Source organism: Allobosea sp. LjRoot90 (assembly GCF_964254315.1).
Lineage (GTDB): Bacteria > Pseudomonadota > Alphaproteobacteria > Rhizobiales > Beijerinckiaceae > Allobosea.
The window spans coordinates 725,957-781,250 of sequence record NZ_CAXUTF020000001.1 but is presented as its reverse complement, the minus strand read 5'-3'; the positions used below and the strand labels follow the sequence as shown (position 1 = coordinate 781,250).

Here is a 55,294-nt window from a genome sequence, read left to right as displayed (position 1 = left end):
AGGCCTGGACACTGATCGTACCGACGCGTGCCGCCGTCCATAACTGACGGCGGCTGTGCGGCCCGGGAGCCCCTGCTTTCGTCGGGTTGCCATTTCGACAGGGCGATGCGCTAAATCGTTGCAACGCTCGGCAATCGCACGAAGCGCAATCGCAAGGGCCTTGAAGAGCCCGGGAAAAATCTCAAGGGAGGTCTGTTCGATGTCGAAGTCCGGCTGGCTCGGCGCGATTGCGCTCGCCACCTTTGCTCAGCTTGTCCCGGCTGCCCCGGCGACGGCTCAATCCTGGCCGCAGAAGCCGGTCAGCTTCATCGTGCCATTCCCGGCCGGTGGCGGCACCGACGCCTTCGCCCGCCCCCTCGCCGCCCAGCTCGAACAGCAGGTAGGCCAGCGTATCCTGATCGACAATCGCGGCGGTGCCGGCGGCACGGTCGGCGCCTCGGCCGCCTCGAAGGCTGTGCCGGACGGCTACACCTTCTTCATCGGCGCCGCGCACCACGCCATCGCGCCGGCGCTCTATCCCAAGCTCGACTACAACATCCAGACCGACTTCATCCCGATCGGGGTGATCGCCCAGCCGCCGCAGGTCGTGGTCGTCCATCCGGGCAAAGTCCAGGCCAAGACGCTCGCCGAGCTGATCGACTACGCCAAGAAGAACCCCGACAAGCTGAACTACGGCTCGGCCGGCAACGGCACCACCCACCACCTCGCCGGCGAGTTGTTCAAGCTCACCACCAAGGTGAACCTGACCCATGTCCCCTATCGCGGCGCCGGTCCGCTGATGCAGGACCTCGTCGCCGGTCAGGTCGACCTCGCCTTTGACGGCCTCGGCTCATCCGCAGCGCAGATCTCCAGCGGCACGCTGCGGGCGCTCGCCGTCGCCGCGCCGAAGCGCGCCAGCGCCTTTCCGGACGTGCCGACCACCGCCGAGGCGGGCGTGCCGGGCTACGAGGTCTCGACCTGGTACGCGATGTGGGCACCGAAGAACACGCCGCCCGAGATCATCGCCAGGATGACGGCCGAACTGCAAAAGGCGCTGGCGACGCCGATGGTGACGGAAGCCTGGAAGAGAAACGGCTCGGAGATTCCGAACCTTTACGGGCCGGCCTTCGGCGACTTCGTCAAGTTGGAGGTGGCCCGCTGGGGCAAGGTCGTGGCCGAAGCCAACGTCAAGCCCGACTGAACGAACGGGCGGTCACGCGCCCTCGCCCGCGCCGTCGATCACGGTGCGGGCGATCGTCAGGCTGAAGCCGGCGCGCGCCAGCGTCGCGATATGCTTCTGGCGTTGCGCGGCCCGATCGCCGCGGCTCCATGGTCCCAGGCGCTTGCGCCGGGCAGCGACTTGCGCCGCCGCCAGCTCGACGTCCTCGTCCACGACGACCGTCTCGGCGACGAGCTCGCGCCCGACGCCCTTGGCGGCAAGCCCAGCCGCGACGGCACGCGCCGAGCGCCCCTTGCGACGTAGGCTCTGCGCCCTCGCCTCCGCGAATCGGCGGTCGTCAACGAGGCCGGAGGCGACGCAAGCACTGACGATCTCGTCCACCGCTGCCGAGAACTCCAGAGGATCGAGATCATGATGCCGGCAGCTTCGGTCGATCTTGCGCTGCAGGACGCGGCGCAATTGCGCCTCAGGCACTGAATAGCGTTCGAGATAGTAGAGCGCGGCGCGGCGCAGATAGGCCGTGTCGATCCGCCTCGGTGCCGGTCGCTCTCGAGGCGCCGCCTCCCCATCCCGTTTCCACGACACGCTAGTCGAAGCTCGGCTTGCCGCGTGCAGACTTGACCGAGGAGCGTCGCTCCTTCGAGGCCAGGCGCCGCTCCTTCGAGGCCTTGGTCGGCTTGGTCACTCTGCGCACCTTCGGCCGTACCTCGGCTTTCCGGATCAGCTCGATCAGCCGCGCCAGAGCCTCTTCGCGGTTGCGGCTCTGGCTGCGATGCTCCTGAGCTGAGATGACGATGACGCCATCCTGCGTCAGCCGGCTGCCGGCGAGCTTCATCAGGCGGATCGCGACATCATTAGGCAGCGACGCCGAGCGGCGGACATCGAACCGCAGCTCGACCGCGCTCGACACCTTGTTGACGTTCTGCCCGCCCGGACCCGAGGCGCGCACGAAGCTTTCCTCGATCTCGCTTTCGTCGATCGCAATGGACGGGGTGACTTGAATCATGGGAGGAGGCTAGCCCAACGCATGCTCCGCAAAAGTGGAAACCGGTTTTGCGGCGAGAGCATGCTTTATCCTAATTTGCGCGAATTCCGATCGTAGGGCCGGAACGGCCCTACGGAAAGCGCGCGCCGGAGAATTGCAGCGATGAAGCCTTCGCGTGACATTGCCGGCCTGATCGAAATCATGGCGGCCTTGCGCGCGCCCGGCACAGGCTGCCCCTGGGATCTCGAGCAGGACTTCGCCTCGATCGCGCCCTACACCGTCGAAGAAGCCTATGAAGTCGCCGATGCGATCGCCCGCGGCGATCTCGTCGACCTCAAGGACGAGCTCGGCGACCTCCTGCTGCAGGTCGTGTTCCACGCCCGCATGGCGCAGGAGCAGAATTCCTTCGCCTTCCCCGATGTGGTCGAGGCCATCACCACCAAGTTGATTCGCCGGCACCCACATGTCTTCGGCGAAGCCCGCGATCTGTCACCTGCCGAGGTCAAGGCGCTCTGGGGACAGATCAAGGCGCAGGAAAAGGCCGACAGGGCGCGCGCGCGGGCTGAGGCCGGACTTCGTGAACCCGCTGACGCCAAGGGCGTGCTCGCTGGCGTTCCGACCACCCTGCCCTCGCTGACCCGCGCCTGGAAGCTGCAGGCCAAGGCCTCGACTGTCGGCTTCGACTGGAACGACGCCCGGCTGGTGCTGGACAAGATTCGCGAGGAGACCGCCGAGGTCGACGAGGCGCTCGCCAGTGGCGACAAGGCTGCGATCAAGGAAGAGATCGGCGACCTGCTCTTCGTGATCGCCAATCTCGCCCGCCATGTTGATGCCGATCCCGAGGCTTGCCTGACGGCGGCCAACGCCAAGTTCGAGCGGCGCTTCGCCGGCATCGAGGCGGCGCTGGAACGTCAGGGTCGCGAGCCACAGCAAGCCTCGCTCGATGAGCTCGAGGCGCTCTGGCAGCAGGTCAAGCGCGCAGAGCGTGCGATCTCGTGACCAAATGAAAACGCCGGGCACGAGGCCCGGCGTCGATAGTCTTTTCGCTTGGTCGAGAAATCAGGGCTTCGGAGCCGGCGCAGGCGTCGCGCCCGGAAGCGGAGCAAGACCGGGGCCCGGCAGCGTGCCTGGAGCCGGCGTCGTGCCGGGCGTGGCATCGGCCGCGCCGCCGCCAAGGCGCTTGCGAAGCTCTTCCTGACGCTTGGCGAGCTCGTCCTGCAGCGCCTTCTGCTGCTCTTCCAGCACCTTCGGGTCGATCGGCGCGCCGTCGAAGCCCTTGGCGAAGTCCGAAAGCGGGATGCTGAAGGAAACCTCGCGGGCCGCCTGGTTCTGGACGCTGATGTTGAGGTTGGTGCCCTTCTTCATCGCATTGATGAAGTCGTCCTTGACCTGCGCCTCGGCGAAGCAGCCGTTCGGGAAGCAGATCGCGTAACGACCCGGGGTCGGCTGCGCGGTGTCGACGCCGAAGCGGATGCCAGGCTGCAGCAGCAGGCCGAGCGGCATCAGGAAGCGCACGATCTTGTTGGGATCGCCCTTCACGTCATAGATCGCGACCGCCAGCACCGGCTGGCCCTGATCCGAGACGAAGTCGCGCGTGGTGTAGCAGATTTCCTTGTTGGCGGCCTGGTCCTTGCCGCAGACCTTGGTCCAGGTCGTCTGGGACGGCTCGGGCTTGACCTGAACGACGGTCGGGCCGGTCTGCGCCGCCTGGCCCTGGGCCGGCTGCTGCGCCGGAGCGGGCTGCTGCGCCGGCTGGGCCGGGCGGCTCGCCGGGCGCTGCGGCTGGGCCTGCTGCGCGAACGACGCGAAGGGAGCGAAAGCGACGGCGGCGCCCAGCACGAGCGCGAGGCCGCGGACCGTGCTCTTCGCGGTGGCGCCCTGGCTCTGGGACAGGCGGGTCGAAGCTGACATCTGCGGTTCCTTGACCATGGAAACTTGTTCGGCTGCCGTATCCGGCGGCGTGCATCACCCAAGCGCTCAACCGGCGAGATGCCGGAGCCGGTGGTGGCGTGAGCACATCAAGCGCGATTGAGGCGTTTGAATGACGCCCGAACCTGCGTTTAGCGAGTTCTCTCGCGGGTTTCCAGCCCGAAGAGCGCGGAGCGACAAGTTTGATCGCATGTTATCCTGCGTCAGGGAATCAGGTTTGAGCATGCATCGACGTATCCGCGCCTCGGCGCGCCCGGCTTGGATTTTCGGGCTCGTCCTCGCGAGCCTCGCGGCGTTCGGCCTCGTGGGCGGAGCGCGCGCGACTGCGGCCGAGAACGACAACGCCATCGCCATGCACGGCGAACCTGCCCTGCCCAAGAGCTTCGACCACCTGCCCTATGCCGATCCCAAGGCGCCCAAGGGTGGGCGAATCATCTTCGGCCAGCAGGGCACCTTCGACAGCCTCAATCCGCTGGTCGTGCTCGGCGTCGCACCGGACGCCGTGCCGCGTTATGTCCAGCAGAGCCTGCTCTTCCGCTCAGCCGACGAACCGTTTACGGCCTATGGCCTGCTCGCGAGCAAGGTCGAGCTCAATTCGGAACGGACCCTGCTCGCCTTCCAGATCGATCCGCGCGCCCGCTTTTCCGACGGCAAGCCCGTCACCGCGCAGGATGTGATCTTCACCTTCGAGATGCTGAAGACCAAGGGCAAGCCGTTCCACCGCTCGAGCCTGTCGCGGGTGACCAAGGCCGAAGCGCCCTCGCCCGATCGCGTCGTCTTCGAGCTCGGCGACGGCTCCAATCGTGAACTGCCGCTGGTCATCGGCGCCATGCCGATCTTCGCCAGGCACGCCACCGACGCCGAAAAATTCGGCGACACCAGCTTCAAGCCGGCGCTGGGCTCAGGTCCTTACCTCGTCGAAGAGGTGAAGCCCGGCGAGATGCTGCGCCTGAAGCGCCGCAAGGATTTCTGGGCCGAGGAGCATCCCCTCACCCGCGGGCTCTTCAACGCCGAGGAGATCCGGTACGATTTCTACCGCGACTCCAACGCACTGTTCGAAGCTTTCAAGGCAGGGCTTTATGATGTTCGCCTCGAAAGCGACCCGACGCGCTGGATGACCGGCTACGATGTTCCGGCGGTGCGTGACGGCCGGATCATACGCGATACGCTGCGCTTCCAGACGCCGAAGGGCATGACCGGCCTGGTCTTCAACACGCGCCGGGCGCAATTCGCCGACATCCGCGTCCGCGAGGCGCTGGCCATGCTGTTCGACTTCGAATGGGCCAACCGCAACCTCTTTCACGGTGTTTATCGGCGTGCCGGCAGCTTCTTCGCCGATAGCGAGCTCTCGGCGCTCGGCGTACCGGCCGATGAGCACGAGAAGGCGTTCCTCGCCGCTTTCCCGGGCGCCATACGCGACGACATCCTTGCCGGGACCTGGGCTCCGACCGCAACCGACGGCTCCGGCCGCGACCGGGATCAGGCCCGCCGCGCGCTCGACCTGCTGGAGGCCGCCGGCTACCGGCTGAGCGATGGGCAATTGCGTCAGGGTGAGAAGGGCGAACCCTTCAGCTTCGAGATCACCGTGACCAACCGGCCGCAGGAGCGGCTGGCGCTCAACTACGCGACATCGCTCGGTCGGCTAGGCATCGCCGTCTCGGTCCGGCTGATCGACGATGTCCAATACTGGCGCCGGCTTTCGACCTTCGATTTCGACATGATCCAGTGGACCTGGCCGGCCTCGGCCTCGCCCGGCAACGAGCAGGTCGGCCGCTGGGGCTCGGTCAATGCCGAGCGCAAGGGCGCGCTGAACTATGCCGGCGTGCGCTCACCGGCCATCGACGCGACATTGCAGGCGCTGCTGGCGGCGCGCTCGCGCGAAGGTTTCGTCGCGGCCGTGCGTACACTCGACCGGCTGCTGCTCTCCGGCTTCTACGCAGTGCCGCTCTACTATCTGCCGGAGACCTGGCTGGCGCGCTCACGCGAGATCACCCTGCCCCAGCGGCGACCGACCTTTTTCTTCTCCACCGAGACCCTGGCGCGGCTGCCTGCCCCGCCGGCTCCCGCCAACTAGGCCGGCCGATGCGGATGGGCTCTGACGAAATCTCCATCGGCGCGCTGGTCGAGGGGCTCGATTTCGACAGCCTGCTCAAGGCGCTCGCCGCCCGCCGCGGCTATGAGCCGGCCTTTCGCGATCCGCCGGGCCGGCGCGACTGGAGCGATTTTGCGCCGAACGCCTTCGGTTTCGCCGAGCTCGACAGCCGCGTCGACCGGCTCGCCAATCTGCTGCTGCTGGCCAGGCCCCAGCCTGGCGCCTGCGTTGCGATCCTGGCGCCGCTTGGTCCAGAGGCATTGATCTCGATTCTCGCGAGCCTGCGGGCGGGCCTGTCTCCGATGGTCCTGCCGGCCCATGCCAAGGAGGCGGAACTGCTTCCCATCATCGAGCGCTCCGGCGCGGTGATGGCGCTCGGCGTGCCCAGGATCGGCGACCTGCAGCCCCTGCACCTGCTGCGGGACGTCGCCGCACGCTCCTTCGGCATGCGCTTTATCGGCGGTTTCGGGACCCGTGTACCGGATGGCGTCGCGGCCCTCGATCCGCTGCTCGGCCATGGCGCCACGCCGACGACGCTGGCGCCGGCTGCCGTCCGCGCGCCCATCCGTGTGATCGACGGCCATAGCCTCGCCGGCCCTTTCGCCGTCAGCGAGAAGGAGGTGCTGGTCAAGGCGCTCGAAATCTCACGCGTGCTGAAACCACTAACCTCGTCGCGGCTGATCACCACCCTGGTCGGGGGCGACCTCGCCGCGCTCGCGACCGGTCCCGGAATCGCGCTCCTGACCGGCGTCGAGCTGCTGCCGCTCGGTCTGTTCGTGCTCGACGACCTGCGCGCCTGCCTGGAAGGCGGACGCCCGGTCCATCTCGTCATTCCCGCGGCGATGGAGCCCGCCCTGGCGCGCTCGAAGCTCGGCGGCCACAAGGCGCTGGCCAGCCTCGTCGTCACCCGCCGCGCCGGTGAGGGGGATGGGCTGCCGCAGCTCGACCGGCCTGATCTCGCCATCGTCGATGTCGTGACCGATACGGCGACCAATGTCTCGGTCCAGCGGCGCAATCCAGGCTGAACCTAACCGTCATGCTCGGGCTTGACCCGAGCATCTCAGACCGGATGAGGCGCCCACAGCGCTTTCTCGTCATGAGATTCTCGGGTCTGCGCTACGCTTCGCCCGAGAATGACGGCCGAGACCTACGCCGCCTTCTTCCGCTCGGCGATGCGCGCGAGATCGTTGAGCAGCCGGCGGGTACCCGTCAGCCGCTGCTCGGCCGTCTCCAAATCGTCGATGAAGACGACGCGCATGTCGGGGCGGACCTTGGCCAGCGTGCCGATCTTCGCGACATAGGAGACGAGCCCCTCCGGATTGGCGAATTCGTTGTCGCGGAAGGCGACGATGATGCCCTTGGGCCCGGCCTCGACCTTCTCGACATTGGCGCGCTTGCACAAAGCCTTGATCGCGACGATCTCCAGGAGCTGCTTCACCTCCTCCGGCAACGGGCCGAAGCGGTCGACCAGCTCGGCACCGAAGGATTGCAGCTCGCCATCGTCGTCCATGGTCGAGAGCCGCTTGTAGAGCGTCAGCCGCAGCGTCAGATCGCCGATATAGTGCTCGGGGATCATCACCGGCGCGCCGATCTGGATGGTCGGCGACCACTGTGCGTCGCTTTCGATCTCGATGCCGGCCTTGAGTGCCGCCACCGCCTCTTCCAGCATCTGCTGGTAGAGCTCGTAGCCGACCTCCTTGATATGGCCGGACTGCTCGTCGCCGAGCAGGTTGCCGGCTCCTCTGATGTCGAGGTCGTGGCTGGCGAGCTGAAAGCCGGCCCCCAGCGTATCGAGCGATTGCAGCACCTTCAGGCGCTTGTCGGCCTGGTCGGTCAGCTTGCGGTTGGCCGGCACGGTGAAGAGCGCATAGGCGCGCACCTTCGAGCGGCCGACGCGGCCGCGCAGCTGATAGAGCTGCGCCAGGCCGAACATGTCGGCGCGGTGCACGATCAGCGTGTTCGCGGTCGGGATGTCGAGCCCGGATTCGACGATCGTGGTCGAGAGCAGGATGTCGTACTGGCCCTCGTAAAAGGCGGTCATCACGTCTTCCAGCGTGCCTGCCGCCATCTGGCCATGGGCGATGCCGACCTTGGCCTCCGGCACCTGCTTGTCGAGGAAGTCCTTGACCTCGGCGATGTCCTCGATGCGCGGCACGACATAGAACGAGCGCCCTCCCCGATAGCGTTCGCGCAGCAACGCCTCGCGCACGATCAGCGGGTCGAAGGGCGTGACGAAGGTGCGCACCGCAAGGCGGTCGACCGGCGGCGTCGCGATGATCGAGAGCTCGCGCACCCCGGTCATGGCGAGCTGGAGCGTGCGCGGGATCGGCGTCGCGGTCAGTGTCAGCATATGGACCTCGGCGCGCATCTCCTTCAGCCGCTCCTTATGGGCAACGCCGAAATGCTGCTCCTCGTCGACGATGACGAGGCCGAGATCCTTGAAGTCGATGCCCTTGCCGAGCAGCGCATGGGTGCCGACGGTGATGTCCATGGTACCGTCGGAAATGCCCTGCTTCACCGCCTTGAGGTCTGGCGCCGACACGAAGCGCGAGGCTTGCCCGACCTTGACCGGGAGCCCGGCGAAGCGCTCGACGAAATTGCGGTAGTGCTGGCGCGCCAAGAGTGTCGTCGGCACCACGACCGCGACCTGCTTGCCGGCAAGCGCCGTTGTGAAGGCGGCGCGCAGCGCAACTTCCGTCTTGCCGAAGCCGACATCGCCGCAAACCAGCCGGTCCATCGGGCGGCCGGCCGCAAGGTCGTCGAGTACGGCGTCGATGGTGTTCTGCTGGTCCTCGGTCTCCTCATAGGGAAAGCGGGCGCAGAACTCGTCATAGAGCCCGTCCTGCGGCACGAGACGCGGTGCTTCCTTGAGGGCGCGCGCAGCGGCAATCTGGATCAGCTTGCCCGCCATTTCGCGGATGCGCTGCTTCAGCTTGGCCTTGCGCGCCTGCCAGCCGCCACCACCGAGCCGGTCGAGCACGACCTCGGTGTCCTCCGAGCCATAGCGCGACAGCAGCTCGATGTTCTCCGCCGGCAGGAACAGCTTGGCGTCGCCGGCGTAGTGGATCTCGAGGCAGTCATGCGGCGCGCCGGCGGCCGTGATCGTCTGCAGGCCGACGAAGCGGCCGATGCCATGGTCGACATGGACGACGATGTCGCCCGGCATCAGCGACGACAGCTCGTTGATGAAATCCTGCGGCCGGCGCGTCTTGCGGCGCGGCCGCACCAGCCGGTCGCCGAGGATGTCCTGCTCGCCGATGACCGCGAGCTTGCCAGCCTCGAAGCCGGTCTCGAACCCCCAGACAGCGAGCGCGGTCGTGCCGGGCTTGAGGTCGAAGGCGGCTCGCAGCGAGCCGGTCATCTGCACGCTCTTGAGACCGTGATCGGCGAGCACATGGGCGAGGCGCTCGCGCGAGCCTTCCGACCAGGCGGCGAGGATGACGCGGCGTCCGTCCGCCTCCAGCGACTTCACATGGGCGACGGCGGCATCGAAGACGCTGCCGGCATTGTCGGCACGCTCGGCCGCGAAGCTGCGGCCCTGCTTGCCGGCGAGATCGACGACTAGCTTGCCTTCGCTCTCCGGCAGCTGGAACGGCGTCAATGAGGCGACGCCGGCCTCGCCGACGATACCGCGCCAGTCGGCCGGCGAGAGATAGAGCGCCTCCGGCGGCAGCGGCTTGTAGGGTATCGAGCCTGGCGAAGGCTGGCCGAGCGCGCTCCGGCGGGCATCGTAATAGTCCTTGATCAGGCTGATGCGTTCGCCGACGGCATCCTCGGCCTGGTGGTCGAGCACGATCGGGACATCCGGCAGATAGGTGAAGAGCGTGTCGAGCTTCTCCGCCAGCAGCGGCAGCCAATGCTCAAGTCCCGCCGGGCGCCGCCCCTCGCTCACTGCCTCGTAAAGCGTGTCGTCGCGCCCTGGCGTGCCGAAGGTCGCGATATAGGACTGGCGGAAGCGACGAATGCTGTCGCTCGTCATCTGCGCTTCGGACATCGGCACGAGGTCGAGCCCACGCAATTGCCCTGTGGTGCGCTGCGTCTCCGGATCGAAGGTCCGGATCGATTCCAGCGTGTCGCCGAAGAAGTCGAGCCGGATCGGCGCCGGCATGCCCGGCGGGAAGAGGTCGACGATACCGCCGCGCACCGCGAACTCGCCGGTCTCGCGCACCGTCGAGGTCCTGAGATAGCCGTTGATGTCGAGCCAGCGTGCCAGCTCCTCGGTATCGACCATATTGCCCGGCGCGGCCGAAAAACTCTCGGAGGCGACCTTGCCGAAGGCCGGCACGCGCTGCAGCGCGGCGTTGACCGTGGTCAGCAGCAAGCGCGGCTTGTCGCCCGACTTGGTCCTGGCGAGCCGTGACAGCGTCGTCATCCGGTGCGCGACGATCGAGGGCGCAGGCGAGACGCGATCATAGGGCTGGCAGTCCCAGGCAGGGAAGCTCATCACCTCGAGATCGGGCGCGATGAATTGCAGCGCATTCTCCAGCACCTGGAGGCGCTGGCCGTCGCGGGCGACGAAGACGAGCAGCGCCGGCCCTTCCGACTTCTTGGCGCGGGCGCGCGTCAGATCGGCAAGCACGACGGCGTCGAAGCCATCGGGCACGCCGGCGAGCGTCGGCTTGTCGCCACGATTCAGCGCATCGAGGACGCGCTCGAGTTGTGGCTTGGCGATCTGGGCGGGAGGCGGAATGCTCATTGGGTAATTTTCTCAGGCGTCATTCTCGGGCTTGTCCCGAGAATCTCAGGACCAGCGGGCTCTGGTTTCCGAGATGGTCGGGTCAAGCCCGACCATGACGGCAGCTCAGACGTGGATCGGTTTGTCGTGCTGGTGAAACGCCTTCAGCCGCCGGAACACGTCGCTATCGTAGTTCTCGGGCACCTGCGCCTCGCCGGTGATCCAGCTCAGCAGGTCGCGGTCGAGCACCTCGATCAGCCGCTCGAACTCGTCGAGCTCGGCCTCGCTCAGCGTGCCGATCTGCGCATCGGCGAAGCGGCCCATGATCAGATCGGTCTCGCGCATGCCACGATGCCAGGCGCGAAACAGGATCTTGCGCCGACGCGGGTCGAGGTCGGCGCTGGTTCTCGTCGAGCCACTCATCGTTTGCCCTCGCGCAGTCCAATGCGAAACGGGCCGGCCCCGTCGCGGAGCCTGCCGTCGCGAGCTATATAGCGAGCGACCCAAGCGAAGTCAGCGGCTGAAACGCCGCGAGGCCTCGCACTCCTGACATGCCGTGAGCCCATTGCGCCCCTCCGCTCTCGATCCACTCTTCGCCCCGTCCACGACGCTCTCCGGTGTCGGGCCCAAGCTCGCCAAGGCGCTCGACAAGCTGCTGGGCGACGAAACGCATGCCGCTCGCGTCATCGACCTGCTCTTCCATCTGCCGACAGGCGCGATCGACCGGCGGCCGAGCGAGAGCATCATCGAGGCGCCGATCGGCGAGATCGCGACCTTCTCGGCAAGGGTGACCGAGCATCGCCCTGCCCCGCCGACCAAGGCCAAGGCGCCCTATCGCATCCTCGTCGAGGATGAGACCGGCGACGTGACGCTGGTCTTCTTCCACGCCGATGTCCGCCATCTCCTGCAGACCCTACCGATCGGCGCCTATCGCATCATCTCGGGCAAACTCGAGCTCTGGGACGGCATGCGCCAGATGGTGCACCCCGACCGCATCCTCGACCCGAAGCTCGCCGCGACCATGCCCTCGGTCGAGCCGGTCTACGGCCTGACCGAGGGCGTCGGCGGGCGCATCATGGCGCGCATCGCTGCCGGCGCGGCCGAGCGCTGCCCGGAACTGCCGGAATGGCAGGACGGAGCTTTCCTGGCGCGCAACGACTTCGCCTCGTTCCGCGGTGCTATCGACGCCTTGCATCACCCCGCCGACATCAAGGCCGCCACAGGCGAAACCGTCGCACGCCGGCGCATCGCCTATGACGAATTACTGGCGAGCCAGATCGCGCTCGCGCTCGTTCGTCGCCAGCAGAAGAAGGCAGCCGGTCGTGCCACTGGCGGCGACGGCGCCTTGCGCCGCGCCATCGAGACCGCCCTGCCCTTCACCCTGACCGATGGCCAGCGCAAGGCGATCGCCGACATCCATGACGACATGGAAAAGCCCGAGCGCATGCTGCGCCTGCTCCAGGGCGATGTCGGTTCGGGCAAGACCGTCGTCGCGCTGATGGCGATGGCCGCCGCCGCCGAGGCCAACAGGCAATCGGTGCTGATGGCCCCTACCGAGATTCTGGCCCGCCAGCACGCCGAGCGACTGGCCCCCTTGGCGGACAAGGCCGGACTAAAACTCGCCCTCCTGACGGGCCGTGAGAAGGGCGCCGGGCGCCGGCAGGTGCTGGAAGGGCTGGCGAATGGCGAGATCGACATCGCGGTCGGTACCCACGCCCTGTTCCAGGAAGGCGTCGCTTTCCATGACCTCGCGCTTGCCGTGGTCGACGAGCAGCATCGTTTCGGCGTGCATCAGCGCCTGCTGCTCGGCGCCAAGGGCGAGGCTGTCGACATCCTGGTGATGACGGCGACGCCGATCCCGCGCACGCTCTCGTTGACCTGGTTCGGCGACATGGACATCTCGGTCCTCGCCGAGAAGCCGGCCGGGCGCAAGCCGATCGCGACCAAGGCGATTTCCTCCGAGCGGCTCGACGAGGTGGTCGGCGCGGTCGGCCGTGCGATCAATGCCGGTGCGCAGGTCTACTGGGTCTGCCCGCTGGTGCAGGAATCCGACACGCTCGACGTCGCGGCCGCGCAACAGCGCTTCGAGGCGCTGCAGGAAGAGTTCGGCGACAAGGTCGGCTTGCTGCACGGCCAGATGCCAGGGCGCGACAAGGACGCGGCGATGGCCGCCTTTGTTGCCGGTCAGACACGTCTGCTGGTCTCGACCACGGTGATCGAGGTCGGCGTCGACGTGCCCAATGCATCAGTCATGGTGATCGAGCATGCCGAACGCTTCGGCCTCGCCCAGCTTCACCAATTGCGCGGGCGGATCGGGCGCGGCTCGGCGGCCTCGACCTGCCTCCTGCTCTACAAGGGGCCGCTCGGCCCGGTGGCGGAGGCAAGGCTGACGATCATGCGCGAGACCGAGGACGGTTTTCGCATCGCCGAGGAGGATTTGCGCCTGCGCGGCGAAGGCGAGGTGCTCGGCACCAAGCAATCCGGCTCTCCGGACTGGCGCATCGCCCGGCCGGAGATCGACGGGGACCTGCTGGCCGCAGCGCGCGACGATGCCCGCCTCCAGATCGAGCGCGACCCGCATCTGGAGACGGAACGCGGACAGGCGGTGAGGACCCTGCTCTATCTGTTCGAGCGCGACGTCGCGATCCGCCTGCTGCGGGCCGGCTGAGGCGACACTCAGCCCTGCGCCCCCGGAGTGCTCGCGGCAGCGGCAGCCGGGATGCGGGCGATCACCTTGATCTCGAAATCGAACCCCGCGAGCCAGGTCACGCCGACCGCCGTCCAGTTCGGATAGGGCGGATCGCCGATTTCCTCGGCTCGGACGGCCAGCACGGTGTCGAACTGCGCTTGCGGGTCGGTGTGAAAAGAGGTGACGTCGATCACGTCGTCGAAACTCGCGCCTGCCGCCGCCAGCACGGCGCGCAGATTGGCGAAGGCCCGCCGGACCTGATCCTCGAACACCGGTTCGGGCGTACCGTCCTCACGGCTGCCGACCTGCCCCGAGACGAAGAGGAAATCACCCGAGCGGATGGCGGCCGAGTACTGATGGAGATCGTACAGCGCGTGCCGATCGGCAGGGAAAATAGCGTCGCGTTTAGGCATCTCGTTTCCTTTCTTAAGTTTTCGAAACGCAAGCGGGCCGAAGCCACGGGGTTGCGTTCCTGCCGACAGGAGATAGAGAGCGATCACTGTTCGGATTAGCCGTTGAAATCTGTACAGGCTGATGCAAAATCACCAGCAATGGCTCGCCCGTCTCTGAACGACCTCACGGCCTTCGTGGTTGTCGCCAGCCGCCGCAGCTTCCGGCGCGCAGCGGATGAACTCGGCACCGCGCCCTCGACCTTGAGCCATGCGATGCGCGCCCTCGAGGAGCGCATGGGTGTGCGGCTGCTCAATCGCACGACGCGCAGCGTTTCGCCGACGGAGGCCGGCTTCGAATTGCTCGCCCGTCTTCAGCCGGCCCTTGCCACATTGGACGAAGCACTCGACAGCATCGCCACGTTCCGCGGCAGCGTGGCCGGGACCGTCCGGATCAACGCGCCACGACTGGCGGCGGCGCTTCTCGTGCGCGACGTTCTGCCTTTGGTGGCAGAGCGCTTTCCCGATGTGATCATCGACCTCGTCGTCGAGGGGAAGCTGATCGACATCGTCTCGGCCGGTTTCGATGCCGGCGTGCGCCTCGTCGACTCGATTCCGAAGGACATGGTCGCCGTGCCGTTCGCCGGCGAGGTCAGCTTCATCTGCGTCGCGTCATCGGCCTATCTCGAACGCTTCGGCGAGCCGGCCACGCCCGACGAGCTGGGGCGCCATCGCTGCATCGGCCACCGCGTGCCGGGCGGCAAGCTCTATCGCTGGGAGTTCGAGCGGGCCGGACAGGCGCTGATGATCGAGGCAGCCGGCCCGATCATCCTCGACGACGAGGAGTTGATGGTGGATGCCGCGGTGAAAGGCTTAGGTGTCGCCTACGTCGCCAGCCCGGCTGCCGAGGCAGCGTTGGCCGAAGGACGCCTTCTGCGGGTTCTTGCCGCGTGGGCGCCCGCTCCCGAAAGGATCGCAGTCTACTATCCCGGCCATCGCGCCGTTCCGCCGGCGCTGCGGGCCTTCCTCGATGTCGTCAAAGCGCCGCGATCGTAAGCAGCAGCAATCCTGATCAAGCGCGGCCATCTTGCCTCCGACATGGTGCCGGCGTTTCGTGAGTGAGCCATGGATCCGATCAAGAAAGCCCTCTGGTGCATCGAAAGCCGCTTCGCCTCCGAACTCTCGCTCGACGAGATCGCGGAGGTGAGCGGTGTTTCCCGCTTCCACCTCAGCCGCGCCTTCGGCGTGGCGACGGGGCGCTCGGTCATGCGCTATGTCCGCGAACGCCGGCTCTCGGAAGCGGCGCGCCAGCTGGCGAACGGCGCACCTGACATCCTCCAGGTCGCGCTCGACTGGGGCTACGGCTCTCACGAGGCCTTCACCCGCGCTTTCCGCGAGCAGTTCGGCCTCACGCCGGAAGAACTGCGCGCCAGGCGCGACCTCTCATCCCTTGCTCTCGTGGAGTCCCTGTCCATGCACTCCGCAGTCCGAACCCCTCTCGCCGAACCGCGCCTCGTCACCGGAAAACCGATGCTGATCGCCGGCTTCAATGGCCATTTCTCGGTCGACAACACGCAAGGCATCCCGCTGCTCTGGCAGAAGATCGTTCCGCATTTCGGCCATATCCCCGGCCAGAAGGGCTATGTCGCCTATGGCGCGAGCTATAATTGCGACGATGTCGGCGCCTTCGACTATATCGCCGGTGCCGAGGTCTCGTCCTTCAGCGATCTGCCGGACGAATTCGCGCGATTGAGCGTACCCGAGCAGCTCTGTGCCGTCTTCGAGCACAGCGGCCACATCACCGGCATCAAGCAGACCTATGAGGCGATCTGGCGCGACTGGCTGCCGAAATCGGGCCGCGAGCCGGCCATGGGCGTGACGCTCGAGCGCATGGACGAGCGCTTCGACGGCGCGACCGGCAACGGCGTCGTCGAGATCTGGGTGCCGCTGAAGAGCTGAGTTATTTTGCCCCGTCTGACATCGGCTGGCCGGGCTGGATCAGCCCGGCCGACATGATCAACTTGGCGCCGTCTTCGACCGAGATCGTAAGCTCCACCACCTCCCGCCGCGGCAGGTAGAAGAAGAAGCCGGTCGTCGGGTTCGGCGTGCAGGGCAGAAAGACGCCGATCTGCTCCTCGCCATCCGGCAGCTTGCCGGCGATCTCGGGCGCCGCCTCCTGCGCGATGAAGACGATCGACCACATCCCCGGCTGCGGGAATTGCACCATTCCGACCTTGCGGAACGAGGTGCCGGACTGGGAGAAGATCGTCTCGAAGACCTGTTTCACGCCCTTGTACAGGCCTCGCACCACCGGCATGCGATCAAGGATCGACTCTCCGGCGCCGATCAGCGTGCGCCCGACCAGGTTCGCGGCGAAGAAGCCGATCACCGTCAGGCCGATCAGGGCGATGATCAGCCCGAATCCCGGCAGCGGGAATGGCAAATGGTTCTCGGGCCAGAACTGGGCCGGCACCAGCGGCTTCACCAGGCCGTCGACCAGATTGATGAACCACCAGGTCACGGAGGCGGTGATCGCGAGCGGCGCTGCGAGCACGAGGCCGGTCAGGAAATAGCGCCTGAGCCTGGTACCGAAGGTCGGCCGCAGCAGATCCGTCTGAACGACGAGGCGCGGATCGGGCGTGCGGGCGTTCATCGGCGATCCAGGACTCCATGACTCTTGCGGCTCGGCTACATTGCGCCGCAATATCAGACGATAGCCGAGCGTGCGGCGCTGGCCACCCCCGATTCGCCGGGATCGACGAGTTTCGTGTCCGAACCTTCCAGACAGCAGCGCCGCTGGCATCGGCCGCTTTACCTTGCCGCCGGCTGGCTCTGCACGGTCCTCGGCATCATCGGGCTGATCCTGCCGGTGATGCCGGGCACGGTCTTCCTGATCGCGGCAGCCTGGTGCTTCTCGCGCTCCTCACCGCGCTTCGAGCAATGGCTCATCAATCACCCCTGGCTCGGGCCTCAGGTCGTGCGCTGGCGCCAGACGGGCGCGATCGCCCGCAAGGCGAAATACGTCGCCTGCGGCTCGATGCTGCTGAGCTTTATCATCCTGGCAGCGACCGATGCGCCGCCGATCGCGCTCTGGCTGAGCGGCGCCGGCCTGATCGCGGCCGGCACCTATGTCGCGAGCCGGCCGGAGCCGGACGAGAGATAGCTCACTCGACGGTGACGGATTTCGCCAGATTGCGCGGCTGGTCGACGTCCTTGCCCATGAAGACGGCCGTCTGGTAGGCGATCATCTGGATCGGTACCGCATAGACGATCGGCGCGAACAGCGGGTCCATCTCCGGCATGATGATGGTCGCTTCCGGCACGATCCCGGCTTCGGCCGCGCCCTTGGCGTCGGTGATCAGGATGATCCGCCCGCCGCGTGCCGCGACCTCCTGCATGTTCGAGGCGGTCTTCTCGAAGAGCGCGTCGTGCGGGGCGATCACGATGACCGGCATGTCCTCGTCGATCAGCGCGATCGGGCCGTGCTTGAGTTCGCCAGCCGGATAACCTTCGGCATGGATGTAGCTGATTTCCTTGAGCTTCAGCGCGCCTTCCAGTGCCAGCGGGAAGCTGGTGCCGCGGCCAAGATAGAGCACGTCGCGCGCTTTGGAGAGCTTGCGGGCGAGCTTCTCGATCTCCGGCTCCAGCGTCAGCGCCTGCGCCATCAGGCCCGGCAGCGCGATCAGCTCCTGAACGTAAGCCGCTTCCTGCTCGGCCGAGAGTGTGCCGCGGGCGCGGGCCGCGGCGATGGCGAGGCCGGCGAGCGCGGTCAATTGGCAGGTGAAGGCCTTGGTCGAGGCGACGCCGATCTCGGGACCGGCCAGCGTCGGGGCGACGACGTCGCTCTCGCGGGCGATCGTCGAGGTCGGCACGTTGACGACCGACATGACGTGCTGGCCTTCCTGGCGAGCGTAGCGCAGGCAGGCGAGTGTGTCGGCCGTTTCGCCCGATTGCGAGACAAAGAGCGCAAGCCCGTTCGCCGGCAAGGGAGCCTCGCGATAGCGGAACTCGGAGGCGACATCGATCTCGACCGGCAGGCGCGCCAGCTTCTCGAACCAGTATTTGGCGGTGAGGCCGGCGTAATAGGCAGTGCCGCAGGCCGAAATCGAGAGGCGCGACAGGCTCTTCCAGTCGAAAGGCACTTCGAAGGGCAAGCGCGTCTTGCCATTCGCCATGTCGACATAATGCGTCAGCGTGTGGCCGACCACTTCCGGCTGCTCGTGGATCTCCTTGGCCATGAAGTGGTGGTAATTGCCCTTCTCGACTAGAAAGGCGCCGGCGGCGACGCGCTGGGCGCGGCGATCGACCTGCTGGCCGTCGGCATCATAGAAGGTCGCGCCCTTGCGGTTCAGCACCACCCAGTCGCCCTCATCGAGATAGGCGATCAGGTTGGTGAAGGGGGCAAGCGCCAGCGCATCCGAGCCGAGATACATCTCGCCGTCGCCGATGCCGACCGCCAGTGGCGAGCCCTTGCGGGCGCCGATCAGCAGATCGTCCTGTCCTTCGAACAGGAAGGCGAGCGCAAACGCGCCGCGTAGGCGCGGCAGGGAAGCGCCGACCGCTGCGACCGGATCCTTGCCGCGATCGAGCTCTCGGGTGACGAGATGGGCGATCACCTCGGTATCGGTCTCGGTCGAGAAGACATGACCGTCCGCCTCGAGCTCGGCCTTGAGCTCGCGGAAGTTCTCGATGATGCCGTTATGGACGACGGCGAGCTTCTCGGTGGCGTGCGGATGGGCGTTGACCTCGTTCGGCTTGCCATGCGTCGCCCAGCGGGTGTGGCCGATGCCGATCAGGCCCTCGAGCGGCTCGGTCGAGAGGCGCACTTCGAGATTCTTGAGCTTGCCCTCGGCGCGGCGGCGGCTGAGCCGGCCGCCTTCGAGCGTCGCGACGCCGGCTGAATCATAGCCGCGGTATTCGAGCCGCCGCAGCGCCTCGACGACCTGGCCTGCGACGGCCTGCTTGCCGAGAATGCCCACAATCCCGCACATGAATGTGCCTCATCCGTTGATGTCGATGCGCATCGCAATAGTCCGAGGCGGCGCAATTGCGAAATCACGTTGAATGTCGAACTGTGAACGAAATGCCCTGCAAATCGCCTATTGCCTGGCTTTTCGGGCCTGAGCTGCCGCCCGGAACGCCGCGGCCCAGCCCTCGCGTTCCATCTGCCGGCCGCGCGCGACCGCCAGCGCATCCGGCTTGACGTCGCGGGTGATGACCGAGCCCGAGCCGACATAGGCGCCAGCGCCGATCGTCACCGGCGCGACCAGCGCGGAGTTGGAGCCGATGAAGGCGCCCTCCCCGATGATCGTCTTCGCCTTGAAGAAGCCGTCGTAATTGCAGGTGATCGTGCCGGCGCCGATATTGGCGTTCGCCCCGATCTCGGCATCGCCGATATAGGTCAGGTGGTTGACCTTGGCGCCCTCACCGATTGTTGCCGCCTTGATCTCGACGAAGTTGCCGACCCTGGCGCCCTTCGCCAAGTCTGCGCCCGGCCGCAAGCGTGCATAGGGGCCAATCGAGGCGCTTGGACCGACGCTCGCCCCCTCCAGATGCGAAAATGCGTGGATGACAGCGTTGTCCGCGATCCTGACGCCTCTGCCGAAGACGACATTGGGCTCGATCACGACATCGCGCCCGACGATGGTGTCGTGGCTGAAGAAGACCGTCTCGGGCGCGATCAGCGTGGCGCCGGCGAGCATAACTTCAAGCCGCTTGCGGCGCTGGAAGTCGGCTTCGACCGCGGCAAGCTGGGCGCGATCGTTGACGCCCTGCACCTCGGCCTCCGGCGCGACCCGCGCCACGGCCTTCAGGCCCTGCGCGCGCGCCACCGCAACGGCGTCGGTCAGATAAAATTCGTTCTGCGCATTGGCGCTGCCGATCGCATCGAGGATGCCGAGCGCCATCTTGCCGTCGAGCGCCATCAGCCCGGCATTGCAGAGCGTGATCGCGCGCGTCGCCTCGTCGGCGTCCTTGTGCTCGACGATTCCCTGCAACTCGCCAGCCTGCGTGACGAAGCGGCCATAGCCTGTCGGATCGCGCGCCTCAAAACCCAGGGCGGCAACGGCGACGCCGGCACGCAGGGGCTCGCGCAGGCCGGCGAAGGTTTCGGGGCGCACCAGCGGCGTATCGGCGAAGGCAACCAGAACGTCGTCATGGCCGCCCGCCAGGCTCTCGCGAGCTGCGAGCACCGCATGCGCCGTGCCCTTGCGCTCGGTCTGAACGAAGATCGCGGCATGCGGAGCATGCTTCTTCACCTCGGCCGCGACATCGGGCCGGTCGGGCCCGATCACCACGGCGAGCGCGTCGGCGCCGGCGGCCGTGACGGCCGCCAGGGCATGGCCGAGCAGCGAGCGGCCAGCCACCTCGTGCAGCACCTTTGGCTGCGCCGATTTCATCCGGGTCCCCTCGCCCGCCGCCAGCACGATGGCGAGGCAGGTCCGGGCGGGCTGCATTTCCGTCATGATCGTCCTGTCACATGCACTTCGAGAGGAAACGCGGCCATGACCGGCCGTCGTCCCGGGGCAGGCGAATGCCGCACCGGCGGTGGATAGCCGATAGCGAGCGGATTTGGCAAAGCCCAGCGGACGATATGCCATCACGCCGGCTCTGAGCGAGCCATCTGGCGCGGCTTCGTTTTCGACATGGCATTCCTGCATGCACGGCGCCCCTTTTTTCGCCTTTGGCCTTGCGCCACGCTTTTCAGCCCGGCGCGAAATGCTCTAGAAGCGCATGGCGGCAGAGCTTTGCCGGCCCAAGTTGGACCTGATGTCGAAATCCTTGAATCGCCGTCGATTTTTGAGCCTCGCTGCGACCGGCGCCATCGCGCAGCGGTTTGCTGTCGGCCCTGCGGCGGCGCAGGCGCCGACGAGCTGGGCCGGGCTAGTGCAATCGGTCATCGCCGAAGGGCAGCGCTTCGATCCGGCTCTCGTGATCGAGGCCGCCCGCGTGCTCTCGCGCCGGCCCATGGTGCCGCTGGTCGCGACAGACCTGCCGGAAGGCTACGCCACGCTTCCCTTCGATCAGTATACCGGCATCCGGGCGCAGCCCTCCGGCATGATCTGGGCGGGAGAGAATCGCGGCTTCACCGTCGAGCCGTTGCATCGCGGCAATGTTTTCTCCTCGCCGGTCAGCCTGTTCACGGTCGAGGACGACGTCGTCAGGCGCGTCGCCTTCGATCCCGGCAAGTTCAACTATGGCCGCGTGACGCCGCCGCCGGCCGGCGCAGATCTGCAGTTCTCGGGATTCCGCGTCTCGGCGGGACTCGAACGTCCGTATGAGCTCGCGCTGTTCCAGGGCGCGACCTTCTTCCGCTCACTGGCGCGCGGCCAGAATTTCGGAGCGATGGCCCGCGCCCTGATCCTGCGGCCGGGCGAGCAGCGCGGCGAGGAAATTCCATTCTTCCGCGCCTATTGGATCGAACGACCGAGCCCGGCCGCCGGCGTGCTGATCATCCATGCGCTGCTTGATTCCGAGAGCGTCACCGGCGCGGTGCGCATGACGCTGCGGCCCGGCGACGTCAGCTTCATCGATGTCGAGATGACACTGTTCGCCCGCGCCAATCTCGATCATGTCGGCTTCGGCTGTGTGATGGGCACCTACCTGTCCGGCCCGCAGAGCCGGCGCGGCTTCGATGATCTGCGACCGGCGGTCCACGAGGTCTCCGGCGTCCAGATGTTCACCGGCAATGGCGAGTGGATCTACCGGCCGGTGAGCAACCCCGCCAACCTGCAGGTCTCCTCCTTCCAGGATTCCAACCCACGCGGCTTTGGCCTGATTCAGCGCGAGCGCGATCCGAACGCTTTCGTCGACGACGATCAGCGCTTCGAGCTCAGGCCGAGCGTCTGGATGGAGCCCCTCGGCGACTGGGGCCCGGGTTCGGTGCAGCTCATCGAGATTCCCAGTGAATCCGAGCTCAACGACAACATCATCAGCTATTGGCGGCCGCGCCAGCCGATCGCCGCCGGCAGCGAGACCACGATCGCCTATCGTCAAGCCTGGTGCTGGCAGCCGCCGGAGCGACCGCCGCTCGCCACCGCCACCCGGATCCGGCAAGGCCGCGGCTCGCAGGCGCGCCGACGCCGTTTTCTCATCGATTTCACCGGCGACCGGCTCGCCGACCCGGCGCTCGTCGCCGCAATCCGCGCCAATGTCACGGCGACGCCGGGAACGATCCAGAACCTGCGTCTCTGGCCCTATCCGGAGCGCCGGACAATGCGCGTCGCCTTCGAGGTTGACCCTGGAAGCGAGACGCTCTCCGAGCTGCGCCTGGTACTGGACGCCGGCGGGCAGCCGGTTTCGGAAACCCTGTTGAACCGGTGGACCTGGTGACCGTGGACTTAGCTGTTCGCCCCGCCGAGACGGAGGTCGCGGCCGGCTATCCGGCCCCGGTCGAGGCGACGCCGCCCGAGAACCGGCTTGAGATGCCGGTGCAGTCCTTCCGCAGCTGGAAGGCTTCCGAAGCGCGTAAGCCGGCCGTCCCGCAGGCCTGGCGCACGCCCTGGCTGGCACGAGCCTTCGTCTTCGGCGGCGCCTGGTTGGTGACTGCCTATGGCGCCTGGGAAATGTACAACGTCGTGTCGGTCAGCCGCACGACGTTCCTGCAGTACGTGCTGCTCGTCCTGTTCACGGTGAACTTCTCCTGGATCGCACTCGCCTTCACCAGTGCCGTCCTCGGCTTCTTCGCCCTGCTCCTGCGCCTTATGAAGAGCCCGCGAGCCGAGACGCTGACGCAGAAGACCGTCGTGGTCATGCCGATCTACAACGAATCGACGGCACGGACCTTCGCTGCGGTCGCGGCGATCCGCGAGTCGATCGAGGCGACGGGGCTCGGCGCGCATTTCGACTACTTCATCGTCTCGGACACGACCAATCCCGACATCTGGGTCGCAGAGGAGCGCGCCTTCCTGGCTCTGCGCCAGCGGCTTGGGCCGGATGCCCGCATCTATTACCGCCACCGGCCGAAGAACCATCATCGCAAGGCCGGCAACATCGCCGACTTCGTCACGCGCTGGGGCGGGCACTATCCCCATATGGTCGTGCTCGACGCCGACAGCCTGATGACCGGCACTTGCATCGTGCGCCTCGCCGCCGCGATGGAGGCCGACCCCGACGCCGGCATCATCCAGTCGCTGCCGCTGATCATCAACCGCAATACGTTCTTCGCGCGCCTGCAGCAGTTCGCGGCACGGGTCTACGGTCCGGTGATCGCGACCGGGCTCGCGATCTGGTCCGGCCGTGACGGCAACTATTGGGGCCACAACGCGATCATCCGGACGAAGGCCTTCGCCGACCACTGTGGCCTGCCCGACCTCAAGGGCAAGCCGCCCTTCGGCGGCCATGTGCTCAGCCACGACTTCGTCGAAGCCGCGCTGATGCGGCGGGCTGGCTGGTCGGTCTACATGCTGCCCGACCTGACCGGCTCTTATGAGGAGAGCCCGCCCTCGCTGATCGACATCGCGACCCGCGACCGGCGCTGGTGCCAGGGCAATCTGCAGCATTCGCGCGTCATCGGTGCCAAGGGCCTGCTGACGGCGACCCGCCAGCATTTCGCCACCGGCATGATGGCCTATCTCGCCTCGCCCTTCTGGCTGATGCAGCTCGTGGTCGGCATCCTGATCGTGCTGCAGGTCAACTACGCCAGGCCAGAGTATTTCACCGAGGAATTCAGGCTCTTCCCGATCTGGCCGCGCTTCGACCCCGAGCGCGCGCTCAACCTGTTCGGGCTGACCATGGCGATCCTGCTGGCTCCGAAGCTGTTCGGCCTGCTGTTGACGCTGTTCGACGGCAAGCTCCGGCGCGCCTGCGGTGGCGGCATCCGCCTCACCCTTTCGGCCCTGCTCGAGATCCTGTTCTCGGCCTTCTTCGCGCCGATCATGATGGTGATCCAGTCCGGCTCGGTGTTCCAGATCCTGGTCGGGCGCGATACCGGCTGGAACCCCCAGCGCCGCGACGACGGCTCGATTCCGTACAAGGACATCGTCCGCCGGCATCGCATGCATACGGTGCTCGGCCTGGTCGCGGGCCTCTCGGCTTTCATGATCGCGACCTCGCTGTTCGCCTGGATGTCGCCGACGATCGTCGGTCTCGTGCTGGCGATTCCGTTGTCATGGGCGTCCGGGAACCTCGCGCTCGGGCTCTGGCTGAAGCGGCGGGGCCTCCTGATCACGCCTGAGGAAGGCGACCCACCGGGGATCGCATTGCGCGCCAATGCGCTTCAGGCCGAGTTCGCCAAAGCCGGCCATGACGACGCCGACGGCCTTGCGGCCCTCCATGCCGATCAGATGCTGCGCGCGACGCACGAGGCGATGCTGCCCCAGGTCCAGCCACGCCGGCGCGGCGAGATCGAATCGGACCGCGCCGTGGCGCAGGCCAAGCTGATCGATGCCGAGACGATCGCCGACGCGGTGATCTGGCTGAAACCGAAGGAGCGCATGGTCGTGCTGCACGACCGCGCCTTGCTCGGCCTGCTGGCGAACTTGCCAGAGGGCCCGGCCCATGCCGGGGCCGAGGCCCGCACGGGCTGATCGGCCGGGCCTCGGGGTCAGCCCAGCTCGAAGACGATGGCGCAGCCAAGCGCCGTGCTCGCGGGGACGACAAGGCGCGCACCGTCCTGGCCATGCGCAATGTCGCCTTCTACAAGCCTGGCGCGGATGGATTCGAGATTCGGCACGGTGACCGCGAAGCCGGCGAAATAGGGCTGCTTCCGTCCGCTGTCGTCATCGAGCATGTCCGCAGCCGCCTCGGGTGTCAGCACGTCCAGGCGCCCGCGCGGCAGCGGCAGGCGCAGGCTCGCCTCCGGTGTCGCAAAGCTCTCCGCTCCCGAGAAGGAGTCGAGGAAGTTGACCTGTGCTGCCGGCTCTTCGGCGACCATGAACACGGCCGAGAGCCCGCTCGCGCCGTTCTCGTGCTGCTGGAACGCGGGGTTCCAGAAATTCTGCGGCTCGTGCTGCTGGCAGACGAAGAAACCGCACTTGGAGGCCGCCTGATTCTCTGCAAACGCGAGGGAGAACGCGACGCGGACTTCGCTGCCATCCGGCCTGCGCGCCTGCCGCTCGAAGAAGAAGGGCTCGAAATCGCCGATCCCGGCGGTACGGAAGCCATTGGCATCGCCGGCCGCGTCCCGGCTCTCCAGCACCAGCATCGACATCCCCTCGCCGCGCGTCAGTGCACCGCGCACGAAGGCGCCGAAGGAGAAGTGCCGGGGCGCATGCGGTGGAATTAGCGTGCCGTCGCCGATGGTTATCAATTCAAGGAAGGCGCCGGGGAACTGGACGACCCGGTTCTCGGTGCCCCAGGGATGGCGATTGCGCGCGCCGACGCGGAAGCCGAGCCGCTCATAGAAGGCTCCGGCTGCGTCGAGATCGGCGACGCCGATGACGAGATGGTCGAGGCCGCGCGATTCTGAAGGCATGGTCATGGGCAAGCCGTAGGCGTTGGCGCTACGGCTCGATGAAATGCGGCACGAAGCGCGAGGTGTTCTTGGTGATCGGAGTCGTATCCTCGCGGACCCCTAAGCCGCAAGGCTGCGAGGCGACGAGCCATGAGCCGAGCACCGGATAATTGCCGTCGAGATTCGGCAGCATCGCACTCGCCTGCAGGATGAAGCCCTCGGCGCCATAGGGCCCGTCGTCGCTGTCCCGGACCGCCCCACCCTCGACCAGCGTCACATTGGCGCCCTCGCGCGAATAGAGCGGCTTGCGGACATGATTGGCGCCAAGCTCGGAACAGCGCGGATCGCCCTCGAAATAGGCCGGCAGCAGATTGGGATGGCCGGGCGCCATCTCCCAGAGATAAGGCAACAGCCCCTTGCTGGAGACGAGCGCCTTCCAGGGCGGCTCGACGAACTGGCAGCGCGAGCCGGCAAGCGCCGAAGCGTATTGCTCGCGGAACAGCCACTCCCAGGGATAGAGCTTGAACAACAGCTCGATCGGCAGGCTGGCGCCATCGCAGAAGCGTCCGTCGGCGAGCAGGCCCATCTCCTCGATGAAGGTGAAGCGGGCGTCGATGCCGGCCTGGCTGGCGCAATCGATCAGATAGTCGACCGTGCCCTTGTCCTCGAAGCTGCCCTGCACGCAGGTGAAATGCATGCGCTCGGGCGTGGGATTGCGCAGCTGGCCGAAGGCCGCGATCAGGCGCTCGTGCAGCGAATTGAACTGGTCGCAGCCGCGCGAGATCAGCCCCTGCGCCATCGCCTGCTCGAGCCAGTCCCATTGCACGACGGCAGCCTCGAACAGCGAGGTCGGCGTATCGGCGTTGTACTCCAGCAGCCTGGCCGGCCCCTTGCCGTCATAGGCGAGGTCGAGTCGGCCGTAGAGATTGCGATCGCCGCGCTGCCAGCTCTCGCGAATCAGCTCCCACTGCCCCTCCGGGACGGCGAGCCGGCGCAGAATCTCCTCGTCCTTGAGGGCGCGCTCGACGAAGGCAAAACAGAGCCCTTCGATCTCGCTGGTCGGCGCCTCGATATTCTCCTCGATCTCTTTCAGCGAGAAGGAATAGGCGACGCTCTCGTCCCAATAGATCGCTCCATCGAGCGTATGATAGGCGAAGCCGAGGCGCTCGACCTCCGCCGGCCAGTTCTTGCGTGGCGCTACGCGAAGCCGTTGCATCGATCAGGATGATGACGAGGAGGAGAAGGAGCGCGAGGTCGAGCCGAAGCCGCCGCGCGAGGCGACGCTCGGCGTGCTCGCCATGCCCGTCGAGGAGATGTTGCGCGCGACCATCGCCTGGCCCGAGGTCGTCGTATAGGCGCGCGAGCGGCTGCTGCTACCGCCATAATAGCCTCCGCTGGACGATGAAGACCCCGAGCTGCGTGCGGGCTGCTCGCATTCCGGGCGGCCGGAGCCTGCCTGGCGGGAGCCTGGCGGACAGGCTGCGCTGGTCGGCGGCAACAGCGGCTGGGCCGCACCGCCGCCGGACATGAACTGCCGCGCCAGCATGATGCCGGCGAGCGCCGGGATGAAGACCTGGGCATTGTTCCAGGTCGCGCTCTGGCAGCCGCTGGAGCCGAATTCCTGCTCGCAGGAAGCGCTGCTGGTGAATTTCTTGGCATCGCGCAGATGGTTCGCCGAGGCCTCGTTGAAACGCTGCTCGCACTGGCTGGCGCTGAGCTGGTTGGCCGCCCGGCACTCGGCGACATTGTTGTAGACCAGCGAATCGTCGGTCTCGCCGCCGGAGAGCGACCAGTAGGTAGCCACCAGCACCACGCCAGCGGCGGCAAGCCCGATCTGGGTCGAGCGCTTCATCGACGCCTCCTCACTCGGTCATGCTGGCAGCGGCAAGGGTACCGCTGAGGATGGCGATCACCGCCAGCATCGCGGCCGAGGGGATCCGATCCTCCTCGATCTTGCGCGACAGATCGGGAATGACGATGCGGGCGAAGCCATAGGCGCCGAACTGGATGACCATGGCGATTACCGCCCAGATCACAAGGTCGGGAATGCTGGCCGCCTGCTCGATCGCCTTCTCCAGCGGCACCGAGAAGCCGATGAGATTGCCGCCGAAGGCGATCGCGGCCGAGAGGTTGCCGCCCCGGATCAGCGCGACCTCGTCATGGGCCGTCAACCGCATATAGACCGCGGCGAAGCCGGCGATCAGCGCGAAGCCGACGCAGAAATAAAGGAGGAACGCCGGCAAGCCGGCCATCGAGATCGTCATGCTGCCGCCCCTTGCATGCCATGATGGTCAAGGCACTCACTATACGTCAGCGGCGGCGCTGCGCCAGACTGTCGCGGCTTGTGCTGTGGGGGCGCGAACGAGGTCACGGAGAACCCCATGAAGGAGAGACATGCCCAATGCTCTTGCGGGTCTCTGAGCCTGATCTGCCGCGGCGAGCCGGCGCTCGTCTCGCTCTGCCATTGCCGCGAATGCCAACGCCGGACCGGCAGCACCTATGGCATCGCCGCCTTCTTTCCGCGCTCGGAGGTCGAGATCAGCGGCGATGCGACGGCTTATCGCCGCGAAGCCGACAGCGGCTTCGACGTGGCGCAGCATTTCTGCCCGCGCTGCGGCAGCACGGTCTACTGGGAACCATTGCGCAAAACCGAGATGATCGCGGTCGCCGTCGGCGCCTTCGCCGATCCCGATTTTCCGGCGCCCGGCAAGCAGGTCTACACGCAGCACCGCCACCCCTGGGTCGCGGTGCCGCTCGATTAGAAGGAAGGTTCAGACCAGGCGGCTCTGCACCACGGCCGCCTCGATGAAGCTGGCGAACAGCGGATGCGGCTCGAACGGACGCGACTTCAGCTCGGGATGGTATTGCACGCCGATGAACCAGGGATGGTCGGGGTATTCGACCGTCTCCGGCAGCAAGCCGTCGGGCGAGACGCCGCTGAAGCGCAGGCCCTTGGCCTCGAGCTGCTCGCGATAGCCCATATTGACTTCATAGCGGTGGCGATGCCGCTCGGAGATCTCGGTCGAACCATAGATGCTGGCGATCTTGGTGTCGGCCGACAGATTCGACTGGTAGGCGCCGAGCCGCATCGTGCCGCCGAGATCGCCGCCGGAGAAGCGCTGCTCCAGGTCGTTGCCGCGCATCCATTCGGTCATCAGGCCGACGACGGGCTGGTCGGTCGGGCCGAACTCGGTCGAGTTGGCGTCCTCGATGCCGGCGAGCGAGCGCGCCGCCTCGATCACCGCCATCTGCATGCCAAAGCAGATGCCGAAATAGGGCACCCTGCGCTGCCTGGCGAAGCTCGCCGCCTTGATCTTGCCCTCGGCGCCGCGATGGCCGAAGCCGCCGGGCACCAGGATGCCGTGGACATGCTCGAGGAAGGGCGCCGGGTCCTCCTTCTCGAAGACCTCCGACTCGATCCAGTCGAGATTGACCTTGACCCGGTTGGCGATGCCGCCATGGGTCAGCGCCTCGATCAGCGACTTATAGGCGTCCTTCATCCCGGTGTACTTGCCGACGATGGCGATGGTGACCTCGCCCTCCGGGTTCTTGATCCGCTCGGAGATGCGCCGCCAGTTGCTGATGTCGGGCGCGGTGTGGTCCTCGATGCCGAAGGCCGCCAGCACCTCGGTGTCGAGCCCCTCGGCGTGATAGGACAGCGGCACGTCGTAGATCGAGGACACGTCGCGCGCCTCGATCACCGCCGTCTCGCGGACATTGCAGAACAGCGCGAGCTTGCGCCGCTCCTCCACCGGGATCTCGCGATCGGTGCGGCAGAGCAGGATGTCGGGCTGGATGCCGATCGAGCGCAACTCGGCGACCGAATGCTGCGTCGGCTTCGTCTTCAGTTCGCCGGCGGTCGGGATATAGGGAAGCAACGTCAGGTGCACGAAGATGCACTGGCCGCGCGGCAATTGCTGGCCGGTCTGGCGGATGGCCTCCAGGAAGGGCAGGCTCTCGATGTCGCCGACCGTGCCGCCGATCTCGACCAGCACGAAGTCGTAGCCGTCATTGCCCGAGAGGACGAATTCCTTGATCGCGTTGGTGACGTGCGGGATCACCTGGATGGTGGCGCCGAGATAGTCGCCCCGGCGCTCGCGCGTCAGGATGTCCATGTAGATGCGGCCGGTGGTGATGTTGTCGCCCTTGTTGCAGGGCCGGCCAGTGAAGCGCTCGTAATGGCCGAGGTCGAGGTCGGTCTCGGCGCCGTCATCGGTGACGAAGACCTCGCCGTGCTGATACGGGCTCATCGTGCCCGGATCGACGTTGAGGTAGGGGTCGAGCTTGCGCAGGCGGACCGTATGGCCACGCGCCTGCAGGAGAGCAGCCAGAGCAGCCGCCGCCAGGCCTTTGCCAAGCGAGGACACCACGCCGCCGGTGATGAAAACATACCGCGTCATGGGAGGTGACCTTTAACGCCTTGAGTTCGATTCGCTAAGCGGCTCGGTGCAGACCGATCCCGCGCCGCACGCTTGTCCACAAAAGAGAAGGGCCGGTTTCCCGGCCCCTGTCCCATCCCGGTCACCGTGTCGGTGCGCCCGGCTGCGGCGGTTGTGATCCGCCTTGGTTCTGCATCTGCCTGAGCTGGTCGAGCACGCCGCCGGCATTCGGCGCCGAAGGTCCGCTCGGAACCGCCGGCGCGGTCGTGCCCGCCGGAGCCGGGGCGCCATCGATGATCGAGCGCTGCGTCCGGCCCTGCGTCGCCATCACCGCCAGCACCAGCGAGGTGATGAAGAACAGGCCGGCCAGGATCGCCGTGGCGCGGGTCAGCGCATTGGCCTGGCCGCGGCCGGTCATGAAGCCACCGACACCGCCGCCACCGCCGGAGCCCATGCCGAGGCCGCCGCCTTCGGAACGCTGGAGCAGCACGACGCCGACGAGGGCGATCACGATCAGCAGGTGAATGACGATGAGAACGTTCTGCATGGCTCACGAAATGGGTATGGCGCGGGCGCCTGCCAAGATGGCGGCATCCCGCGGGTCGGCGCTGGCCATAGCATGGGCTTTCCGCCCATGCCACCCGCGAATTCGATGTCGACTGCTATCGGGCGCAGGCGCGTGCGATCGCCAGGAAGTCATCGGCCTTGAGGCTGGCGCCGCCGACGAGCGCGCCGTCGACATTGGCGACATTCATGAGTTCGGCCGCATTGCTCGGCTTGACCGAGCCGCCATAGAGCAGCCGGACACCGGCCGCCGTCGCCTTGCCGAGGATGCGCCCGAGCTCGGTGCGGATCGCCTCATGCATTTCGGCGACATCGGCTGCGGTCGGCGTCAAGCCGGTACCGATCGCCCAGACCGGCTCATAGGCGACGACGAGCGAGGCCGTCGCGCCGTCGGGCACCGAGCCGCGTAGCTGCTTCTTCACGATCGCCAGCGCCTTGCCGGCCTCGCGCTCGTCCTTGGTCTCGCCGACGCAGACGATCGGCGTCAGCCCTGCCGCCAACGCCGCCTCAGCCTTGGCCTTGACCGTCGCATTGCTTTCGCCGTGCAAGGTGCGGCGCTCGGAATGACCGACGATGGCGTAGCTCGCACCGGCATCAACCAGCATCGCTGCCGAAACCTCGCCGGTATAGGCGCCGCTCGCGTGGGCGCTGCAATCTTGCCCGCCGGTCGCGATGCGCGAGCCGATCAGCGATGCCGTCAGTGTGAAGAGCAGCGTCGCGGGCGGACAGATGGCGAGGTCGACGGCGCGCCGCAGCGCGGCGTCGTGACCCTTGGCGATCTCGGCGGCGATAGCGAGATCAGCCTTCACCCCGTTCAGCTTCCAGTTGCCCGCCACCAGCGGCTTGATCGTTCGCGTCACGGCTTGCTCTCCAATTCTTGTCCCTCGGCTCTAGCAATGCCGCCTCCTGATCGCAATCGAGGCCGTTCGCAGTGATTGCCGGAAGGCGTTGCTCTTCCTATAAGCGGCGCGCAGCGGCACGGCCGCGAGAGGACGGGAAGATCAGACCATGATGATGCAGGGCATCCGCAAGGCGGGGCAGAGCTTGATCGGCAAGCTCATCATCGCCGTGATGTTCGGCTTCCTGATCATCTCCTTCGCGGTCTGGGGCATCGGCGACATTTTCCGCGGCTATGGCCGCAATGCCGTCGCCGTCGTCGGCAAGACCGAGATCGGCCTCGAGCAGCTGCGCACGGCCTATCAGAACGAGGTCCAGCAGCTGACGCGCCAGCAGCGCCGCCCGATCAGTCCCGAGCTGGCACGGGCACTTGGCCTCGATCAGCGCGTGCTTTCGCGCCTCGTGACCGATGCGACGCTGGACCAGACCGCCAGCAAGCTCGGCCTCGCCGTTTCCGACGAGACCGTTCGCAACAGCCTCTTCAACGATCCGAACCTGAAGAACGCCGCCGGCCAGTTCGACCCCAATCGCTTCAACGAGCTGCTGCGTGCGATGGGGCTGAACGAACAGGGCTTCGTGCGCGAGCAGCGCGCCGTGACGATGCGCCAGGAACTCGCCGAGATGGTGGTCGGTGCGGTCACCGCTCCGGCTGCGCTGCAGGAACTCGGCCATCGCCTGCGTCATGAGAAGCGCGAGATCGCCTACATCACCTTGCCCGACAGCGCCGCTGGCGAGATCGCTGCTCCTGCCGAGGACGCGCTGCGCAAGTATTTCGACGAGCGCAAGGCTGCCTTCCGTGCCCCCGAATACCGCACCGCCAATCTGCTTGTCCTGACGGCTGCCAACCTCGCCGACCCCGCCAAGGTCAGCGAGGCCGACGCCCGCGCCCGCTACGAGCAGATCAAGACGCAGCGCTTCGGCTCGGCCGAGCGCCGCATCGTCCAGCAGATCGGCTTCCCGTCCGTGGAGGAGGCCAAAGCCGCCAAGGCGAGGATCGATGCCGGCGAGACCTTCGAGGCGGTCGGCGCCAGCCGCAACATCGCCGAGGCCGACCTCACACTGGGCACCTTCACCCGCGACGGCTTGTTCGACCCGGCTGTGCGCGATGCCGCCTTTGCCCTGGCGCCGGGCGCGGTCAGCGAGCCCGTGCAGGGCGGCTTCGGCATCGTATTGCTGCGTGTTCCCACGATCGAGCCGGCCCGGCTCAAGAGCTTCGATGAGGTCGCCGACGAGGTCCGCCGCGACGTAGCCACCTCGCGCGCCGCCGAGCAGATGACCGATCTGCACGACAAGATCGAGGACCAGCGCGCCTCGGCCAAGCCGCTGCCCGAGATCGCCAAGGAATTCGGCCTGGCGCTACGCTCCTTCGGCCCGGTCGACTCCAGCCTCGGCAAGGCCGACGGCACGCAGGAAACCGCCCTCCCCGGTGGCGACACGACGCAGCAGGCGATCTTCCGCACCGATATCGGCGTCGACAACGAGGCGGTCCGCCTGCCGAACAATGGCGGCTATGTCTGGTACGACGTCAGCAAGATCGACCCGCCGCGCGAACGCAACTTCGACGAGGTCAAGGCCGAGGTCGAGAAGCAATGGCATGCCGACGAAGTCGCCACCCGGCTCTCGGCCAGGGCGCGCGAGATCGTGCAGAAGCTCGACGCCGGCGAGAAGCTCGACGCGATCGCCTTCGCTCAGGGCTTCGCATTCGAGGATGCGACGCTCGGCCGTCAGGACCAGAGCGACACCCTGCCACGCAACGTCGTTTCGCTGGTTTTCGGCACGCCTTCCGGAAAGGCAGGCTCGGCCGCGGCGGCAAATGCCGGCCGCGTCGTCTTCCAGGTCAAGACGGCGACGGTGAGCCCCTATATCCGCACCGCCGAGGAAGCCGAGAACTTCGTACGCCTGCTGACCTCGAGCATCAGCGAGGACATCCTCGCGCAATATGTCGGCAAGCTGCAGAACGATCTCGGCGTCCAGGTCAATCAGGCGGCGCTGCGCAACGCCACCGGCGGCCAGAACTGAAGCTGGGCGCATGGATCCGGCCGCCGATTTCGCCCGCTTCGCCACCGCCTACGCGGCCGGCGAAGCGCAATTGCTGACCCTGTCGCTGGTCGGTGATTGCGAGACGCCGGTCGCCGCCTTCATGAAGCTGCGCCAGGCTCATCGCGGTCCCGCCTTCCTGCTGGAATCCGTCGAAGGCGGCGCCGTGCGCGGCCGCTACTCGATGATCGGACTCGACCCCGACCTGATCTGGCGCTGCCAGCGCGGTGAGGCCTCGCTCTGCCACCCTGCGCAAAGCGCGGATTTCGTTTCCGATTCACGCCCTGCCTTCGACAGCCTGCGCGCTTTGCTCGCCGAGAGTGCGATCCCCGATCGTGACGGCCTGCCACCGATGGCCGCCGGCGTCTTCGGCTATCTCGGCTACGACATGGTGCGCCTGATGGAGCGCCTGCCGCAGCCGAAGGAGACCGGGCCGGACGTGCCCGACGCCATCCTGACGCGGCCGACGCTGATGGTGGTGTTCGATTCGATCCGTGACGAGATCACGGTGGTCACACCGGTCCGGCCCCAGGCCGCCGTCTCGGCCCGCATCGCCCATGAACGCGCGCAGGAGCGGCTCGATGCGGTGGTTCGAGCCCTCGAGGGTCCCCTGCCCGCCGAGGCCGGCATCGACATCACCGCGATTCCCCATCCCGAATCCGTCTCGAACACCAGCGAGGCCGAATTCCGCGCCATGGTCGCGACGGCGCAGGAATATGTCCGCGCCGGTGACATCTTCCAGGTCGTGCTCTCGCAGCGCTTCGAGGCGCCGTTCGAACTGCCGCCTTTTGCGCTCTACCGGGCCCTGCGGCGGGTCAATCCGGCGCCGTTCCTCTGCTATCTCGACTTCGAGCGCTTCCAGATTGTCTGCTCCAGCCCCGAGATCCTGGTGCGGTTGCGCGACGGCAAGGTCACGATCCGGCCGATCGCGGGAACGCGGCCGCGCGGCGCGACGCCGGCGGCTGACGAAGCCCTCGCCGATGAATTGCTGGCCGATCCGAAGGAGCGGGCCGAGCACCTCATGCTGCTCGATCTCGGCCGCAACGATGTCGGCCGGGTCGCGGAGATCGGCAGCGTCAGCGTCACCGATTCCTTCTTCATCGAGCGCTACAGCCAGGTGATGCACATCGTCTCGAACGTCGAGGGCCGCATCTCGAGCGAGCATGATGCATTGTCCGCGCTCGCCGCCGGCTTCCCGGCCGGGACGGTCTCCGGCGCGCCGAAGGTGCGCGCTATGGAGATCATCGACGAGCTCGAAAAGGACGGGCGCGGCGCCTATGGCGGCTGCATCGGCTATTTCGGCGCCAATGGCGAGATGGACACCTGCATCGTCCTGCGCACCGCGGTCGTCCAGGACGGCCGCATGCAGGTCCAGGCCGGCGCCGGCATCGTCTACGATTCGAACCCGGCCTCCGAGCAGCTCGAATGCATCAACAAGGCGAAAGCCCTGTTCAAGGCCGCCGAGGAAGCCGTCCGCTTCGCGGCGCGCAGCCGGCGGGGGCAATGACCAGGGGCGCTCTTTTGCATGCGTGCGCCCCGGAGGCGCATGCAGCCCGCTCACTTGCGCGGCGCGTTTTCGCCCGCGCATATTGCCGGTAGTCGAGGGCACCGCTCCATAGCCTGAGGTTGCTTTGGGCAGCCCTCATCATCGAACACGACAAGACCTTGTCGGCTCAGCCGACCTTTGCAGCTGGCAAGACAAGGCTCGACACTGGGAGACGAAACGATGCGTTTCAAGGCAACCATGATCGGCAGCGTTCTTGCTCTGGCACTTCTCGCCGGGACAGCCGCATTCGCGCAGCAGGCTCAGAAGGTGACCGTTGCCGTCACGGCAATCGTCGAGCACCCGGCACTCGATGCCGCCCGCGACGGCGTCAAGAAGGCACTGGAGGAGGCCGGCTACAAGGACGGGGCCAATCTCACCTTCCGCTATGAATCGGCGCAGGGCTCGCCGGCAACGGCAGCGCAGATCGCGCAGAAGTTCGCAGGCGAGAACCCGACCGTGATCGTCGCGATCGCAACGCCCTCCGCCCAGGCGATGGTCACGGCGACGCAGACGATTCCGGTGGTGTTCACCGCCGTGACCGACCCGGTCGCCGCCCAGATCGTCAAGGACAGGCAGGCGCCGGGCGGCAACATCACCGGCATCTCCGACTTCTCTCCGCTCGAGGCCCAGTTCGACCTGATCAAGGAGTTGGTCCCGACGGCCAAGAAGATCGGCGTCGTCTACAACCCGGGCGAGGCCAACAGCGTCGCGCTTCTCAACGCCATCAAGGCCCTGGCGCCCGCCCGCAGCCTCCAGATTGTCGAGGCTTCGGCCGGCCGGACCGCCGATGTCTCCGGCGCGGCGCAGAGCCTGGTCGGCAAGGTCGATGCCATCTACCTGCCGACCGACAACACCATCATCTCGGCGCTCGGCACGGTTCTGAACGTCGGCGCCGACAACAAGCTGCCGGTCTTCACCGGCGACACCGAGTCGGTCCAGAAAGGCTCGGTCGCCTCGATCGGCTTCGACTATTTCCAGGTCGGGCTGGAGACGGGCGCCGTCGTGGCGCGCATCCTCAAGGGCGAGAAGCCCGGCGCCATCCCGGTCAAGAATGCCAGCGGCAGTAATCTCGTCATCAACACCAAGGCTGCTGCCGCCATGGGCGTGACCATTCCGGCGGCCGTGCAGGCTCGCGCCAAGCAGGTGATCAACTGACGTGAAGCGGCAGCACCACACGCTGCCGCCAACGGCCGCCTCACTCGTCATGTCAAAAAAGAACAAGCAGGGCGACCGATGAGCCTCATCGCCACCCTGGGCGCCATCGAGATCGGACTGGTGTTCGCTCTGGTGGCGCTCGGCGTCTACATCACCTTTCGCGTGCTCGACTTTCCGGATCTGACGGTCGACGGCACCCTGCCGCTCGGCGCCGCCGTCGCGGCAGCGATGATCGCTGGCGGCGTCAATCCGGTGTTCGCCACAGTGGCGGCGATCATCGCCGGCTGCCTCGCCGGCACGGTCACCGCCTGGCTCAACATCCGCTTTGCGATCCTGCATCTGCTCGCCGGCATCCTGACGATGACGGCGCTGTTCTCGATCAATCTGCGGGTGATGGGCGTGCCCAACATACCCTTGATGAACCGGCCGACGGTGATCGACTTCTTCGCCTGGCTGAACCCGTTCATCGCTACCCTGGGGCTACCCGCGCGGCCCACCTTGCGCGTGCTCGCCTTGCTGATCATCGTCACCGTGATCGCCGCGCTGCTCGCCCGCTTCTTGAAGACCGAGTTCGGGCTCGCCATGCGCGCGACCGGCGCCAACCCGCGCATGGCGCGGGCGCAAGGCATCCGCACCGACATGTACATCTATGTCGGCGTCGCCCTCTCCAACGGCCTCGTCGCTCTGGCCGGCGCCCTGTTCGCGCAGACCGCGGGCTTCGCCGATGTCAGCATCGGCACCGGCACCATCATCGCCGGCCTCGCGGCCGTCATCCTGGGCGAAACGATCTTCCGCTCGAGATCGATCGTCGTGGCGGTGTTCTCCTGCCTGATCGGCGCGATCGCCTACCGCCTCGCCATCGCGCTCGCCCTGAATGCCGGCTGGCTCGGCCTGCGCGCCTCCGATCTCAATCTCGTCACGGCGGTGCTGGTCGGCATCGCGCTGATGCTGCCTGGTGTCGCAAACCCGCTGCGCGGCCTGTTCAAGCGGAGCACGCCATGATCTCCGTCCGCGACGTTCACGTCACCTTCGGGCGCGGCACGCCGCTGGAGAACCGGGCGCTGCGCGGCCTCGACCTGACCGTGGATGACGGCGAGTTCATCACCGTCATCGGCTCGAACGGCGCCGGCAAGTCGACGCTCCTCAATGTCCTCAGCGGCGATGCCCGGGCCGAAAGCGGCACGGTCGAGGTCGACGGTATCGACGTGACGCGCTGGCCGACCGCAAAGCGGGCCGGCCTGATCGCCCGAGTCTTCCAGGACCCGATGGCCGGCACCTGCGAACGGCTGACGATCGAGGAGAACATGGCGCTGGCGCAGGCACGCGGCCGCGTCCGTGGCCTCGGCCCAGCCCTCGACAAGCCGCGCCGGGTGCTGTTCCGCGACAAGCTGGCGATGCTCGGTCTCGGACTGGAGAACCGGCTCGGCGATTCGATGGGGCTGCTGTCGGGCGGGCAGCGCCAGGCGGTCAGCCTGTTGATGTCGACGCTGGCGGGAACCAAGACCCTGCTGCTCGACGAGCATACCGCCGCGCTCGATCCACGCACGGCCGCTTTCGTCCTCGACCTGACCCGGCGCATCGTCGAGGACCAGAAGCTGACCGCCCTGATGGTCACCCACTCAATGCGCGACGCGCTCGACCATGGCAGCCGCACCGTGATGCTGCACGAAGGCAAGGTCGCCTTCGACATCGCCGGCGAGCGCCGCAAGACGATGGACGTGCCGGACCTGCTGCAACTGTTCAAACAGGTGCGTGGCGAAGAACTCGCCGACGACAGCCTGCTGCTGAGCTGACCAAGGACGCTGGCTAGGCCCGGATTCTGACGTTCCGCGCGAGGAAGTCGATGAACGCCCGCATCCGCGCCGGCACGAAGCCGCCCTGCCCGAGATAGACGGCGTGGATCACCTCGATGTCGCCGGCGTTGAAATCCTCCAGCACCGTGACGAGCCGCCCTGCGGCGATCTCGGCCTCGGTATGGAAGCGTCCTAGTCGCGCGAGGCCGACGCCAGCGACGGCAAGCTGGCGCGCCGTCTCGCCGTCGCCGACCATCGTATTGCCGACCGCGGCGATCGAGATCAGCTCGCTGCCGACGCGAAACGGCCAGCCCTCGACCGAGCGGGCGAAGTTGAAGCCGATCAGATTGTGCTTTTCGAGCTCGGCCGGCGTTTTCGGCTCGCCATGGCGGGCGATGTAATCCGGCGAGGCGACGACGGCGACGCCGCTCTCGCCGATCTTGCGCGCCATCAATTGATTGCCACGTAGGGGCCCGGGCGCCACCCGGATCGCGATGTCGGCCCGTTCCTCGATCAGGTCGACGACCTGGTCGGTCAGGACGAGATCGAGCGAGAGCTCAGGATGCTCGGCGAGGAAGGCCGGCACCAGCGGCAGCAGCACATGATTGCCGAAGGCGATATTCGCGTTGACACGCACCCGTCCACGCGGCGCCCGCCCCGCAGCGGCCTCGCACTCCGCCTCGGCGATGTCGGAGAGGATAGTAATGCAGCGCTGGTGGAAGCCTTGCCCCTCCGCCGTGAGCTGAAGCTTGCGCGTCGAGCGATTGATCAATCTGGCGCCAAGCCGGGCTTCCAGCCGCGTGACCAGCTTGCTGACGGCCGACGGCGTCATGCCGAAGAGCTTGGCGGCCGCCGAGAAGCCGCCGCGCTCGACCACGGCCGAAAACACTTCCATCTCGCCGGAGCGGTTGCTGAGCAGGGCTGCCATGGTGAACTCAAGTCACAAGTGATGTTACGGCCGGCATCCTAATTCATCCCGTTGCGCTGCACCATCTGGCTGGGACCCGTACCCTTGCGCTTCGCGCGGAGCCTGCCATGCCCATTGCCGTCTACGCCCTCACCGCCGGAGCCTTCGGCATCGGCACCACAGAATTCGTGATCATGGGCCTGCTGCTCCAGGTCGCGACCGATCTCGGCGTCTCCGTCTCGATGGCCGGCCTGCTGATTTCGGGCTATGCGCTCGGCGTCTTCGTCGGCGCGCCGATCCTGACGCTGGCCACGCGCAAGCTGCCGCGCAAGCAGGTGCTGATCCTGCTGATGGCGATCTTCACCCTCGGCAACATCGCCTGTGCGATCGCCCCGAGCTACGGCCTGCTGATGGTGGCACGCATCATCACCTCGCTGGCGCATGGCACCTTCTTCGGCGTTGGCTCGGTCGTGGCGACCAGCCTCGTTCCCGAAGACAAGAAGGCTTCGGCCATTGCCGTGATGTTCACCGGCCTCACCATCGCGACCCTGCTCGGCGTCCCCGCCGGCGCCTGGCTCGGCCTGCATTTCGGCTGGCGCGCCACGTTCTGGACCATCGCCGCGATCGGCGTCATCGCCATGCTGGTGCTCGCCCGCCTGGTTCCGGCCGATAAGGGCGAGGTCGAGGTCGCGCCGCTGCGCCAGGAACTCGCGACGCTGGCCGATCCGCAGGTCCTGCTCGGCCTCGCCATGACCGTGCTCGGCTTCGGCGGCGTCTTCGCGGTCTTCACCTATATCCAGCCGATCCTGGTCGAGATCACCGGCTTCTCGCAGGAGGCCGTCTCGCCGATCCTCTTGCTCTTCGGCCTTGGCCTGATCGTCGGCAACATGCTCGGCGGCAAGTTCGCCGACCGCAACCTGCCGGTCGCACTGCTCGCGACAACGGCGACGCTCGCCATCGTGCTCTTCGCCATGACGGCGGCGCTGCGCTCGCCCGTCGCTGTCACCATTTTCGTCGGGCTGATCGGCGCCGCCGCCTTCGCCACCGTCGCGCCGCTGCAGATGCGTGTGCTCGACAAGGCCGGGCCGGCCGGGCGTAATCTTGCCTCCAGCCTCAACATCGCCGCCTTCAACCTCGGCAATGCCTTCGGCGCCTGGCTCGGCGGCGTCACCATCGACCATGGGCCGGGGCTCGGCGCCGTGACCTGGGTCGCAGCCCTGGTGCCGCTGGCGAGCCTGGTGCTGGCCGTGATCAGCCTGTGCCTCGACAAGCGCGAGCGGACGGCGCTGCAGACCGCCCCCGTTTCCTGCCCATAATCATAAATATCAACGGCTTCGCAGAAGGAACTCGACCATGGACTACAGATATCTCGGCCACTCCGGCCTGAAGGTGCCGGCGCTTAGCTTCGGCGCCGGGACCTTTGGCGGCCAGGGCCCGCTCTTCAGTGCCTGGGGCACCAGCGACGCCAAGGAGGCGACCCGCCTCATCGACATCTGCCTGGAGGCTGGGGTCAACCTGTTCGACACCGCCGATGTCTATTCGAACGGCGCTTCCGAGGAGGTCTTAGGCGCCGCGATCAAGGGCCGCCGCGACAAGGTCCTGATCTCGACCAAGATGACCCTGCCGATGGGCGACGGCCCGAACGAAGCCGGCTCCTCGCGCAGCCGATTGATCGACGGCACCGAGGCCGCGCTACGCCGGCTCGGCACCGATCATATCGACCTGCTTCAGCTCCATGCCTTCGACGCCTTCACCCCGATCGAGGAGGTGCTCTCGACGCTCGACGCGCTGGTCCGCGCCGGCAAGATCCGCCAGGTCGGCGTCTCCAATTTCGCCGGCTGGCAGTTGATGAAATCGCTCGCCCTTGCCGAGAAGCATGGCTTCCCGCGCTATGTCGCGCATCAGGTCTATTATTCGCTGGTCGGCCGCGATTACGAGTTCGACCTGATGCCGCTCGGCCTCGATCAGGGCGTCGGCGCCCTCGTCTGGAGCCCGCTCGGCTGGGGCCGGCTCACCGGCAAGATCCGCCGCGGCCAGCCTTTGCCCGAAGGCAGCCGCCTGCACCAGACCGCCGATTTCGGCCCGCCGGTCGACGACGAAAAGCTCTACGACATCGTCGATGTGCTCGACGCGCTCGCCAAGGAGACCAGCAGAACCGTTCCGCAGATCGCCATCAACTGGCTGCTGCAGCGCCCGACAGTCGCCTCCGTGATCATCGGTGCCCGCAACGAGACGCAACTGCGCGACAATCTCGGCGCCGTCGGCTGGGCCTTGACGTCCGAGCAGATCGCCAGGCTGGACAAGGCAAGCGCGACCGTTCCGCCCTATCCGGCCTTCCCCTATCATCGCCAGGAGGGCTTCGCCCGGCTGAACCCGCCTGCCGTTTAGCCCCTTCTCGCCTCCCGCGCCGTCATCCCGGACGCAGCGAAGCGAAGATCCGGGATCCATGCCGGAGCCTATCCGAATAACGCTCCGGCATGGATCCCGGGTCGGGCTTCGCCCGCCCGGGACGACTTGAAGGAAGATCGACGCAGCTTGATTTTTTCCGCCCGGCCTTGTCGGCTGCCGGCCTAGCCAAACGTCCTTGGCCTGAACCGGAGCGCTGCGCATGCACTACGCCATCCTTTGCTATCACTCCGAAGAGGTCGTCATGGCCTGGTCGAAGGAGCAGAACGACGAGGTCATGGGCCGCCTCGAAAAGATCCGCCAGCGCATCGCCAAGGAGGGCAAGCTCGGCCCGGTCGCGCGTTTGCTGCCGACCACCGCCGCGACGACGCTGCGCAAGGACCGCGATCCGCCGCTGATCCTCGACGGCCCCTTCGCCGAGACCAAGGAGCAGTTCCTCGGCTTCTACATCGTCGACGTCGCCGATCTCGACGAGGCGCTCGGCATCGCGCGCGAGCTCGGCGAGGCCAATCCCGGCGGCGCCTTCGAGGTCCGCCCGCTTGCCGTCTACTATCCGGCCGGAGTCTGATCATGGCGGAGATCGCCTGGATCCATGCGGCGCTGACCTCGGCGCGGCCTCAGGCGATCAGCGCCCTGCTGCGCTATTTCCGCGATCTCGACGTCGCCGAGGAGGCGTATCAGGAGGCCTGCCTCAGGGCGCTCCGAACCTGGCCGCAAAATGGCCCGCCGCGCGATCCCGCCGCTTGGCTGATCTTCGTCGGCCGCAATGTCGCGCTCGACCAGGTCAGGCGGCAGAAGAAGCAGACGGCTCTGCCGGAAGACGACCAGCTCTCCGATCTCGACGATGCCGAGAGCGAGGTCGCCGAGCGGCTCGACGGGGCGCATTACCGCGACGACATCCTGCGGCTGCTGTTCATCTGCTGCCACCCCGACCTGCCGTCGACGCAGCAGGTCGCACTTGCCTTGCGCGTCGTCTCGGGGCTTACAGTCAAGCAGATCGCCCGCGCCTTCCTCGTCGGCGAAAGCGCGATGGAGCAGCGCATCACCCGCGCCAAGAGCCGGGTTGCTGCCGCCAACGTGCCGTTCGAGGCACCCGGCCCGGTCGAGCGCGCCGAGCGGCTCGCGGCGGTGGCGGCGATGCTCTACCTCGTCTTCAACGAGGGCTATTCCGCCAGCGGCGCCGAGAGCGACCGCCGCCGCCCCTTCAGCGAGGAGGCGATCCGGCTCATGCGATTGCTGCTGCGGCTGTTCCCGACCGAGCCGGAGATCATGGGCCTCTTGGCGCTGATGCTGCTCCAGCACGCCCGCGCCCCAGCAAGGCTCGATACCAGCGGCCAGATCATCCTGCTCGAGGATCAGGACCGCTCGCTCTGGGATCGCGAGATGATCGCGGAGGGGCTCGCTCTGGTCGACAAGGCGATGCGCCATCGCAGGCCCGGCCCCTATCAACTCCAGGCGGCGATCGCAGGCGTTCATAGCCGCGCGGCGCAGCCGGGCGAGACCGACTGGGCCCGGATCGACGTGCTCTACGCCACACTGGAGCATATCCAGCCTTCGCCGGTGATCACGCTCAACCGTGCCGTCGCCATCGCCAAGCTGCGCGGGCCGGAGGCGGCCCTTGCGCTGATCGAGCCGCTGGAACAGCAACTCTCGGGCTATTTCTACTTCTTCGGCTTCAAGGGCTGGCTGCTGATGCAGCTCGGCCGCAGCCGCGAGGCGCGCGCCGCCTTCGACCGTGCCATCGGGCTCGCCGGATCGGCCAGCGAAGCCGCCCATATCCGCCAGCATATCGACCGGCTGATGCGCGAGGGCGAACAGGCCGCAGCCGGCTGAGGCCGGCGACGGATCGCCTCCGAAAATTCCTCCGGCGCGGTGTCGGCACCGCGTCTGCTCGTTCGTCCTTGCTCCAAGGGGCGGTGAGTGGACGGCATTGGCCAGCTCCTGGCAGTGCCGAAAACTCATCAATGACAACCGCTTGCTTCGGAATCCTCAATTTCGGGATCGGAAGCGGCTTTTGCAGCGAGGAGACCGACCATGACGCAGACCACCGTCAGCAAGGAAGACTGGATCGCCGCCCGCAAGGCGCTGCTCGTCAAGGAGAAGGAGCTGACGCGCCGGCGCGACGCGGTCGCCGCCGAGCGGCGTGCTTTGCCGCGCATCCGGATCGAGAAGGATTATGTCTTCGACACGCCGGACGGGAAGCAGACGCTGGCCGACCTCTTCCGTGGCCGCAGCCAGCTCATCGTCAAGCACTTCATGCTGGCGCCCGGCCAGCTCGAAGGCTGCGTCGGCTGCTCTTTCGAGGCCGACCATGTCGACGGCGTGCTGAGGCATCTCGAACAGCACGATGTCGCCTATGTCGCGGTGGCGCGCGCGCCGCTCGCCGAGATCGAGGCGTATAAGAACCGCATGGGCTGGAGCTTCCACTGGGTCTCGTCCCACGGCAGCGACTTCAACTACGATTTCGACGTCTCCTACACACCGGAGCAGCTCGCCAATAGCGACGCCTTCTACAATTTCGAGACGATCGCCTCACCGCTGGAGGACCTCTCCGGCTTCACCGTCCTCGAGAAGGATGCGGAAGGGGCAATCTACCAGACCTACTCGACTTTCGGCCGCGGCGCCGAGGAGGTGCTCGGCACCTACATGTTCCTCGATATGACACCGAAGGGCCGCAACGAGACCGGTCCGGCCGGCAATCTGACCGATTGGGTCCGCCCGCACGACCGCTATGAGACGCCCGGCAAGACCGACATGACCGGCCGCTGGCGCGAGGAACCGGCGACGGCCTGCTGCTACGCCCCCGCGGCGAGCTAGCTTGCGCCGGCGCCTTCGCTCTCCAGGCTGAGCGCGAGCTTGCGCAGCAGTGCCGCCAACTCCGCCTGCTCGCGCCCGCTCAGGCCCCCGAGCAGGCGCTTCTCAAGCTCCATATCCTCGCGGAACGCCGCCTCGGCCTTGGCGCGGCCAGCCTCGGTCAGTTCGACCAGGAGGCTGCGCTTGTCTTCTTCCGCCTCATGCCGCCGGATCAGCCCGGCCGCCTCGAGGCGGTTGAGGCGAGCGGTGAGCCCGCCCGACGAGATCATCAGCGTGCGGTAGAGCTCGGTCGGCGTCAGTCGCCAGGGCGCTCCGGCCCGCCGCAGCGTCGAGATCACGTCGAACTCGCCGGCATCGAGACCATGACGGGCGAAGACGGCCTCGATCCCCGGCCGCAGCCGCAAGGTGATCCGGCGCGCCCGGCCGATCACCGCCATGGGCGAGGTGTCCAGCTCCGGCACTTCGCGCCGCCATTGCTCGCGCAGCCGCTCGATATGGTCGCCACCCGGCCCCGTTTCATCGTCCATTCCGGCCTCCGCTGATCTCATATGGACATGATGTAGATATCTTGACATCAAGACAATATCGGATTTATCTTGACATCAAGATAAATGGAGATCGCCATGCAAACCATTCCTTTCACCCTCGCCGGGCTCGACCATGTCGTGTTCCGCACCGCCGACACGCCGCGCATGCTCGCCTTCTATCAGGAGGTGCTCGGCTGCCCGGTCGAACGCCGCCAGGACGAGCTCGGCCTCGTTCAACTCCGCGTCGGCCGCTCGCTGATCGACCTCGTCGATGTCGCCGGCCCGCTCGGCCGCGCCGGCGGAGCCGCAGCCGGCGCTGAAGGCCGCAATGTCGATCATATCTGCCTCGGCATCCGCCCCTTCGACGAAGGCGCCGTCCGCGCCCATCTCGCCAGCCACGGCGTCGCGATCGTCGCCGCCGGCTCGCGCTACGGCGCCGAGGGCGAAGGCCAGGCGATCTACGTCAAGGATCCGGACGGCAACGCTATCGAGCTCAAGGGCTCGGCCGAGTGAGCGATGGAACGGGCCAGATCACGCCTGAGAAAAAAAATCTCGCGTGATGTCGGACCACCCGCACCGCCGACGTCCTCGTAACAAATCCACCGGAAACACCGGCTCAGTTCAGAACAAACGCCTGCAAACCCGACATCGGAGTTCGACAATGTCCCAGCCAGCAGAAGCCATTCAGACACAGGCCCAGCCCGAAACCCGCGGCGGCGTCGTCGCCTATCTCAGCGTCGAAGGCGCGGTGAAGGCTTCGGAATTCTATCAGAAGGCCTTCGGCGCCGAGGAGGTGGCCCGCATGCCGGTCGACGAAAAGGGCCGGACCATGCACATCCACCTTTACGTCAATGGCGGTTCGCTGATGCTGAGCGATCCCTATCCGGAGCACGGCTATCCCGCCGAGAAGCCCCAGGGCTTCACCCTGACCATACGCGTCGACGACATCGACTTCTGGTGGAAGCGCGGCGTCGCCGCCGGCATGGAGGTCGTCACCCCTGTCGATCTGATGTTCTGGGGCGAACACTACGGCCAGTACCGCGACCCCTTCGGCGTACTCTGGGCCCTGGTCTCGCCCGCCAAGTAAACACCGGCGCCGGCCGGGCCGGCAGAGCCTTATCCAATCGGAGCGTTCCATGCAGTCCGACACCCTGACCACCAACACGCCCGCCGGACAGCTCTGGACCGGGCGCATCATGAGCGGCCTCGTCGTCGCCTTCCTGATCTTCGACGGCGGCATCAAGCTCGCGCCGCTCGGCATCGTCACCGAGACGATGCAGCAGCTCGGCTATTCCGGCTCGCCGGAACTGGCGCGCGGGCTCGGCGTGATGACGCTCGTCATCGCCCTGCTCTATGCGCTGCCGCGCACGTCAGTGCTCGGCGCGATCCTGCTGACCGGCCTGCTCGGCGGCGCCATGGCGACGCATTTGCGCGTCGGCAGCCCGGTCTTCAGCCATCTCTTCTTCGGCCTCTATCTCGGCCTTCTGGCCTGGGGCGGCCTTTATCTGCGCGATCCGCGGCTACGCCGCCTGATCCCCTTCCGTCTCGGCGCCTGATCCATACCCCACGCAACACAGGAGAGTGCCATGCTTACCTATCTCGTCATCGCCGTGCTCGCCCTCGTCGCCGGCGTCCTCATTGCCGCCGCGCGCAAGCCCGATATTTTCGAGGTCAGCCGCTCCGCGACGATCCGGGCGACGCCCGAGCGCATCTTCGCTTTGCTCGCGGATTTCCAGGAATGGGGCGCCTGGTCGCCCTATGAGAAGAAGGATCCGGCGATGAAGCGCAGCTTCAAGGGCGCGACCTCCGGCGTCGGCGCCGTCTATGCCTTCGACGGCAACAAGCAGGTCGGCACCGGCGAACTCGCCATTATCGAGGTCCAGGCGCCGAAGAAGCTCGCCGTGACGCTCGACATGACCCGCCCGATGGCCTGCAGCAACCTGATCACCTTCACGCTCGCCCCGAGTGAAGGCGGCACGCTGGTGACCTGGCACATGCAGGGCGCCTGTCCGTTCATGGGCAAGCTGATGGGCACGATCTTCAACATGGATCGCATGGTAGGCGGCGATTTCGACAAAGGTCTCGCCGACCTCAAGCAGGCTGCCGAACGGCCGAAACTGGTTGCTGCCGCGGCCTGACCAGCGCGCAATCGACAGTCCACTCAAGAAGCACAAAGCAAAGGAGGAAGAGCCATGACCAACGCAGCGGAACGCGACAAGCCTCAGGCCAGCGACATGACCGGCTGCATGCCGGCCAAGCCCCAGGCCGAGCATGGATGGCTCCACCAGCTCGTCGGCGAATGGACCTATGAGGCCGAATGCCTGATGGGCCCCGACCAGCCGCCGATGAAGTCGTCCGGCACCCAGTCGTTCTCGTCCTTTGGCGGGCTCTGGCTCGTCGGCGACGGCACCGGCACCATGCCGGACGGTAGCCCGGCCGTAACCCGGATGACGCTCGGCTACGACCCGCAGAAGGAACGCTATGTCGGCTCCTTCATCGGCTCGATGATGGGCAATCTATGGGTTTATACCGGCACGCGCGACGCCGCGGGGACGGTATTGACGCTCGACACCGAAGGTCCCGACTTCACCCAGCCGGGCAAGACGGCGGCCTATCAGGATCTCGTCGAGATCAAGAGCGCCGACCACCATATCCTGTCCTCGCGGACCAGGGGCGAGAATGGCGAGTGGGTCCAGTTCATGACGGCGCATTACCGCCGGGTGAAGTGACGGCTTTCGCTGGCACGGTTGCCCATTGATCGAGGGCGCGGAGCACCTGCTTCGCGCCCTCGCGCTTGACCGGCATGCGCGTTCGGGGGCATGTGCAAAACCCAAGAAACTGGGTGGGGACGGCCCCGAAGCGATGCGCATCCTGCTGATCGACAATTACGACAGCTTCACCTGGAACCTGGTCCACCTGATCGGCGGGCTGGGCGCGAGTGTCGATGTGCGCCGCAACGATACGCTCTCAGTCGGCGAAGCCCTCTCCGGCGACCATGACGCGATCGTGCTCTCGCCCGGCCCGTGCACACCGAACGAGGCCGGCATCTGCCTCGACCTCGTCCGCGAAGGCGCCGACAGGAAGCCGATCTTCGGTGTCTGCCTTGGTCTTCAGGCGATCGGCCAGGTCTTCGGCGGCGAGGTGGTGCGCGCCCCCCTGCCGATGCATGGCAAGGTCTCGACCATCACCCACCGGGCGCGCGGCCTGTTCCATGGCATCAACGGCCCGCTCGAAGCGACGCGCTATCACTCGCTCGTCATCCGCAGGGAAAGCTGCCCGGCCGAGCTCTCCATCGAGGCCGAATCCGGCGACGGGATGATCATGGCGCTGTCGCATCGCGAGCTGCCGGTGCATGGCGTGCAGTTCCATCCCGAGAGCATCGCCTCGGAGCATGGCGCGACGATCCTGCGCAATTTCCTCGATCTCGCCCAGCGATGGTCGCGCCAGACCAACAAAGCCGCCCTTTCCGCGACAGCCTGATCGATCGAGTTCCCATGGACGACTTCAAACCCTTCATCGCCAAGGTCGCGACCGGCGCCTCGCTGTCGCGCGAGGAAGCCCGCGACGCCTTCGAGGCCATGCTCTCCGGCGAAGTCACGAATGCGCAGGCGGCCGCCTTCCTGATGGCGCTGCGCGTGCGCGGCGAGACCACCGAGGAGATCGCCGGCGCCGTCACTGCCATGCGCGCCCGCATGCTCACCGTCGACGCCCCTGCCGACGCGATCGACATCGTCGGCACCGGCGGCGATGCCTCGGGCTCCTACAATGTCTCGACGCTGGCTTCGATCATCGTCGCCGCCTGCGGCGTGCCGGTGGCCAAGCACGGCAATCGCGCCGCCTCCTCGCGCTCCGGCGCTGCCGACGTCCTGACCGCACTCGGCGTCAAGGTCGGGCTGGAACCGGCCGGCACTGAGCGCTGCATCGCAGAGGCCGGCGTCGGCTTCATGTTCGCGCCGACCCATCACGCCTCGATGCGCCATGTCGGACCGGTGCGCACCGAGCTCGGCACCCGCACCATCTTCAATCTGGTCGGGCCGCTTTCGAACCCGGCCGGCGTCAAGAAGCAGCTGATCGGCGCCTTCTCCGAGACCTGGCTCGAGCCGATGGTCAAGGTGCTGCAATCGCTCGGCTCCACGACCGTCTGGGCCGTGCACGGCTCGGACGGGCTCGACGAGATCACCACGACAGGCCCGACCCGCGTGATCGCGCTGAAGGACGGCAAGATCGAGAGCTTCTCGATCGCGCCTGAGGATGTCGGCATCGCCCGCGCCAGGCCTGAGGATCTGCGCGGCGGCGAGCCGGCGCAAAATGCGCAGGCGCTGCAGGAGGTGCTCGGCGGCGCCAAGACCGCCTTCCGCGATATCGCCGCCTTCAACGCCGCAGCCGCGCTCGTCGTCGCCGGCAAGGCCGCCACGCTCGGCGAGGGGCTGGCGCAGGCCTATGCGGTGCTGGACAATGGCAAGGCCAAGGCTGCGCTCGCGACCCTCGTCGCCAGCTCCAATGCGTGAGGCTGCCCCATGCCCGACATCCTGAAGCGGATCGAGGCCTATAAGCGCGAGGAGATCGCCGCAGCGCGCGCCGCGGTGCCGCAAGCCGAGATCGAGAAGCGTGCTGCGGCGATGCCGGCGCCGCGCGATTTCATCGGTGCGCTCGAGGCCAAGCACCGCGCCGGCGGCCCGGCCCTGATCGCCGAGATCAAGAAGGCCTCCCCGTCCAAAGGGCTGATCCGCGCCGATTTCGACCCGCCGGCGCTGGCCAAGGCCTATGCCGCCGGCGGCGCGGCCTGCCTTTCGGTCCTGACCGACACGCCCTCGTTCCAGGGCCAGCCGAAAGACCTTGCGCAGGCGCGCGCCGCCTCCGGCCTGCCCGGCCTGCGCAAGGATTTCATGTTCGAGCCCTATCAGGTCTTCGAAGCCCGCAGCTGGGGCGCCGACTGCATCCTGATCATTATGGCATCGCTCGACGATGCCGCGGCGCGGGAGCTCACCGCCACGGCGAAGGCGCTCGGCATGGCCGCGCTCGCCGAGGTCCATGACGAGGCCGAGCTGGAGCGCGCATTGAAGCTCGACACCAGGCTGGTCGGCATCAACAATCGCGACCTGCGCAGCTTCGAGCTCAATCTCGCCGTCACCGAGCGGTTGGCGCCGCGCGTGCCGAAGGACCGCCTGCTCGTCGGCGAGAGCGGCATCTTCAGCCATGCCGACATCGCCCGCCTGCAGGCCTGCGGCGTCAACACCTTCCTGGTCGGCGAAAGCCTGATGCGCCAGGCGGACGTCGCGGCTGCAACGCGACAGCTGCTGACTGGCAAGACCACCGAGGCGGCGGCGTGAGCCGGCTCACTCATCTCGACCAGAAGGGCGCGGCCCATATGGTCGATGTCGGCGACAAGGCCGAGACCGTCCGCATCGCGGTCGCCGAAGGCCATGTGGTGATGCAGCCTGAGACGCTGGCGATTGTCCGTGACGGCGAAGCCAAGAAGGGCGACGTGCTCGGCACCGCCCGCCTCGCCGGCATCATGGCGGCCAAACGCGCCCATGAGCTGATCCCGCTCTGCCACCCGCTGCTGCTGACCAAGATCGCGGTGGATCTTGCGATCGACGAGGCGCTGCCTGGCGTGCGCGTTCGCGCCGAGGTCAAGCTCACCGGCAAGACCGGCGTCGAGATGGAGGCGCTCACCGCCGTCAGCGTCGCCTGCCTCACCGTCTACGACATGGTGAAGGCGGTCGACCGCGCCATGCATATCGAAGGCATCAAGCTCGTGCATAAATCCGGCGGCAAGTCCGGAACCTATGAGCTCGCAGGGCAATCGGCATGAGCCTCACTCCCGTTCCCGTCGCGCTCAGGGCGCTGCTCGACAGCGTACCCGGCCCGACGCCTGCCGAGACACTGCCGCTGGCGCAATGTGCTGGCCGCGTGTTGGCAGAAGATGTCGCCGCGCTGCGGACCCAGCCCCCTTTCGCCAATTCGGCCATGGACGGCTATGCCGTGCGCGCCCAAGACTTGGCGCGGGGCGCACAGCTTCGCGTCATTGGCGAGTCCGCTGCTGGCCGCGGCTTCTCTGGGAGAATTTCCCTCGGTGAGACGGTGCGGATCTTTACGGGAGCACCGTTGCCCGAGGGCGCTGACACGATCCTCATTCAGGAGCATGCCGAAGACGTCGGCAGTCCGGTCATCCGGGTCGTCAAACCTACAGATCTCGGCCAGTTCGTGCGCCTGGCGGGGCTCGACTTCAGGGCCGGCGAAGTCTTGCTGAAAGCTGGCCGCCGGCTCGACAGCGCTGCACTTGGCCTCGCCGCGGCAGCGGGCCATCCGACGCTCGCCGTCCGCCGCAAGCCCTTGGTCGCGATCCTCGCGACCGGCGACGAGCTCGTCCTGCCGGGCGAGCCGGTCGGCCCCGACCAGATCGTCGCCTCCAACAGCTTTTCACTCGCCGCTTTGGTCGAGCAGGCCGGCGGCACGGCGCTCGACCTCGGTATCGCCCGCGACAACCACCCCGATCTCGCTGGCAAGATCGAGGCGGCGCGCGAGGCTGGAGCCGACGTCCTGATCACGCTCGGCGGCGCCTCGGTCGGCGAGCATGATCTCGTCCAGGCCGCGCTGAAGGCGCAAGGCATGGAGCTCGGCTTCTGGAAGATCGCGATGCGCCCAGGCAAACCTATGATGATGGGTCGCCTCGACGCCATGGTCGCGCTCGGCCTGCCGGGCAATCCCGTTTCCTCGATCGTCTGCGGGCATCTCTTTGCCATCCCGCTGGTCGAAGCTCTGCTCGGCATCGATGATCCCGAACGCGACCGCAGCGAGCCCGCCATCCTTGTCATCGATCTACCTGCCAATGACGAGCGCCAGGATTATCTGCGCGCCACCCTCGAAATCGTCGATGGCAAGCGTCGCGTGCGGCCCTTCGCCAAGCAGGATTCATCGATGCTGGCGAACTTGTCGCGCGCCGAGGCGCTGGTGATCCGCCCGGTCTTCGCCGAGGCCGCCAAGGCGGGCGATCCCTGCCGCATCATCCGGCTGCGCTGACGGCCTCGCGTAACGACAAGGCGCGCCTTGCGGAACACAAAGCGAACAGCTATGGTGTTCGTGCTTTGTTTCGATTCTAGCCCGAGAGGCGAGCGGCGCGACCATGCTGACACGCAAACAGTTCGAACTGCTTCGCTTCATCCATGAGCGCCTACGCGAATCCGGCGTACCGCCCTCCTTCGACGAAATGAAGGACGCGCTCGATCTGCGCTCGAAATCCGGCATCCACCGACTGATCATGGCGCTTGAGGAACGCGGCTTCATTCGCCGGCTTCCGAACCGGGCGCGGGCGCTCGAAGTCATCAAGATGCCGGACGGCATCGGCGGTCAGCAGGCGCAGCGCGGCCGCTTCAGCCCCTCTATCGTCCAGGGTGGACTCGGCCAGACCCCGCCAGCGCCGGCAGCCACCTTGGCGAAGCCGCGCCCCGCAGGCGCCGAGGAGAACGGGCGCGCCACCGTTTCCATCCCCGTCATGGGCCGAATCGCCGCCGGCACGCCGATCTCGGCGATCCAAGACCGCAGTCATAGCGTGTCCATGCCCGCCGACATGCTTGGCAGCGGCGAGCATTACGCGCTCGAGGTTCGCGGCGATTCGATGATCGAGGCCGGCATCCTCGACGGCGACACTGTCGTGATCCGCAAGCAAGACAGCGCCAATACCGGCGACATCATCGTCGCCCTGATCGACGACGAGGAAGCGACGCTGAAGCGGCTGCGCAAGCGCGGCTCCTCGATCGCGCTCGAAGCCGCCAATCCCGCCTATGAGACGCGCGTTCTCGGGCCCGACCGGGTCAAGATCCAGGGCCGTCTCGTCAACCTGATGCGACGTTACTGAAGCATCTCCGCATCCTGTGCCGGCTCCGCAGCCGCGGGTGTCGGTGCAGGAGCGGGGTCAGGCGCCGGCCGCGTTTCCGGCCGTGCACGCGTCCACGGACGCAGGCGCGCCGCCTCATCGGCCGTATAGGCGCGCCAGCCGCCGCGGGCCGCATGATAGGCGGTCGCGCCATCGCGGATGAGTGCGCTGCGGTCGATCAACCGGGCAGCGCAAGGCGCGCTCCAATAAAGCGACGTCACCACGAGATCGGCGCGCTGGCAGTCCTCGACCAGGGCGATGCGGTCGCGCGTATAGGCGACGCTGCGGCCATCCGGCAGGCGGATGATGCAGCCACGGACATCGCAGGCGGCGCCCTCGCGCAGGGCCGCATCGTCGGGCGAACGCGAATCGCCGTCGGCATGCAGCCATTGCGTCAGCACGAAGCGGCTCGGCTTGCCGGCGAGCACCATCTTCCCTTCTCGTCCACGCACCAGCACGCCCGAGCCGTCGCGCTCGATCAGGATGTCCGGTCGCGACGGATGCGAAGCCAGCGCCAGCCCACCGACCAGCGGCAGCGCGGCGAGGAAGCGCAGCGCCGTCGTCCACAGCGTCAGCCAGAGCAAGGACAACGAGAAGCACATTAGGGCGAGCGAACCGAAGGCGGGCAGCACGACGGTCGAGCGGTCGATACCGGCGACCCAGTGAGCCAGCTTCAGCACGAGACCGGAAGCCCAGCCCATCAGCGCCCAGGCCGGCCAGTCGAGCCCGAACGGATAGGCGAGCACGCCGAAGACGGCGGCCGGCATCACGATCAGCGAGACGAAGGGCAGCGCTAGCGCATTGCCGAGCAGTCCGAACGGGTTGAAGGTCTGGAAATGGTAGACGCCATAGGGCGCCGTTGCCGCGGTCGCGACCATGGTCGTGGTCACGATACCGACGGCTGAGAGCCAGAGCGGGCGCAGCGGCCAGGGCCATGATGCGGCTGCGGCGTCGGGCGGGCGTTCCTGCCAGCGTTCGGCAAAGGCGATCAAAGCCGCGACCGCCCCGAACGACATCTGGAAGCTCGGGCCGAGCACGGCCTCGGGCTCGCGCAACAGCACGATGATCGCGGCGAGTGCGAGATTGCGCATGGAGAGCGCCGGCCGGTCGACCAGGATCGCCCCCAGCATCACCAGCGTCATGATCAGCGAGCGCACGGTCGCGACCTCGGCGCCGGAGAAAATGCAATAACCGGTGGCGCCGAGCATGGCTGCGAGCGCCGCAAGCTTCTTCACCGGCCAGTAGAGCGCCGCCGTCTGCGACAGCGCGAGCAGCGCCCGCGCCAGCCAGAAGATCGTGCCGGCGGCGAGCACCATGTGCAGGCCGGAGATCGAGACGATGTGGTAGATGCCGGCGGCGCGCAGGTCGTTGTTGGTTGCTTCGCTGATCAGCCCACGCTTGCCGGTGACGAGCGCCGCCGCCATCGCCCCCGCCTGTCCGCCCCCGCTCGTCGCAATGCGCTCGGTCAGCGCGTTGCGAGCCTGGTCGATCGCGACCGCCAAAGCGAGCCGGCGCGGCATCTCGATCGGCGCCGGCGCGAGCGTGATCTTGCCGGCGATGCTGCCGACGGCGCCGATGCCTTGGAAGAAGGCGTCGCGGGCGAAATCGTAGCCGCCAGGGCGTGCCGGTCCCGGCGGCGGCAACAGGCGCGCCGTCGCGCTGATATGGTCGCCCGGCTTCAACGTGGTCACCGGCGTGGTGACGCGCACCCGTCGCGGCCTCTGTCCAAGCTCGATGCCCGGCAGGTCCGTGACTTGCACGACGATCCGTACGCCCTTGTCGCGTTGCTCCAGCGCCTCGACGAAGCCGGTGAGCTTGCCGACATGATTGCGGGCGAGCGCAGGTGCGGCGATGCCGGCAGTGCGCCAGGCTGCCGCTGCGAAGCCGGCGAAGACGGCCGCAGCCGCGATGCAGACCGCCATGACGGCGCGCCGGCGGCGCGTCAGCCAACCGGCGAGCGCACACAGCGCCAGCCCGGCCAGGGGCGCGGCCAGGCCCGGCTCGCGATCGGCCAGGAAGTAGAGCAGCACGCCGGCGCCCATGCAGACCGGAAGCCAGTTGAAGAGACGTCGCCGTTCGACCTCGGTTTCGAGGGCTTGGCGAAACCGACGACCCCATTCGGGGAGCGGCAAGGCTGTTGGCCATGACAGGCCACCGACGCGTCGCAGGCGCGCCGGCAGAGCCAGCACGCCGACACGTCCCCTGCTACGGCGCTCTTCTGGCCCGTAGGAGAGCATCCGTCCCCCCATCGCCACCGCGCGAATGGTGTGCCTGTCCCCACAGGAGGCTCTTAACGGCGGCTGGCAAGCCATGTTACAGCGGCGGCGCCGGATGTCAGCCCCGGCCGAGGCCCGCATAGCAACCTGCCCTCGCCTCACGCTTACCCGTTCCGCCGGAGCCCCCCTTCATGAGTGACACGGTCGTCACGCGCTTCGCGCCGTCGCCAACCGGATTCCTGCACATTGGCGGTGCCCGCACCGCGCTGTTCAACTGGCTCTATGCCCGGCGCCAGGGCGGCAAGATGCTGCTGCGCATCGAGGACACCGACCGCGAACGTTCGACCGAGGGTGCGATCGCCGCGATCCTCGACGGCCTCGCCTGGCTCGGCCTCGATTGGGACGGGCAGACCGTCTACCAGTTCCAGCGCGCCGCTCGCCATCGCGAGATCGCCGAGCAGATGCTCGCGACCGGTAAGGCGTACTATTGCTACGCGACGCCGCAGGAGCTCGAGGAGATGCGCGAGCGCGCGCGCGCCGAGGGCAAGCCGCTACGCTATGACGGGCGCTGGCGCGACCGCGATCCGGCAACGGCGCCAGAAGGCGTCAAGCCGGTGATCCGGCTGCGTGCCGAGCAGACCGGCGAGACGGTGGTCGAGGACGAGGTCCAAGGCCGTGTCGTCTGGCAGAACGAGAATCTCGACGATCTCGTGCTGCTGCGGTCCGACGGCAACCCGACCTATATGCTCGCCGTCGTCGTCGACGATCACGATATGGGCATCACTCACATCATCCGCGGCGACGACCACCTGACCAATGCCGCGCGCCAGACGCAGATCTACCAGGCGCTCGGCTGGTCCGTGCCGA

53 protein-coding genes (2 of these 53 cut by a window edge) are annotated in these 55,294 nt (G+C 67.1%); 34 read left to right on the top strand and 19 right to left on the bottom strand.

Going from position 1 to position 55,294, the window contains the following annotated elements; translation table 11 throughout:
* Both ACSQ3M_RS03755 and ACSQ3M_RS03750 read left to right on the top strand, forming a co-directional pair.
* Positions 1-47: the end of a MaoC family dehydratase gene (locus tag ACSQ3M_RS03755; protein ID WP_436148723.1), read on the top strand. Its footprint begins 436 nt before the window's first position; the window shows 47 of its 483 coding nt (coding positions 437-483); the start codon falls outside the window, past its left edge; it ends in the stop codon at positions 45-47.
* A 152-nt stretch (positions 48-199) separates the two neighbouring features.
* Positions 200-1,180 (top strand): Bug family tripartite tricarboxylate transporter substrate binding protein, encoded by a 981-nt coding sequence (locus tag ACSQ3M_RS03750; RefSeq protein WP_436148722.1) that lies wholly within the window; start codon positions 200-202, stop codon positions 1,178-1,180.
* Between the two features lie 12 nt (positions 1,181-1,192).
* Here the strand turns inward: ACSQ3M_RS03750 and ACSQ3M_RS03745 are convergent, their stop codons facing one another.
* Positions 1,193-1,744 (bottom strand): regulatory protein RecX, encoded by a 552-nt coding sequence (locus tag ACSQ3M_RS03745; protein ID WP_436148721.1) that lies wholly within the window; start codon positions 1,742-1,744, stop codon positions 1,193-1,195.
* A 1-nt stretch (position 1,745) separates the two neighbouring features.
* Positions 1,746-2,165, bottom strand: coding sequence for an alternative ribosome rescue aminoacyl-tRNA hydrolase ArfB (gene arfB, locus ACSQ3M_RS03740; protein ID WP_436148720.1), 420 nt, complete (start codon positions 2,163-2,165; stop codon positions 1,746-1,748).
* Positions 2,166-2,306: 141 nt separating this feature from the next.
* Here arfB and mazG point away from each other — a divergent pair, with 141 nt between their 5' ends.
* Positions 2,307-3,143: a nucleoside triphosphate pyrophosphohydrolase gene (mazG, locus tag ACSQ3M_RS03735; RefSeq protein WP_436148719.1), complete on the top strand. Its 837-nt coding sequence runs from the start codon at positions 2,307-2,309 to the stop codon at positions 3,141-3,143.
* 60 nt (positions 3,144-3,203) lie between these two features.
* Here the strand turns inward: mazG and ACSQ3M_RS03730 are convergent, their stop codons facing one another.
* Entirely contained in the window at positions 3,204-4,055 is an 852-nt protein-coding gene (locus ACSQ3M_RS03730; protein WP_436148718.1) for an invasion associated locus B family protein, read from the bottom strand.
* A 241-nt stretch (positions 4,056-4,296) separates the two neighbouring features.
* On the opposite strand from ACSQ3M_RS03730, the gene ACSQ3M_RS03725 reads away from it, so the two are divergent.
* Both ACSQ3M_RS03725 and ACSQ3M_RS03720 read left to right on the top strand, forming a co-directional pair.
* The gene (locus ACSQ3M_RS03725; RefSeq protein WP_436148717.1) at positions 4,297-6,147 is read left to right on the top strand and encodes an ABC transporter substrate-binding protein; all 1,851 of its coding nucleotides are present in this window, start codon (positions 4,297-4,299) and stop codon (positions 6,145-6,147) included.
* 14 nt (positions 6,148-6,161) lie between these two features.
* Positions 6,162-7,190 carry an AMP-binding protein gene (locus ACSQ3M_RS03720; RefSeq protein WP_436148716.1) on the top strand — a complete coding sequence of 343 codons (1,029 nt, stop codon included), beginning with the start codon at positions 6,162-6,164 and terminating at the stop codon, positions 7,188-7,190.
* 122 nt (positions 7,191-7,312) lie between these two features.
* Here the strand turns inward: ACSQ3M_RS03720 and mfd are convergent, their stop codons facing one another.
* Both mfd and ACSQ3M_RS03710 read right to left on the bottom strand, forming a co-directional pair.
* Complete coding sequence (mfd, locus tag ACSQ3M_RS03715) at positions 7,313-10,861, bottom strand: transcription-repair coupling factor (protein ID WP_436148715.1); 3,549 nt, start codon at positions 10,859-10,861, stop codon at positions 7,313-7,315.
* 105 nt (positions 10,862-10,966) lie between these two features.
* The gene (locus ACSQ3M_RS03710) at positions 10,967-11,263 is read right to left on the bottom strand and encodes a succinate dehydrogenase assembly factor 2 (protein WP_436148714.1); all 297 of its coding nucleotides are present in this window, start codon (positions 11,261-11,263) and stop codon (positions 10,967-10,969) included.
* Positions 11,264-11,405: 142 nt separating this feature from the next.
* Here ACSQ3M_RS03710 and recG point away from each other — a divergent pair, with 142 nt between their 5' ends.
* Positions 11,406-13,508 carry an ATP-dependent DNA helicase RecG gene (gene recG / locus ACSQ3M_RS03705; RefSeq protein WP_436149283.1) on the top strand — a complete coding sequence of 701 codons (2,103 nt, stop codon included), beginning with the start codon at positions 11,406-11,408 and terminating at the stop codon, positions 13,506-13,508.
* An 8-nt stretch (positions 13,509-13,516) separates the two neighbouring features.
* On the opposite strand, the gene ACSQ3M_RS03700 is transcribed toward recG, so the two are convergent.
* Positions 13,517-13,942, bottom strand: coding sequence for a RidA family protein (locus ACSQ3M_RS03700; RefSeq protein WP_436149282.1), 426 nt, complete (start codon positions 13,940-13,942; stop codon positions 13,517-13,519).
* Positions 13,943-14,080: 138 nt separating this feature from the next.
* Between ACSQ3M_RS03700 and ACSQ3M_RS03695 the strand changes: the two genes are divergently transcribed.
* Positions 14,081-14,974: a LysR family transcriptional regulator gene (locus tag ACSQ3M_RS03695; protein ID WP_436148713.1), complete on the top strand. Its 894-nt coding sequence runs from the start codon at positions 14,081-14,083 to the stop codon at positions 14,972-14,974.
* A gap of 69 nt (positions 14,975-15,043) precedes the next feature.
* Positions 15,044-15,877, top strand: a complete 834-nt coding sequence (locus ACSQ3M_RS03690; protein WP_436148712.1) for an AraC family transcriptional regulator — start codon at positions 15,044-15,046, stop codon at positions 15,875-15,877.
* 1 nt (position 15,878) lies between these two features.
* On the opposite strand, the gene ACSQ3M_RS03685 is transcribed toward ACSQ3M_RS03690, so the two are convergent.
* Positions 15,879-16,571, bottom strand: coding sequence for a DUF502 domain-containing protein (locus ACSQ3M_RS03685; protein ID WP_436148711.1), 693 nt, complete (start codon positions 16,569-16,571; stop codon positions 15,879-15,881).
* Between the two features lie 114 nt (positions 16,572-16,685).
* Between ACSQ3M_RS03685 and ACSQ3M_RS03680 the strand changes: the two genes are divergently transcribed.
* Complete coding sequence (locus ACSQ3M_RS03680; protein WP_436148710.1) at positions 16,686-17,081, top strand: YbaN family protein; 396 nt, start codon at positions 16,686-16,688, stop codon at positions 17,079-17,081.
* 1 nt (position 17,082) lies between these two features.
* Here the strand turns inward: ACSQ3M_RS03680 and glmS are convergent, their stop codons facing one another.
* Positions 17,083-18,909, bottom strand: a complete 1,827-nt coding sequence (glmS, locus tag ACSQ3M_RS03675) for a glutamine--fructose-6-phosphate transaminase (isomerizing) (RefSeq protein WP_436148709.1) — start codon at positions 18,907-18,909, stop codon at positions 17,083-17,085.
* 108 nt (positions 18,910-19,017) lie between these two features.
* Positions 19,018-20,373: a bifunctional UDP-N-acetylglucosamine diphosphorylase/glucosamine-1-phosphate N-acetyltransferase GlmU gene (gene glmU / locus ACSQ3M_RS03670; protein ID WP_436149281.1), complete on the bottom strand. Its 1,356-nt coding sequence runs from the start codon at positions 20,371-20,373 to the stop codon at positions 19,018-19,020.
* Positions 20,374-20,716: 343 nt separating this feature from the next.
* Between glmU and ACSQ3M_RS03665 the strand changes: the two genes are divergently transcribed.
* Together ACSQ3M_RS03665 and mdoH are read left to right on the top strand one after the other, a co-directional pair.
* The gene (locus tag ACSQ3M_RS03665) at positions 20,717-22,249 is read left to right on the top strand and encodes a glucan biosynthesis protein (protein ID WP_436148708.1); all 1,533 of its coding nucleotides are present in this window, start codon (positions 20,717-20,719) and stop codon (positions 22,247-22,249) included.
* Between the two features lie 2 nt (positions 22,250-22,251).
* A complete protein-coding gene (mdoH, locus tag ACSQ3M_RS03660; protein ID WP_436148707.1) occupies positions 22,252-24,444 on the top strand; it encodes a glucans biosynthesis glucosyltransferase MdoH in 2,193 nt (730 codons plus the stop codon).
* Positions 24,445-24,461: 17 nt separating this feature from the next.
* Here mdoH and ACSQ3M_RS03655 read toward each other — a convergent pair whose 3' ends face one another.
* From ACSQ3M_RS03655 to ACSQ3M_RS03640, 4 genes are read right to left on the bottom strand one after another with little or no spacing between them, the layout of a single operon-like run.
* Positions 24,462-25,337 carry a VOC family protein gene (locus ACSQ3M_RS03655; RefSeq protein WP_436148706.1) on the bottom strand — a complete coding sequence of 292 codons (876 nt, stop codon included), beginning with the start codon at positions 25,335-25,337 and terminating at the stop codon, positions 24,462-24,464.
* A gap of 22 nt (positions 25,338-25,359) precedes the next feature.
* Positions 25,360-26,526: a glutathionylspermidine synthase family protein gene (locus ACSQ3M_RS03650; RefSeq protein WP_436148705.1), complete on the bottom strand. Its 1,167-nt coding sequence runs from the start codon at positions 26,524-26,526 to the stop codon at positions 25,360-25,362.
* Between the two features lie 3 nt (positions 26,527-26,529).
* Positions 26,530-27,162, bottom strand: coding sequence for a DUF1190 domain-containing protein (locus tag ACSQ3M_RS03645; protein ID WP_436148704.1), 633 nt, complete (start codon positions 27,160-27,162; stop codon positions 26,530-26,532).
* A 10-nt stretch (positions 27,163-27,172) separates the two neighbouring features.
* Positions 27,173-27,574: a DUF350 domain-containing protein gene (locus ACSQ3M_RS03640; protein WP_436148703.1), complete on the bottom strand. Its 402-nt coding sequence runs from the start codon at positions 27,572-27,574 to the stop codon at positions 27,173-27,175.
* Positions 27,575-27,691: 117 nt separating this feature from the next.
* Between ACSQ3M_RS03640 and ACSQ3M_RS03635 the strand changes: the two genes are divergently transcribed.
* Positions 27,692-28,072 (top strand): GFA family protein, encoded by a 381-nt coding sequence (locus ACSQ3M_RS03635; RefSeq protein ID WP_436148702.1) that lies wholly within the window; start codon positions 27,692-27,694, stop codon positions 28,070-28,072.
* A gap of 9 nt (positions 28,073-28,081) precedes the next feature.
* On the opposite strand, the gene ACSQ3M_RS03630 is transcribed toward ACSQ3M_RS03635, so the two are convergent.
* The 3 genes from ACSQ3M_RS03630 to tpiA all read right to left on the bottom strand — a co-directional run bounded on the left by ACSQ3M_RS03630 (position 28,082) and on the right by tpiA (position 31,113).
* Positions 28,082-29,710, bottom strand: coding sequence for a CTP synthase (locus tag ACSQ3M_RS03630; RefSeq protein WP_436148701.1), 1,629 nt, complete (start codon positions 29,708-29,710; stop codon positions 28,082-28,084).
* A 121-nt stretch (positions 29,711-29,831) separates the two neighbouring features.
* Positions 29,832-30,236 carry a preprotein translocase subunit SecG gene (gene secG / locus ACSQ3M_RS03625; protein WP_436148700.1) on the bottom strand — a complete coding sequence of 135 codons (405 nt, stop codon included), beginning with the start codon at positions 30,234-30,236 and terminating at the stop codon, positions 29,832-29,834.
* Between the two features lie 115 nt (positions 30,237-30,351).
* On the bottom strand, positions 30,352-31,113 hold the full coding sequence (gene tpiA, locus ACSQ3M_RS03620) for a triose-phosphate isomerase (RefSeq protein WP_436148699.1): 762 nt from the start codon (positions 31,111-31,113) through the stop codon (positions 30,352-30,354).
* A gap of 148 nt (positions 31,114-31,261) precedes the next feature.
* Between tpiA and ACSQ3M_RS03615 the strand changes: the two genes are divergently transcribed.
* The 5 genes from ACSQ3M_RS03615 to ACSQ3M_RS03595 all read left to right on the top strand — a co-directional run bounded on the left by ACSQ3M_RS03615 (position 31,262) and on the right by ACSQ3M_RS03595 (position 37,681).
* Positions 31,262-33,169, top strand: coding sequence for a SurA N-terminal domain-containing protein (locus ACSQ3M_RS03615; RefSeq protein WP_436148698.1), 1,908 nt, complete (start codon positions 31,262-31,264; stop codon positions 33,167-33,169).
* A gap of 10 nt (positions 33,170-33,179) precedes the next feature.
* On the top strand, positions 33,180-34,694 hold the full coding sequence (gene trpE, locus ACSQ3M_RS03610; RefSeq protein ID WP_436148697.1) for an anthranilate synthase component I: 1,515 nt from the start codon (positions 33,180-33,182) through the stop codon (positions 34,692-34,694).
* A 219-nt stretch (positions 34,695-34,913) separates the two neighbouring features.
* Positions 34,914-35,888 carry an ABC transporter substrate-binding protein gene (locus ACSQ3M_RS03605; RefSeq protein WP_436148696.1) on the top strand — a complete coding sequence of 325 codons (975 nt, stop codon included), beginning with the start codon at positions 34,914-34,916 and terminating at the stop codon, positions 35,886-35,888.
* 78 nt (positions 35,889-35,966) lie between these two features.
* The gene (locus ACSQ3M_RS03600) at positions 35,967-36,890 is read left to right on the top strand and encodes an ABC transporter permease (RefSeq protein WP_436148695.1); all 924 of its coding nucleotides are present in this window, start codon (positions 35,967-35,969) and stop codon (positions 36,888-36,890) included.
* Entirely contained in the window at positions 36,887-37,681 is a 795-nt protein-coding gene (locus ACSQ3M_RS03595) for an ABC transporter ATP-binding protein (protein WP_436148694.1), read from the top strand. The genes ACSQ3M_RS03600 and ACSQ3M_RS03595 overlap by 4 nt, the downstream gene beginning before the upstream one ends.
* Before the next feature lie 13 nt (positions 37,682-37,694).
* On the opposite strand, the gene ACSQ3M_RS03590 is transcribed toward ACSQ3M_RS03595, so the two are convergent.
* Positions 37,695-38,609 carry a LysR family transcriptional regulator gene (locus tag ACSQ3M_RS03590; RefSeq protein WP_436148693.1) on the bottom strand — a complete coding sequence of 305 codons (915 nt, stop codon included), beginning with the start codon at positions 38,607-38,609 and terminating at the stop codon, positions 37,695-37,697.
* A gap of 107 nt (positions 38,610-38,716) precedes the next feature.
* Here ACSQ3M_RS03590 and ACSQ3M_RS03585 point away from each other — a divergent pair, with 107 nt between their 5' ends.
* The 5 genes from ACSQ3M_RS03585 (at position 38,717) to ACSQ3M_RS03565 (ending at position 43,811) form a co-directional block, all read left to right on the top strand.
* Positions 38,717-39,904, top strand: coding sequence for an MFS transporter (locus ACSQ3M_RS03585; RefSeq protein WP_436148692.1), 1,188 nt, complete (start codon positions 38,717-38,719; stop codon positions 39,902-39,904).
* A gap of 37 nt (positions 39,905-39,941) precedes the next feature.
* A complete protein-coding gene (locus ACSQ3M_RS03580) occupies positions 39,942-40,976 on the top strand; it encodes an aldo/keto reductase (protein ID WP_436148691.1) in 1,035 nt (344 codons plus the stop codon).
* A 220-nt stretch (positions 40,977-41,196) separates the two neighbouring features.
* The gene (locus ACSQ3M_RS03575; RefSeq protein ID WP_129155398.1) at positions 41,197-41,562 is read left to right on the top strand and encodes a YciI family protein; all 366 of its coding nucleotides are present in this window, start codon (positions 41,197-41,199) and stop codon (positions 41,560-41,562) included.
* Between the two features lie 2 nt (positions 41,563-41,564).
* Positions 41,565-42,827 carry an RNA polymerase sigma factor gene (locus ACSQ3M_RS03570; RefSeq protein WP_436148690.1) on the top strand — a complete coding sequence of 421 codons (1,263 nt, stop codon included), beginning with the start codon at positions 41,565-41,567 and terminating at the stop codon, positions 42,825-42,827.
* Between the two features lie 201 nt (positions 42,828-43,028).
* A complete protein-coding gene (locus tag ACSQ3M_RS03565; RefSeq protein WP_436148689.1) occupies positions 43,029-43,811 on the top strand; it encodes a DUF899 domain-containing protein in 783 nt (260 codons plus the stop codon).
* Here the strand turns inward: ACSQ3M_RS03565 and ACSQ3M_RS03560 are convergent.
* Positions 43,808-44,335: a MarR family winged helix-turn-helix transcriptional regulator gene (locus tag ACSQ3M_RS03560; protein ID WP_436148688.1), complete on the bottom strand. Its 528-nt coding sequence runs from the start codon at positions 44,333-44,335 to the stop codon at positions 43,808-43,810. The genes ACSQ3M_RS03565 and ACSQ3M_RS03560 overlap by 4 nt on opposite strands.
* Positions 44,336-44,431: 96 nt before the next feature.
* On the opposite strand from ACSQ3M_RS03560, the gene ACSQ3M_RS03555 reads away from it, so the two are divergent.
* The 11 genes from ACSQ3M_RS03555 to lexA all read left to right on the top strand — a co-directional run bounded on the left by ACSQ3M_RS03555 (position 44,432) and on the right by lexA (position 52,193).
* Positions 44,432-44,848, top strand: a complete 417-nt coding sequence (locus ACSQ3M_RS03555; RefSeq protein ID WP_436148687.1) for a VOC family protein — start codon at positions 44,432-44,434, stop codon at positions 44,846-44,848.
* Between the two features lie 148 nt (positions 44,849-44,996).
* Positions 44,997-45,422, top strand: coding sequence for a VOC family protein (locus tag ACSQ3M_RS03550; RefSeq protein ID WP_436148686.1), 426 nt, complete (start codon positions 44,997-44,999; stop codon positions 45,420-45,422).
* 49 nt (positions 45,423-45,471) lie between these two features.
* Positions 45,472-45,891, top strand: coding sequence for a DoxX family protein (locus ACSQ3M_RS03545; protein WP_436148685.1), 420 nt, complete (start codon positions 45,472-45,474; stop codon positions 45,889-45,891).
* A 30-nt stretch (positions 45,892-45,921) separates the two neighbouring features.
* Positions 45,922-46,473, top strand: coding sequence for an SRPBCC family protein (locus tag ACSQ3M_RS03540; RefSeq protein ID WP_436148684.1), 552 nt, complete (start codon positions 45,922-45,924; stop codon positions 46,471-46,473).
* 54 nt (positions 46,474-46,527) lie between these two features.
* Positions 46,528-47,064, top strand: coding sequence for a DUF1579 domain-containing protein (locus ACSQ3M_RS03535; protein ID WP_436148683.1), 537 nt, complete (start codon positions 46,528-46,530; stop codon positions 47,062-47,064).
* Positions 47,065-47,197: 133 nt separating this feature from the next.
* Positions 47,198-47,815 (top strand): anthranilate synthase component II, encoded by a 618-nt coding sequence (locus tag ACSQ3M_RS03530; RefSeq protein WP_436148682.1) that lies wholly within the window; start codon positions 47,198-47,200, stop codon positions 47,813-47,815.
* 14 nt (positions 47,816-47,829) lie between these two features.
* Positions 47,830-48,843, top strand: a complete 1,014-nt coding sequence (gene trpD / locus ACSQ3M_RS03525) for an anthranilate phosphoribosyltransferase (protein ID WP_436148681.1) — start codon at positions 47,830-47,832, stop codon at positions 48,841-48,843.
* Positions 48,844-48,852: 9 nt separating this feature from the next.
* Entirely contained in the window at positions 48,853-49,665 is an 813-nt protein-coding gene (gene trpC, locus ACSQ3M_RS03520; protein WP_436148680.1) for an indole-3-glycerol phosphate synthase TrpC, read from the top strand.
* Complete coding sequence (gene moaC / locus ACSQ3M_RS03515; RefSeq protein WP_436148679.1) at positions 49,662-50,150, top strand: cyclic pyranopterin monophosphate synthase MoaC; 489 nt, start codon at positions 49,662-49,664, stop codon at positions 50,148-50,150. The genes trpC and moaC overlap by 4 nt, the downstream gene beginning before the upstream one ends.
* A complete protein-coding gene (locus ACSQ3M_RS03510) occupies positions 50,147-51,358 on the top strand; it encodes a molybdopterin molybdotransferase MoeA (protein WP_436148678.1) in 1,212 nt (403 codons plus the stop codon). The genes moaC and ACSQ3M_RS03510 overlap by 4 nt, the downstream gene beginning before the upstream one ends.
* Before the next feature lie 103 nt (positions 51,359-51,461).
* Positions 51,462-52,193 carry a transcriptional repressor LexA gene (lexA, locus tag ACSQ3M_RS03505; protein WP_436148677.1) on the top strand — a complete coding sequence of 244 codons (732 nt, stop codon included), beginning with the start codon at positions 51,462-51,464 and terminating at the stop codon, positions 52,191-52,193.
* On the opposite strand, the gene ACSQ3M_RS03500 is transcribed toward lexA, so the two are convergent.
* A complete protein-coding gene (locus tag ACSQ3M_RS03500; RefSeq protein WP_436148676.1) occupies positions 52,187-54,448 on the bottom strand; it encodes a ComEC/Rec2 family competence protein in 2,262 nt (753 codons plus the stop codon). The two genes, lexA and ACSQ3M_RS03500, sit on opposite strands and share 7 nt — an antisense overlap.
* A 170-nt stretch (positions 54,449-54,618) precedes the next feature.
* Between ACSQ3M_RS03500 and gltX the strand changes: the two genes are divergently transcribed.
* On the top strand, positions 54,619-55,294 hold the 5' end (the start) of the coding sequence (gene gltX, locus ACSQ3M_RS03495; RefSeq protein WP_436148675.1) for a glutamate--tRNA ligase. Its footprint extends 743 nt past the window's final position; only the first 676 of its 1,419 coding nucleotides appear in the window; it begins with the start codon at positions 54,619-54,621; its stop codon lies beyond the right edge, outside the window.

Bases quoted from the DNA above. Each gene is read 5' to 3' on its own strand.
- ACSQ3M_RS03750 (WP_436148722.1), top strand. From the start codon at position 200: ATGTCGAAGTCCGGCTGGCTCGGCGCGATTGCGCTCGCCACCTTTGCT.
- arfB (WP_436148720.1), bottom strand. From the start codon at position 2,165: ATGATTCAAGTCACCCCGTCCATTGCGATCGACGAAAGCGAGATCGAG.
- mazG (WP_436148719.1), top strand. From the start codon at position 2,307: ATGAAGCCTTCGCGTGACATTGCCGGCCTGATCGAAATCATGGCGGCC.
- ACSQ3M_RS03730 (WP_436148718.1), bottom strand. From the start codon at position 4,055: ATGTCAGCTTCGACCCGCCTGTCCCAGAGCCAGGGCGCCACCGCGAAG.
- ACSQ3M_RS03725 (WP_436148717.1), top strand. From the start codon at position 4,297: ATGCATCGACGTATCCGCGCCTCGGCGCGCCCGGCTTGGATTTTCGGG.
- ACSQ3M_RS03720 (WP_436148716.1), top strand. From the start codon at position 6,162: ATGGGCTCTGACGAAATCTCCATCGGCGCGCTGGTCGAGGGGCTCGAT.
- mfd (WP_436148715.1), bottom strand. From the start codon at position 10,861: ATGAGCATTCCGCCTCCCGCCCAGATCGCCAAGCCACAACTCGAGCGC.
- ACSQ3M_RS03710 (WP_436148714.1), bottom strand. From the start codon at position 11,263: ATGAGTGGCTCGACGAGAACCAGCGCCGACCTCGACCCGCGTCGGCGC.
- ACSQ3M_RS03700 (WP_436149282.1), bottom strand. From the start codon at position 13,942: ATGCCTAAACGCGACGCTATTTTCCCTGCCGATCGGCACGCGCTGTAC.
- ACSQ3M_RS03695 (WP_436148713.1), top strand. From the start codon at position 14,081: ATGGCTCGCCCGTCTCTGAACGACCTCACGGCCTTCGTGGTTGTCGCC.
- ACSQ3M_RS03690 (WP_436148712.1), top strand. From the start codon at position 15,044: ATGGATCCGATCAAGAAAGCCCTCTGGTGCATCGAAAGCCGCTTCGCC.
- ACSQ3M_RS03685 (WP_436148711.1), bottom strand. From the start codon at position 16,571: ATGAACGCCCGCACGCCCGATCCGCGCCTCGTCGTTCAGACGGATCTG.
- glmS (WP_436148709.1), bottom strand. From the start codon at position 18,909: ATGTGCGGGATTGTGGGCATTCTCGGCAAGCAGGCCGTCGCAGGCCAG.
- glmU (WP_436149281.1), bottom strand. From the start codon at position 20,373: ATGCAGCCCGCCCGGACCTGCCTCGCCATCGTGCTGGCGGCGGGCGAG.
- ACSQ3M_RS03655 (WP_436148706.1), bottom strand. From the start codon at position 25,337: ATGACCATGCCTTCAGAATCGCGCGGCCTCGACCATCTCGTCATCGGC.
- ACSQ3M_RS03650 (WP_436148705.1), bottom strand. From the start codon at position 26,526: ATGCAACGGCTTCGCGTAGCGCCACGCAAGAACTGGCCGGCGGAGGTC.
- ACSQ3M_RS03645 (WP_436148704.1), bottom strand. From the start codon at position 27,162: ATGAAGCGCTCGACCCAGATCGGGCTTGCCGCCGCTGGCGTGGTGCTG.
- ACSQ3M_RS03640 (WP_436148703.1), bottom strand. From the start codon at position 27,574: ATGACGATCTCGATGGCCGGCTTGCCGGCGTTCCTCCTTTATTTCTGC.
- ACSQ3M_RS03635 (WP_436148702.1), top strand. From the start codon at position 27,692: ATGAAGGAGAGACATGCCCAATGCTCTTGCGGGTCTCTGAGCCTGATC.
- ACSQ3M_RS03630 (WP_436148701.1), bottom strand. From the start codon at position 29,710: ATGACGCGGTATGTTTTCATCACCGGCGGCGTGGTGTCCTCGCTTGGC.
- secG (WP_436148700.1), bottom strand. From the start codon at position 30,236: ATGCAGAACGTTCTCATCGTCATTCACCTGCTGATCGTGATCGCCCTC.
- ACSQ3M_RS03615 (WP_436148698.1), top strand. From the start codon at position 31,262: ATGATGATGCAGGGCATCCGCAAGGCGGGGCAGAGCTTGATCGGCAAG.
- trpE (WP_436148697.1), top strand. From the start codon at position 33,180: ATGGATCCGGCCGCCGATTTCGCCCGCTTCGCCACCGCCTACGCGGCC.
- ACSQ3M_RS03605 (WP_436148696.1), top strand. From the start codon at position 34,914: ATGCGTTTCAAGGCAACCATGATCGGCAGCGTTCTTGCTCTGGCACTT.
- ACSQ3M_RS03600 (WP_436148695.1), top strand. From the start codon at position 35,967: ATGAGCCTCATCGCCACCCTGGGCGCCATCGAGATCGGACTGGTGTTC.
- ACSQ3M_RS03595 (WP_436148694.1), top strand. From the start codon at position 36,887: ATGATCTCCGTCCGCGACGTTCACGTCACCTTCGGGCGCGGCACGCCG.
- ACSQ3M_RS03590 (WP_436148693.1), bottom strand. From the start codon at position 38,609: ATGGCAGCCCTGCTCAGCAACCGCTCCGGCGAGATGGAAGTGTTTTCG.
- ACSQ3M_RS03585 (WP_436148692.1), top strand. From the start codon at position 38,717: ATGCCCATTGCCGTCTACGCCCTCACCGCCGGAGCCTTCGGCATCGGC.
- ACSQ3M_RS03580 (WP_436148691.1), top strand. From the start codon at position 39,942: ATGGACTACAGATATCTCGGCCACTCCGGCCTGAAGGTGCCGGCGCTT.
- ACSQ3M_RS03575 (WP_129155398.1), top strand. From the start codon at position 41,197: ATGCACTACGCCATCCTTTGCTATCACTCCGAAGAGGTCGTCATGGCC.
- ACSQ3M_RS03570 (WP_436148690.1), top strand. From the start codon at position 41,565: ATGGCGGAGATCGCCTGGATCCATGCGGCGCTGACCTCGGCGCGGCCT.
- ACSQ3M_RS03565 (WP_436148689.1), top strand. From the start codon at position 43,029: ATGACGCAGACCACCGTCAGCAAGGAAGACTGGATCGCCGCCCGCAAG.
- ACSQ3M_RS03560 (WP_436148688.1), bottom strand. From the start codon at position 44,335: ATGGACGATGAAACGGGGCCGGGTGGCGACCATATCGAGCGGCTGCGC.
- ACSQ3M_RS03555 (WP_436148687.1), top strand. From the start codon at position 44,432: ATGCAAACCATTCCTTTCACCCTCGCCGGGCTCGACCATGTCGTGTTC.
- ACSQ3M_RS03550 (WP_436148686.1), top strand. From the start codon at position 44,997: ATGTCCCAGCCAGCAGAAGCCATTCAGACACAGGCCCAGCCCGAAACC.
- ACSQ3M_RS03545 (WP_436148685.1), top strand. From the start codon at position 45,472: ATGCAGTCCGACACCCTGACCACCAACACGCCCGCCGGACAGCTCTGG.
- ACSQ3M_RS03540 (WP_436148684.1), top strand. From the start codon at position 45,922: ATGCTTACCTATCTCGTCATCGCCGTGCTCGCCCTCGTCGCCGGCGTC.
- ACSQ3M_RS03535 (WP_436148683.1), top strand. From the start codon at position 46,528: ATGACCAACGCAGCGGAACGCGACAAGCCTCAGGCCAGCGACATGACC.
- ACSQ3M_RS03530 (WP_436148682.1), top strand. From the start codon at position 47,198: ATGCGCATCCTGCTGATCGACAATTACGACAGCTTCACCTGGAACCTG.
- trpD (WP_436148681.1), top strand. From the start codon at position 47,830: ATGGACGACTTCAAACCCTTCATCGCCAAGGTCGCGACCGGCGCCTCG.
- trpC (WP_436148680.1), top strand. From the start codon at position 48,853: ATGCCCGACATCCTGAAGCGGATCGAGGCCTATAAGCGCGAGGAGATC.
- ACSQ3M_RS03510 (WP_436148678.1), top strand. From the start codon at position 50,147: ATGAGCCTCACTCCCGTTCCCGTCGCGCTCAGGGCGCTGCTCGACAGC.
- lexA (WP_436148677.1), top strand. From the start codon at position 51,462: ATGCTGACACGCAAACAGTTCGAACTGCTTCGCTTCATCCATGAGCGC.
- ACSQ3M_RS03500 (WP_436148676.1), bottom strand. From the start codon at position 54,448: ATGCTCTCCTACGGGCCAGAAGAGCGCCGTAGCAGGGGACGTGTCGGC.